Annotated in this window: 49 protein-coding genes and 6 pseudogenes; 35 read left to right on the forward strand and 20 right to left on the reverse strand. The window is 64.3% G+C overall.

Annotated features, from left to right (window positions below; genetic code table 11):
• Positions 1-111: 111 nt before the first annotated feature.
• Positions 112-1,470: an aromatic ring-hydroxylating dioxygenase subunit alpha gene (locus AKN84_RS30350; RefSeq protein WP_050424183.1), complete on the reverse strand. Its 1,359-nt coding sequence runs from the start codon at positions 1,468-1,470 to the stop codon at positions 112-114.
• A gap of 109 nt (positions 1,471-1,579) precedes the next feature.
• Here AKN84_RS30350 and AKN84_RS30355 point away from each other — a divergent pair, with 109 nt between their 5' ends.
• Positions 1,580-2,365 carry an IclR family transcriptional regulator domain-containing protein gene (locus tag AKN84_RS30355; RefSeq protein WP_050424184.1) on the forward strand — a complete coding sequence of 262 codons (786 nt, stop codon included), beginning with the start codon at positions 1,580-1,582 and terminating at the stop codon, positions 2,363-2,365.
• 128 nt (positions 2,366-2,493) lie between these two features.
• Here the strand turns inward: AKN84_RS30355 and AKN84_RS30360 are convergent, their stop codons facing one another.
• Positions 2,494-3,405, reverse strand: coding sequence for a helix-turn-helix transcriptional regulator (locus AKN84_RS30360; protein WP_283805549.1), 912 nt, complete (start codon positions 3,403-3,405; stop codon positions 2,494-2,496).
• A gap of 174 nt (positions 3,406-3,579) precedes the next feature.
• Between AKN84_RS30360 and AKN84_RS30365 the strand changes: the two genes are divergently transcribed.
• The 4 genes from AKN84_RS30365 to boxB all read left to right on the forward strand — a co-directional run bounded on the left by AKN84_RS30365 (position 3,580) and on the right by boxB (position 9,690).
• A complete protein-coding gene (locus AKN84_RS30365; protein WP_050424186.1) occupies positions 3,580-5,112 on the forward strand; it encodes a benzoate-CoA ligase family protein in 1,533 nt (510 codons plus the stop codon).
• A 167-nt stretch (positions 5,113-5,279) separates the two neighbouring features.
• The gene (locus AKN84_RS30370) at positions 5,280-6,089 is read left to right on the forward strand and encodes an alpha/beta fold hydrolase (RefSeq protein WP_050424187.1); all 810 of its coding nucleotides are present in this window, start codon (positions 5,280-5,282) and stop codon (positions 6,087-6,089) included.
• 297 nt (positions 6,090-6,386) lie between these two features.
• Positions 6,387-8,075, forward strand: a complete 1,689-nt coding sequence (gene boxC, locus AKN84_RS30375) for a 2,3-epoxybenzoyl-CoA dihydrolase (RefSeq protein WP_050424188.1) — start codon at positions 6,387-6,389, stop codon at positions 8,073-8,075.
• Between the two features lie 163 nt (positions 8,076-8,238).
• On the forward strand, positions 8,239-9,690 hold the full coding sequence (gene boxB / locus AKN84_RS30380) for a benzoyl-CoA 2,3-epoxidase subunit BoxB (protein ID WP_050424189.1): 1,452 nt from the start codon (positions 8,239-8,241) through the stop codon (positions 9,688-9,690).
• Between the two features lie 198 nt (positions 9,691-9,888).
• Here the strand turns inward: boxB and AKN84_RS30385 are convergent, their stop codons facing one another.
• The 4 genes from AKN84_RS30385 to AKN84_RS30405 all read right to left on the reverse strand — a co-directional run bounded on the left by AKN84_RS30385 (position 9,889) and on the right by AKN84_RS30405 (position 12,736).
• Positions 9,889-10,185 (reverse strand): type II toxin-antitoxin system RelE/ParE family toxin, encoded by a 297-nt coding sequence (locus tag AKN84_RS30385; RefSeq protein ID WP_050424190.1) that lies wholly within the window; start codon positions 10,183-10,185, stop codon positions 9,889-9,891.
• Positions 10,182-10,490 carry a type II toxin-antitoxin system RelB/DinJ family antitoxin gene (locus AKN84_RS30390; protein WP_050424191.1) on the reverse strand — a complete coding sequence of 103 codons (309 nt, stop codon included), beginning with the start codon at positions 10,488-10,490 and terminating at the stop codon, positions 10,182-10,184. The genes AKN84_RS30385 and AKN84_RS30390 overlap by 4 nt, the downstream gene beginning before the upstream one ends.
• Before the next feature lie 226 nt (positions 10,491-10,716).
• Positions 10,717-11,517, reverse strand: a complete 801-nt coding sequence (locus tag AKN84_RS30400) for an SDR family NAD(P)-dependent oxidoreductase (RefSeq protein ID WP_050424227.1) — start codon at positions 11,515-11,517, stop codon at positions 10,717-10,719.
• A gap of 160 nt (positions 11,518-11,677) precedes the next feature.
• The gene (locus AKN84_RS30405) at positions 11,678-12,736 is read right to left on the reverse strand and encodes a polysaccharide deacetylase family protein (RefSeq protein ID WP_050424193.1); all 1,059 of its coding nucleotides are present in this window, start codon (positions 12,734-12,736) and stop codon (positions 11,678-11,680) included.
• 167 nt (positions 12,737-12,903) lie between these two features.
• On the opposite strand from AKN84_RS30405, the gene AKN84_RS30410 reads away from it, so the two are divergent.
• From AKN84_RS30410 to phoB, 13 genes and pseudogenes are all read left to right on the forward strand, one after another.
• Entirely contained in the window at positions 12,904-14,298 is a 1,395-nt protein-coding gene (locus AKN84_RS30410) for an OmpA family protein (RefSeq protein WP_050424194.1), read from the forward strand.
• Positions 14,299-14,300: 2 nt separating this feature from the next.
• Complete coding sequence (locus tag AKN84_RS30415) at positions 14,301-14,597, forward strand: hypothetical protein (RefSeq protein WP_050424195.1); 297 nt, start codon at positions 14,301-14,303, stop codon at positions 14,595-14,597.
• A 109-nt stretch (positions 14,598-14,706) separates the two neighbouring features.
• Entirely contained in the window at positions 14,707-15,297 is a 591-nt protein-coding gene (locus AKN84_RS30420; RefSeq protein WP_050424228.1) for a TetR/AcrR family transcriptional regulator, read from the forward strand.
• Positions 15,294-16,202 carry a haloalkane dehalogenase gene (locus tag AKN84_RS30425; protein WP_050424196.1) on the forward strand — a complete coding sequence of 303 codons (909 nt, stop codon included), beginning with the start codon at positions 15,294-15,296 and terminating at the stop codon, positions 16,200-16,202. Before AKN84_RS30420 ends, AKN84_RS30425 begins: the two co-directional genes overlap by 4 nt.
• A gap of 19 nt (positions 16,203-16,221) precedes the next feature.
• Positions 16,222-16,449 carry a SelT/SelW/SelH family protein gene (locus AKN84_RS30430; RefSeq protein ID WP_050424229.1) on the forward strand — a complete coding sequence of 76 codons (228 nt, stop codon included), beginning with the start codon at positions 16,222-16,224 and terminating at the stop codon, positions 16,447-16,449.
• Between the two features lie 352 nt (positions 16,450-16,801).
• The gene (locus AKN84_RS30435; RefSeq protein WP_050424197.1) at positions 16,802-17,857 is read left to right on the forward strand and encodes a putative bifunctional lysylphosphatidylglycerol flippase/synthetase; all 1,056 of its coding nucleotides are present in this window, start codon (positions 16,802-16,804) and stop codon (positions 17,855-17,857) included.
• An 84-nt stretch (positions 17,858-17,941) separates the two neighbouring features.
• Positions 17,942-19,255 carry an ATP-binding protein gene (locus tag AKN84_RS30440; protein WP_050424198.1) on the forward strand — a complete coding sequence of 438 codons (1,314 nt, stop codon included), beginning with the start codon at positions 17,942-17,944 and terminating at the stop codon, positions 19,253-19,255.
• A 136-nt stretch (positions 19,256-19,391) separates the two neighbouring features.
• Positions 19,392-20,402 (forward strand): phosphate ABC transporter substrate-binding protein PstS, encoded by a 1,011-nt coding sequence (pstS, locus tag AKN84_RS30445; RefSeq protein WP_050424199.1) that lies wholly within the window; start codon positions 19,392-19,394, stop codon positions 20,400-20,402.
• 222 nt (positions 20,403-20,624) lie between these two features.
• Positions 20,625-21,613: pseudogene (gene pstC, locus AKN84_RS30450) on the forward strand (phosphate ABC transporter permease subunit PstC).
• 4 nt (positions 21,614-21,617) lie between these two features.
• A complete protein-coding gene (gene pstA / locus AKN84_RS30455) occupies positions 21,618-22,463 on the forward strand; it encodes a phosphate ABC transporter permease PstA (protein ID WP_050424200.1) in 846 nt (281 codons plus the stop codon).
• Positions 22,460-23,278, forward strand: a complete 819-nt coding sequence (gene pstB / locus AKN84_RS30460; protein ID WP_016844065.1) for a phosphate ABC transporter ATP-binding protein PstB — start codon at positions 22,460-22,462, stop codon at positions 23,276-23,278. The genes pstA and pstB overlap by 4 nt, the downstream gene beginning before the upstream one ends.
• Before the next feature lie 107 nt (positions 23,279-23,385).
• Positions 23,386-24,102: a phosphate signaling complex protein PhoU gene (gene phoU / locus AKN84_RS30465; protein WP_050424201.1), complete on the forward strand. Its 717-nt coding sequence runs from the start codon at positions 23,386-23,388 to the stop codon at positions 24,100-24,102.
• A 130-nt stretch (positions 24,103-24,232) separates the two neighbouring features.
• Positions 24,233-24,942: pseudogene (gene phoB, locus AKN84_RS30470) on the forward strand (phosphate regulon transcriptional regulator PhoB).
• 178 nt (positions 24,943-25,120) lie between these two features.
• Here phoB and AKN84_RS30475 read toward each other — a convergent pair.
• Positions 25,121-25,633 (reverse strand): GcrA family cell cycle regulator, encoded by a 513-nt coding sequence (locus AKN84_RS30475; RefSeq protein WP_018269585.1) that lies wholly within the window; start codon positions 25,631-25,633, stop codon positions 25,121-25,123.
• Positions 25,634-26,131: 498 nt separating this feature from the next.
• Here AKN84_RS30475 and AKN84_RS30480 point away from each other — a divergent pair.
• The 3 genes and pseudogenes from AKN84_RS30480 to AKN84_RS30490 all read left to right on the forward strand — a co-directional run bounded on the left by AKN84_RS30480 (position 26,132) and on the right by AKN84_RS30490 (position 29,471).
• A pseudogene (locus tag AKN84_RS30480) lies at positions 26,132-27,336 on the forward strand (acetylornithine transaminase).
• The gene (gene argF / locus AKN84_RS30485) at positions 27,336-28,262 is read left to right on the forward strand and encodes an ornithine carbamoyltransferase (RefSeq protein WP_050424202.1); all 927 of its coding nucleotides are present in this window, start codon (positions 27,336-27,338) and stop codon (positions 28,260-28,262) included. The pseudogene AKN84_RS30480 and the gene argF overlap by 1 nt, the downstream one beginning before the upstream one ends.
• A 207-nt stretch (positions 28,263-28,469) precedes the next feature.
• Complete coding sequence (locus tag AKN84_RS30490) at positions 28,470-29,471, forward strand: Hsp33 family molecular chaperone (RefSeq protein ID WP_050424203.1); 1,002 nt, start codon at positions 28,470-28,472, stop codon at positions 29,469-29,471.
• 115 nt (positions 29,472-29,586) lie between these two features.
• Here AKN84_RS30490 and AKN84_RS30495 read toward each other — a convergent pair whose 3' ends face one another.
• The 4 genes and pseudogenes from AKN84_RS30495 to AKN84_RS30505 all read right to left on the reverse strand — a co-directional run bounded on the left by AKN84_RS30495 (position 29,587) and on the right by AKN84_RS30505 (position 31,857).
• Positions 29,587-30,000, reverse strand: coding sequence for a DUF6894 family protein (locus AKN84_RS30495; protein WP_050424204.1), 414 nt, complete (start codon positions 29,998-30,000; stop codon positions 29,587-29,589).
• A pseudogene (locus AKN84_RS49410) lies at positions 29,993-30,214 on the reverse strand (Crp/Fnr family transcriptional regulator); the annotation flags it as partial. The pseudogene AKN84_RS49410 and the gene AKN84_RS30495, both read right to left, overlap by 8 nt.
• A gap of 24 nt (positions 30,215-30,238) precedes the next feature.
• Positions 30,239-30,748: a Crp/Fnr family transcriptional regulator gene (locus tag AKN84_RS30500; protein ID WP_244485590.1), complete on the reverse strand. Its 510-nt coding sequence runs from the start codon at positions 30,746-30,748 to the stop codon at positions 30,239-30,241.
• Between the two features lie 104 nt (positions 30,749-30,852).
• Positions 30,853-31,857: a chemotaxis protein CheB gene (locus AKN84_RS30505; RefSeq protein WP_050424230.1), complete on the reverse strand. Its 1,005-nt coding sequence runs from the start codon at positions 31,855-31,857 to the stop codon at positions 30,853-30,855.
• Between the two features lie 143 nt (positions 31,858-32,000).
• Here AKN84_RS30505 and AKN84_RS30510 point away from each other — a divergent pair, with 143 nt between their 5' ends.
• Positions 32,001-35,540 carry a chemotaxis protein CheB gene (locus AKN84_RS30510; protein ID WP_128971285.1) on the forward strand — a complete coding sequence of 1,180 codons (3,540 nt, stop codon included), beginning with the start codon at positions 32,001-32,003 and terminating at the stop codon, positions 35,538-35,540.
• Between the two features lie 58 nt (positions 35,541-35,598).
• Here AKN84_RS30510 and apaG read toward each other — a convergent pair whose 3' ends face one another.
• On the reverse strand, positions 35,599-35,997 hold the full coding sequence (gene apaG, locus AKN84_RS30515) for a Co2+/Mg2+ efflux protein ApaG (RefSeq protein WP_050424205.1): 399 nt from the start codon (positions 35,995-35,997) through the stop codon (positions 35,599-35,601).
• A 273-nt stretch (positions 35,998-36,270) separates the two neighbouring features.
• Between apaG and AKN84_RS30520 the strand changes: the two genes are divergently transcribed.
• From AKN84_RS30520 to AKN84_RS30540, 5 genes are all read left to right on the forward strand, one after another.
• Complete coding sequence (locus AKN84_RS30520) at positions 36,271-37,518, forward strand: OpgC domain-containing protein (RefSeq protein WP_050424206.1); 1,248 nt, start codon at positions 36,271-36,273, stop codon at positions 37,516-37,518.
• A complete protein-coding gene (locus AKN84_RS30525) occupies positions 37,515-38,288 on the forward strand; it encodes an SGNH/GDSL hydrolase family protein (protein WP_050424207.1) in 774 nt (257 codons plus the stop codon). The genes AKN84_RS30520 and AKN84_RS30525 overlap by 4 nt, the downstream gene beginning before the upstream one ends.
• Before the next feature lie 16 nt (positions 38,289-38,304).
• Complete coding sequence (locus AKN84_RS30530) at positions 38,305-39,321, forward strand: SGNH/GDSL hydrolase family protein (RefSeq protein ID WP_050424208.1); 1,017 nt, start codon at positions 38,305-38,307, stop codon at positions 39,319-39,321.
• Positions 39,322-39,551: 230 nt separating this feature from the next.
• Positions 39,552-41,054 (forward strand): glycerol kinase GlpK, encoded by a 1,503-nt coding sequence (gene glpK / locus AKN84_RS30535; protein ID WP_050424209.1) that lies wholly within the window; start codon positions 39,552-39,554, stop codon positions 41,052-41,054.
• Between the two features lie 237 nt (positions 41,055-41,291).
• A complete protein-coding gene (locus AKN84_RS30540; RefSeq protein ID WP_050424210.1) occupies positions 41,292-43,742 on the forward strand; it encodes a penicillin acylase family protein in 2,451 nt (816 codons plus the stop codon).
• Positions 43,743-43,760: 18 nt separating this feature from the next.
• On the opposite strand, the gene AKN84_RS30545 is transcribed toward AKN84_RS30540, so the two are convergent.
• Both AKN84_RS30545 and AKN84_RS50080 read right to left on the reverse strand, forming a co-directional pair.
• Complete coding sequence (locus AKN84_RS30545) at positions 43,761-44,252, reverse strand: hypothetical protein (protein WP_128971286.1); 492 nt, start codon at positions 44,250-44,252, stop codon at positions 43,761-43,763.
• Positions 44,253-44,620: 368 nt separating this feature from the next.
• On the reverse strand, positions 44,621-44,749 hold the full coding sequence (locus AKN84_RS50080; RefSeq protein WP_283805548.1) for a hypothetical protein: 129 nt from the start codon (positions 44,747-44,749) through the stop codon (positions 44,621-44,623).
• A 118-nt stretch (positions 44,750-44,867) separates the two neighbouring features.
• Between AKN84_RS50080 and AKN84_RS30550 the strand changes: the two are divergent.
• Positions 44,868-45,458 (forward strand): annotated as a pseudogene (locus tag AKN84_RS30550) (GNAT family N-acetyltransferase).
• A gap of 25 nt (positions 45,459-45,483) precedes the next feature.
• On the opposite strand, the gene AKN84_RS30555 reads toward AKN84_RS30550, so the two are convergent.
• Positions 45,484-46,263 carry a hypothetical protein gene (locus AKN84_RS30555; protein ID WP_050424212.1) on the reverse strand — a complete coding sequence of 260 codons (780 nt, stop codon included), beginning with the start codon at positions 46,261-46,263 and terminating at the stop codon, positions 45,484-45,486.
• Between the two features lie 250 nt (positions 46,264-46,513).
• Here AKN84_RS30555 and AKN84_RS30560 point away from each other — a divergent pair, with 250 nt between their 5' ends.
• The 5 genes from AKN84_RS30560 (at position 46,514) to AKN84_RS30580 (ending at position 51,870) form a co-directional block, all read left to right on the forward strand.
• Positions 46,514-47,140 (forward strand): glutathione S-transferase family protein, encoded by a 627-nt coding sequence (locus AKN84_RS30560; RefSeq protein ID WP_050424213.1) that lies wholly within the window; start codon positions 46,514-46,516, stop codon positions 47,138-47,140.
• Between the two features lie 478 nt (positions 47,141-47,618).
• The gene (gene thrC, locus AKN84_RS30565; RefSeq protein WP_050424232.1) at positions 47,619-49,034 is read left to right on the forward strand and encodes a threonine synthase; all 1,416 of its coding nucleotides are present in this window, start codon (positions 47,619-47,621) and stop codon (positions 49,032-49,034) included.
• Entirely contained in the window at positions 49,034-50,323 is a 1,290-nt protein-coding gene (locus AKN84_RS30570) for a M16 family metallopeptidase (protein ID WP_050424214.1), read from the forward strand. The genes thrC and AKN84_RS30570 overlap by 1 nt, the downstream gene beginning before the upstream one ends.
• Positions 50,324-50,486: 163 nt before the next feature.
• A complete protein-coding gene (locus AKN84_RS30575) occupies positions 50,487-51,074 on the forward strand; it encodes a GNAT family N-acetyltransferase (RefSeq protein WP_021076543.1) in 588 nt (195 codons plus the stop codon).
• 148 nt (positions 51,075-51,222) lie between these two features.
• The gene (locus AKN84_RS30580) at positions 51,223-51,870 is read left to right on the forward strand and encodes a hypothetical protein (protein ID WP_050424215.1); all 648 of its coding nucleotides are present in this window, start codon (positions 51,223-51,225) and stop codon (positions 51,868-51,870) included.
• 221 nt (positions 51,871-52,091) lie between these two features.
• Here AKN84_RS30580 and AKN84_RS30585 read toward each other — a convergent pair.
• The 5 genes and pseudogenes from AKN84_RS30585 to AKN84_RS30605 form a co-directional block, all read right to left on the reverse strand.
• Positions 52,092-52,576 (reverse strand): annotated as a pseudogene (locus AKN84_RS30585) (F0F1 ATP synthase subunit B family protein).
• 3 nt (positions 52,577-52,579) lie between these two features.
• The gene (locus AKN84_RS30590) at positions 52,580-53,146 is read right to left on the reverse strand and encodes a F0F1 ATP synthase subunit B (RefSeq protein ID WP_050424216.1); all 567 of its coding nucleotides are present in this window, start codon (positions 53,144-53,146) and stop codon (positions 52,580-52,582) included.
• A gap of 82 nt (positions 53,147-53,228) precedes the next feature.
• A complete protein-coding gene (locus tag AKN84_RS30595; RefSeq protein WP_016847054.1) occupies positions 53,229-53,459 on the reverse strand; it encodes a F0F1 ATP synthase subunit C in 231 nt (76 codons plus the stop codon).
• A 55-nt stretch (positions 53,460-53,514) separates the two neighbouring features.
• Positions 53,515-54,264, reverse strand: coding sequence for a F0F1 ATP synthase subunit A (locus AKN84_RS30600; protein ID WP_050424217.1), 750 nt, complete (start codon positions 54,262-54,264; stop codon positions 53,515-53,517).
• Positions 54,265-54,336: 72 nt separating this feature from the next.
• Positions 54,337-54,708, reverse strand: coding sequence for an AtpZ/AtpI family protein (locus AKN84_RS30605; RefSeq protein WP_050424218.1), 372 nt, complete (start codon positions 54,706-54,708; stop codon positions 54,337-54,339).
• 275 nt (positions 54,709-54,983) lie between these two features.
• On the opposite strand from AKN84_RS30605, the gene AKN84_RS30610 reads away from it, so the two are divergent.
• Positions 54,984-55,607, forward strand: coding sequence for a 2-hydroxychromene-2-carboxylate isomerase (locus tag AKN84_RS30610; protein ID WP_050424219.1), 624 nt, complete (start codon positions 54,984-54,986; stop codon positions 55,605-55,607).
• Positions 55,608-55,639: 32 nt separating this feature from the next.
• Complete coding sequence (locus tag AKN84_RS30615) at positions 55,640-56,164, forward strand: hypothetical protein (protein ID WP_128971288.1); 525 nt, start codon at positions 55,640-55,642, stop codon at positions 56,162-56,164.
• Positions 56,165-56,230: the final 66 nt, after the last annotated feature.

The following is a 56,230-nucleotide window of genomic DNA, read 5'->3' on the forward strand; positions in this document are numbered from 1 at the left end:
GTTTCTCGATAGACCTGTACCCCCTCACCCGGATCGCATCTTGCGATGCGATCCGACCTCTCCCCGCAAGCGGGGCGAGGTAAAGGATACGACGCTGCGCGAAAGCGGCCATCACTCCGCCGCCGTCAGATGCTGCACCTTCCCCGCGATCTCGCGCGGCACGGGCGCGGCCCACGGCGCGCCGCGGCGGCGCTTGACGTCGACCTCCATCCAATAGAGCTCCCAGCCCATCGTCGGCCCGATGCCGTCCATCGTCGCGGGGCCCTGGATGCTGCGCGCGGAGGCCTCGTCGAGGAACAGCATCGGCTTTTCGCCGCCGCCGACCTTCTCGATCTCCTGCCGCAGCAGGCGACGATACTGCACGATCGCCTTGTCGCTCTGGCCGAGATGCTCGTTGGTGCGGTCCTGGATCGCGCCCATCGATTCCACCGCCCACTGGTCGTGGACGTTGATGTCGGTGCCCATGCCGGTATAGGTCTCGGTCGCCTGCTCGTGCGGATCGAAGCCGTAATCGTTGCTGCGATTCTTGCGCGACTTGTAGTCGGGCAGCGTATAGAGCTCGAGCCGCTGGTCGCGCATCTTCTGCTTGTCGACCGGCGCCGCGTAGCTGGTGAAGATCGCGTACCAGTAGCAGTTCTCGTCATCGACCGGCACATGCCACTGCGTGATCGTCATCTCGGTCGACATCGGAATCACGAAGCCGTGCGGGAACAGCTGATTTGTCACCCGCACATGGGTGCTGGTGTCATCGAGCTGGCGCAGCGCGATCAGGCGCAGGCCGTATTCGGTGTGCTCGACATTGATGATCGGCCGGTCATATTCGCGCAGGATTTTCGTCATCGGCATGTCGCTGCCCGCGGAGGCGCCGCGGAATTGCTTGCCGTAGGCAGCTGATGTGTCCTCGTCCTCGAAGAAGCGATGGAGGAAGGAGGCGTGCGCCGGATCGATGCCGACTTCGAGCGCCTGCAGCCAGTTGCAGTTCATGTGGCCCTTGAATGCGAACGTATGGCTGCCGGGCGCGACGAAGCAGTCGAGCTCCGGAAACGCCGGCGGGGCGCCTTCGCCGAGATAGGCCCACAGGATGCCGCTCTTCTCGACCACGGGATAGGAGCGCTGCTGGATGCCCTTGCAGAGTTGCGAGCCGGCCGGCTCCGCCGGCGTCTCGATGCACTGGCCTGACGTGTCGAACAGCCAGCCATGGAAGGCGCAGCGCAAGCCGCCATTCTCCAGGCGCCCAAACGCGAGGTCGGCGCCGCGATGCGCGCAATGCCGGTCGATCAGGCCGTAGCTGCCGTCCTCGCCGCGGAACAGTACCAGGTTCTCTCCGAGCAGGCGAACCGGCCGCACCGGGCGCGGTCCTTCCAGCTCGTCGACCAGCGCCGCCGGCTGCCAGTAGCTCCGCATCAGCTTCCCACATGGGTCCTTGCGGCCGGTGCGGGTGATCAGATCGTTCGCTTCCTGGCTCATCATGGCGGCGTCTCCCGGATTTGGATTTGTTCGCCTATTGAACGAATGTGCGAATTATGCCATGTCTGGTTTGGACAGCAAGCGCAATTTTTGAACCGTTCAAAGCCGACCCATGCCCAAGCTGAAACGGACCGACCAGGACGAGCGCGCCACCGACTTCGTCGAGGCGCTCGATCGCGGCCTGCGCCTGCTGCAGGTGTTCGGCACCGTCACTGGTCCAGCGACGCTGAGCGACCTGGCGCGCGCCGCCGATCTGCCGCGCGCCACCGCGCGCCGCATCCTGTTCACGCTCGCGCACGGCGGCTTCGTCGCGACCGACGGCAAGCTGTTCACGCTGACGCCGCATGTGCTGACGCTCGCCGGCTCGTTCCTGCAATCCAACCAGGTGGTGACGGTGCTGCAGCCGGTGCTCGACCGCATCGCCACTGCAGCCCAGGAGATCGCCTCGCTTGCGCTGCTCGACGGCGACGACGTCGTGTTCGTGGCGCGCTCGAGCCCGACCCGGGTGTTCTCCGCCGGTCTCGATATCGGCTACCGGCTGCCGGCGTTCTGCACTTCGGTTGGCCGCGCGATGCTCGGCCGGCTCGATGATCCTGAGCTTGCGGTGCGGCTGAAGGCGATGCGCCGTGAAGCCGTGACGCCGCAGACCGTCACTGATCCTAAGAAGCTGCTCGCGACGATTATCGCCGATCGCGCGCAGGGCTATTCGCTGGTCGACCGCGAGGCCGAACCGCATTTCCGTTCGATCTCGGTGCCGGTGCGCCGCTACGACGGCACCATCGTCGCCGCCATCAACATGGGCGCGCATGTCGACCGCGTGCCGGCCAAGGAATTGATCGATCGCTTCCTGCCGCTGCTGCGGGAGGGGGCCGAGGATGTGAAGAGCCGGCTGCTGTGAAGGCCCCCAATGCCGTCACGGATTTCGTCATTGCGAGGAGCGACAGCGACGAAGCAATCCATGCATCCGCACACGCGGAAGGATGGATTGCTTCGCTTCGCTCGCAATGACGGGGTTAGGATTGAAAGCTAAAGCGCCACGCTGCGCAGCCCGAACGATCGCGCTTCGTTCTGCAGCACCGGCCGCACGGAATCGATCAGCCGCGCCGCGGCGGCATCGACCGAGAGCCCGGCGGTGTCGACCACCGCCGAGGCGCGGGCGTAGAGCGGCTCGCGGCTGACCAGGATGTTGCGCAACTCCGCCATCGCCGAGCGGTCGTCGGCCATCGGGCGCAGATCGCCCTGGCGGCGGACGCGGGCCATGTGCTCTTCCGGCTCGGCCTTCAGCCAGATCGTGTAGAACGACGACAGGATCAGGTCGAAGGTCAGCGCCTCGGAGACGATGCCGCCGCCGGTCGCCATCACCATCAATTCCTTGCGCGCCAAGAGCTGCGTCAGTGCAGCCTGCTCCATGCGGCGAAAGCCTTCCTGGCCGTAGAGCGCGATGATCTCGGCAACCGACAGGCCGTTCTGCGCCTCGATCTCCTTGTTGAGTTCGACGAAGGTCCAGCCGATCTTCTTCGCCAGCATCCGCCCGAGCGTAGTCTTGCCGGCTCCGCGCAGGCCGATCAGCGCGATGCCGGAGAACGAGGCGCGGCGCGGCGCCAGCGGGCTGCTGCCGGCCAGCATGTCCTTGGCCTGCGCAATCTGGCCCGGCGAGGCCTTGCGCAAGAGATCGCGGATCACGGCCCAGTCCGGCACCGGCTCGCTGGAGGGGATCAGGTCCTCGAGATGCGCGCCCATCGCGCCTGCGACACGGCGCAGCAGCACGATCGAGACATTGCCTTTGCCGCTTTCGAGCTGGGCGATGTAGCGTTCGGAAATGCCGGAGACCTTTGCGAGCACCTTGCGCGACATGCCGCGCAGGGCGCGCATCGTGCGCACACGCTGGCCGAGCTGTTCGAGGAAGTCGGTTTCCGGATCGTTGGCTGCGGTCATGATCCCTGTGCGACGCGCGGTCCTGACTGAATCAGGCCCAATGGTTTAGGAAACATAGTGCCGATAAGGATTGACAGCAAGCCAAGCTGGTGGCTTTGTATGAATTATAATTCTTAAATTCACAGGAGAGGGAAGCGTGGCGCGTCTGGGTCCCAAGCAAGGTCCGGGGAGCGGGGCATGACTTATAACGCAGTCTCCTGGCTGCTCGACCGCAACGTCGATGAGGGCCGCGGCGACAAGGTCGTGTTCGACGACACGGTGTCGCAGATCACCTACGGCCAGTTGCAGCAACAGACCCGGCGGGTCGGCAACATGCTGCGCCGGCTCGGCGTCCGCCGCGAGGAGCGGGTCGCCATGATCATGCTGGACACGGTCGATTTCCCGATCGTGTTCCTCGGCGCGATCCGTGCCGGCGTGGTGCCGGTGCCGCTCAACACGCTGCTGACCGCGGAGCAATACGCCTACATCCTCGGTGATTGCCGCGCGCGCGTGCTGTTCATCTCCGAGGCGTTGCTGCCGGTCGTGAAGGACGTCATCACGCGCATGCCCGATCTCGAACACGTCGTGGTCTCCGGCAAGGACGCGCATGGCGACAAGAAACTATCGGACGAGATCGCGCGCGAGAGCGACGTGTTCGCGACCGCGCCGACCCATGCCGACGAGCCGGCGTTCTGGCTCTATTCGTCGGGCTCGACCGGCATGCCGAAGGGCGTGCGCCATCTGCATTCCAATCTCGCCGCGACCGCGGAGACCTATGCGAAACAGGTGCTAGGCATCCGCGAGAACGATGTCGGCCTGTCGGCGGCAAAACTGTTCTTCGCCTATGGGCTCGGCAATGCGCTGACGTTCCCGATGTCGGTCGGTGCCTCCACGGTGCTGAATTCGGAGCGGCCGACGCCGGCGGTGATGTTCGCGCTGATGAACAAATATCACCCCAGCATCTTCTTCGGCGTGCCGACCCTGTTCGCGGCGATGCTGAACGACGAGGCGACCAAGGCGCAGTCCGGCGGCAATCGCCTGCGGGTCTGCACCTCGGCCGGCGAAGCGCTGCCGGAATCGGTCGGCAATGCCTGGCGCGCGCGGTTCGGCGTCGACATTCTCGATGGCGTCGGCTCGACCGAGCTGCTGCACATCTTCCTGTCGAATGCGCCTGGCGACATCAAATACGGCTCGTCCGGCCGTCCGGTGCCCGGCTACAAGGTGCGGCTGGTCAACGAGGCTGGTGCCGACGTCGCTGATGGAGAGGTCGGCGAGCTGCTGGTCGATGCGCCCTCGGCCGGCGAGAGCTACTGGAATCAACGCGCCAAGAGCCGCGCCACCTTCGAGGGCGCCTGGACCCGCACCGGTGACAAGTACACGCGCGATGCCGATGGCCGTTACACCTTCTGCGGCCGCGCCGACGACATGTTCAAGGTCTCCGGCATCTGGGTCTCGCCGTTCGAGGTGGAGAGCGCGCTGATCACCCATCCCGCGGTGCTGGAAGCGGCCGTCGTGCCGGAAGCCGATCCGGAAGGGCTGTTGAAGCCGAAGGCCTATGTGGTGCTGCGGCCCGAGAGCTCGGCCGAAGGCTTGCACGAGGCGCTGAAGGAGCACGTCAAGCAGAAGATCGGCCCGTGGAAATATCCGCGCTGGATCGATGTGGTCGACAATCTGCCGAAGACGGCGACCGGCAAGATCCAGCGGTTCAAGTTGCGCGAACACGAGCACTAGCTCTCCACGAGTCGTCCCGGCGAAAGCCGGGACCCATAACCACAGGCTTTAGTTGTCGCGCGAAAGCCGTCGAACAGCATCTCTCAAAATAACGGCCGCGGCGTATGGGTCCCGGCTCCCGTGCGCAATTGCGCACTAGGCCGGGACGACGATGAGGAGGCGCCATCATGCAAGACCTAAATCCCACCGGCTTCCTCAGCATCGACGGCGCCGAGCTCGAATACCGCATGATCGGCCCGTCACCCGAGTCCGCCCCGACCATCGTGATGCTGCATGAAGGCCTCGGCTGTGTCGGGCTGTGGGGTGACTTCCCCGACAAGCTGCAGGCTGTGACCGGCGCCGGCGTGTTCGCCTATTCGCGCGCCGGTTATGGCGCCTCGTCGCCGGCAAAACTGCCGCGTCCGGTCGACTACATGCACCGCGAGGCGCTCGACGTGCTGCCGCAGCTGCTCGATCGGATCGGCTTCCGCCGCGGCCTGCTGCTCGGCCATTCCGACGGCGCCTCCATCGCGGCGATATATGCCGGCGCGCATCAGGATCATCGCCTGCACGGCCTTGCGTTGCTCGCGCCGCACTTCATCGTCGAGGACATCTCGGTGCGATCGATCGCCGAGATCAAGACGGCATACGAGACCACCAATCTGAGAGAGAAGCTCGCGCGCTGGCACAAGGATGTCGACAACGCCTTCCATGGCTGGAACGGCGCCTGGCTCGATCCGGCATTCCGCGACTGGGATATCTCCGATTATCTCGCCTACATCCGCGTGCCCGTGCTGATCGTGCAGGGGGCGGACGATCAATACGGCACGATGCGCCAGGTCGAGATCGCCCAGGAGGAGTGCCACTGCCCGGTCGATGTCGCCGCCATCGCCGGCGCCGGCCACTCGCCGCACCGCGAGGCATCAGCGGTGACGCTGGACGCGGTCACCGAATTCGCCAAGGCAGCTTTACGCGACGACCCGGCATTGGCGGCCTGAGAGGTGGCGAATGATCGCAACTCGTTATTGCGAGCGAAGCGAAGCAATCCATCGCGCAACACGCGCGGAGGCATGGATTGCTTCGTCGCTGTCGCTCCTCGCAATGACGGGGATGGAGCAGTGTGCACCTGCCTTGAGGCATCGCTGGTGCCAGGCCATTGGCCGAGCGAGCGATTTTCCCAGACATGAAACAAAGTGCATGTTTCTGCGTTTTGAACTGGACTAGATCGAAAACATGCACTATTGTGCATGAAGACAAAGACGAACCTTCAAACGAACAACAGGTAAGGGTAGCCCATGGCTGGTGACGATCGCGTCCTTGCAAACGGGGCGAAGTACATCGATTTCCAGACCGAGCCGTCGCGCTACCGGCACTGGAAGCTCGACGTCGCCGGCGACGTCGCAACGCTGACCATGGACGTCGACGAGAACGCCGGCCTGTTCGAGGGCTATCAGCTCAAGCTCAATTCCTACGACCTCGGCGTCGACATCGAGCTGGCGGACGCCGTGCAGCGGCTGCGCTTCGAGCATCCCGAGGTGAAGGTGGTGGTGATGCGCTCGGGCAAGAACCGCGTGTTCTGCGCCGGCGCCAACATCCGCATGCTGGCGGGTTCGACCCACGCCCACAAGGTCAACTTCTGCAAGTTCACCAACGAGACCCGCAACGGCCTGGAAGATTCCAGCGAGAATTCCGGCCAGAGCTTCATCACCGTCGTCAACGGCACCGCGGCCGGCGGCGGCTATGAGCTCGCGCTCGCGACCGACCACATCATGATGGCGGATGACGGCGCCGCCGCGGTCGCGCTGCCGGAAGTGCCGCTGCTCGCGGTGCTGCCGGGCACCGGCGGCCTCACCCGCGTCGTCGACAAGCGCAAGGTGCGCCGCGACCACGCCGATTTCTTCTGCACCATCGAGGAAGGCATCAAGGGCAAGCGCGCGGTGCAATGGCGGCTGGTCGACGAGATCGCGCCGAACTCCAAGCTCGAGGGCAAGCTTGCCGAGCGCGTCAAGGAATTCGCCGCGAAGTCGAAGCGCAATGGCGCGGGCAAGGGTCTGACGCTGACGCCGCTGACGCGAACGATCGACGACAGCGCGATCCGCTACGGCTTCGTCAGCGTCGATATCGATCGCGCTGCGCGCATCGCCACCATCTCGATCAAGGCGCCGGAAGCCGCTGCACCCGCCGACATCGACGGCATGATCGGGCAGGGCGCCTCGTTCTGGCCGCTGCAGGTCGCCCGCGAGCTCGACGATGCGATCCTGCATCTGCGCATCAACGAGCTCGAGATCGCGATGCTGGTGTTCAAGAGCCACGGCGAGCGCGCCAATGTCGTGTCCTATGACGCGTTCCTCGAGGCCAACAAGGCGCACTGGCTGGTCAACGAAATCAGGCATTACTGGAAGCGCGTGCTCAAGCGCATCGACGTGACCTCGCGCACGCTGGTGACGCTGGTCGAGCCCGGCTCCTGCTTCGTTGGCACCTTGGCCGAGCTCGTGTTCGCCGCCGACCGCTCCTACATGCTGATCGGCCAGAAGCAGGGCGACAACCGCCCGCCGCCGGCGATCGAGCTGACCGCGATGAATTTCGGGCCCTATCCGATGAGCCACGGCCTGACCCGGCTGCAATCGCGCTTCCAGGCCGATCCGTCGGATCTGGAGCGGGCGCAGGGTGCGATCGGCAAGGCGCTCGACGCCGAGGAGGCGGAGGAGCTCGGTCTCGTCACCTTCGCGCTCGACGACATCGACTGGGACGACGAGGTCCGCGTGTTCTTCGAGGAGCGCACCTCGTTCTCGCCCGACGGCCTCACCGGCATGGAAGCCAATCTGCGCTTCGTCGGTCCGGAGACCATGGAATCGAAGATCTTCTCGCGCCTCACCGCGTGGCAGAACTGGATCTTCCAGCGGCCGAACGCGGTCGGTGAGGACGGCGCGCTGCGCCGCTATGGCACCGGCCAGAAGGCGCAATTCGACATGACGCGAGTGTAGAGGCGAACACCGCCGTCATCCTGAGGTGCGAGCGCTTGCGAGCTCGAAGGATGATTGGAGGCAAGAATGCCAGACAAGCATCCTTCGAGACGCGCTACGCACTCCTCAGGATGACGGTTGAGCAAGACGCGATACGCACCGAAACGATATCAAGGAGCACGCCATGAACATGAACATCATGAACGTCGATTACTCGACCAAGATTCCGAACAATGTGAATCTCGCCGAGGACCGCCAGGTGCTGAAGGCGCTGGAGGGATGGCATCCCGGCTACATGGACTGGTGGAAGGACATGGGGCCGGACGGCTTCCAGGAGTCGCTGGTCTATCTGCGCACCGCCTATTCGGTCGATCCGCGCGGCTGGGCCAAGTTCGACTACGTGCGGATGCCCGAATATCGCTGGGGCATCTTGCTTGCCCCGCAGGAAGAGAACCGTGTCATTCCGTTCGGCGAAGACTTTGGCAAGCCGGCCTGGCAGGAAGTCCCCGGTGAGCATCGCGCGATGCTGCGCCGCCTGATCGTGATCCAGGGCGACACCGAGCCGGCCTCCGTCGAGCAGCAGCGCCATCTCGGCAAGACCGCGCCGTCGCTCTACGACATGCGCAATTTGTTCCAGGTCAATGTCGAGGAAGGCCGCCATCTCTGGGCGATGGTCTACCTGCTGCAGAAATATTTCGGCCGCGACGGCCGCGAGGAGGCGGATGATTTGTTGCGCCGCCGCTCGGGCGACGCGGATTCGCCGCGCATGCTCGGGGCCTTCAACGAGGCGACGCCGGACTGGCTGTCGTTCTTCATGTTCACCTACTTCACCGACCGCGACGGCAAGATGCAGCTCCACTCGCTGGCGCAGTCGGGCTTCGATCCGCTGTCGCGCACCTGCCGCTTCATGCTGACCGAGGAAGCCCACCACATGTTCGTCGGCGAGACCGGCATCACCCGCGTCGTGCAGCGCACCTGCGATGCGATGAAGGAAGCCGGCATCACCGATCCGAACGACATCGCCAGGATCCGCGCGCTCGGCGTCATCGACCTGCCGACCATCCAGAAGAAGCTGAACCTGCACTATTCGCTGTCGCTCGATTTGTTCGGCTCCGAAGTCTCGACCAACGCCGCGAACGCCTTCAATGCCGGCATCAAGGGCCGTTACAAGGAAACCACGATCGAGGACGACCATCAGCTGAAGAGCTCGACCTATCCGGTCATGAAGATGGTGGACGGCCAGATCAAGATGGTCGACGAGCCGGCGCTGACCGCGCTCAACATGCGGCTGCGCGACGACTACACGCAGGATTGCGTCAAGGGCATGCTGCGCTGGAACAAGGTGATCTCGACCGCGGGCATCGATTACAAGCTGACGGTGCCGAACACCGCCTTCCACCGCCAGATCGGCGAGTTCAAGGACGTCCATGCGACGCCCGATGGCCTGCTGATCGACGACGCCACCTGGGCGAGCCGCAAGAACGACTGGCTGCCGTCGACCGCCGACGGCGACTTCATCGCCTCGCTGATGAAGCCGGTGACCGAGCCCGGCGAGTTCGCCTCCTGGATCTCGGCGCCGAAGGTCGGCATCGACAACAAGCCGGGCGACTTCGAATATGTGAGGATCGAGAGCTGATCCGCTCGAGCATGATCCGGAAAAGTGTGAAGCGGTTTTCCGAAGAGATCATGCTCAAAGAATAAATCAGGTCATGATGCGAAATCGTATCATGACCTGATCGTTCCTCTCCTGCCGGAGGGGCCGGAAAGGGGTGAGCCGAGAAGGTCCTGGCTCGCCCCTTTTCTTTTTTGGCCAGATGCCGGCATGAAGCCGGCCTCAATCGTCATTTGCAAGTTCGTCGGGCCACATCTGCGCGCCGTGAAGCACGCGCAAAATGCGAACAGTCTCACCGTCGACAAGGTACGCCGCGACATAAGGTGTGCGCGGGATGACCAGCTCGCGCGTGCCTGCGACGCGTCCGGGCCGACCACTGTCAGGAAAGTCGAGCAGGCGCCGCGCGGCATCGGCAATCCGCTCGTCAACATGAACCGCAGCAAGTGGGTTCTCGGCTTCGATGTAACTGAAAATGTCGTCGCGATCGGACAACGCGAAGCGCGACCAGACGAGTTTCACCGCTTGCGCTCCGCCGCTTTTCGAAGCGCGGCGGCACGGCGTTGCTTGAAATGCGCTTCGACTTCGGAATCATCGAGGCTGGGCCGGGTATCCGCCAGGGCCTGGCGCACCTTCTCGCGAAACCAGCCGTCGTAGGCTTGGCTGCTGCTTACGAGCTCCAGGGGAAGCATGCCTTCATTGGCCGTGCGCGTCAGCAGGATCCGCACGGCGTCGGATACCGTGAGGCCCATGTTCTCTAGAACCGCAGTGGCCTTTTCCTTTACGTCCGCATCAATGCGGGTTTGGATAAGGGCATTCGACGCCATAGCGCCCCTCCTTGTTTGCTATCAATGTAATGCATTTGAATGACAAATGCCAGAGGTGCCACAACCTGTGGCCGGAGCTGAGCACGGCGGCTAATTCGGCTCCGCCTCTCGGCGCGTCCATTGCCTGCATGATCAAAGAAGGGCGCCACGCTGCCAGCGAGGCGCCCTTTATCACCGTCCCGCTGATCGGCGCGGGAATGCCTGATGGTTGTGAGAGCCGCGGTTGCTACCCCGCGATCTCCAGCCCCGCGGTCGCGTAGACCACGCCGCCGTCGACCGCGATGGTGTTGCCCACCACATAATCGCCGGCGCGCGAGGCGAGATAGATCGCGGTGCCCGCCATATCCTCGTCGCTGCCGACCCGCCGAGACGGGACGCGCTGTGCGACCTCATCGGCGTGGTCGCGCGCGGCGCGGTTCATGTCCGACTTGAAGGCGCCCGGCGCGATCGCGGTGACGTTGATGTTGTCCTTGATCAGTCGCGTCGCCATCCGGCGCGTCAGGTGGATCACCGCGGCCTTGCTGGCGGCATAGGAATAGGTCTCCATCGGGTTGACGAAGATGCCGTCGATCGAGGCGATGTTGATCACCTTGCCGGGCTTGTCATGGCTCGCCGCCGCACGCAGCGGCTTGGCCAGCGCCTTGGTCAGGAAGAAGATCGACTTGACGTTGAGGTTCATCACCTTGTCCCAGCCGCTCTCCGGGAATTCGTCGAAATCCGCGCCCCATGCCGCGCCGGCATTGTTGACCAGGATGTCGAGCTTCGGCTCGCGCTTGATGATCTCGCCGGCGAGCTTGTCGCAGCCCTCGACGGTCGAGATGTCGATCGGCAGCGCGATGCATTCGCCATCATAGGCGGCTGACAGTTCCTGGGCGGTGGCCTCGCAGGGACCTGCCTTGCGCGCGGTGATGTAGACCTTGGCGGCACCCTGCGCCAGGAATCCCGCCGCGATCATCTTGCCGATGCCGCGCGATCCCCCGGTCACCAATGCGACGCGGCCCTTCAGTGAAAACAGATCCTTGAACATGCGCTCCTCCATTGCGTTGTCAGTGGTTCTGATCGCGGCCGCGGATCGAGTCAAGGAAGGAGAGGGTCTGGATGCAGCGAAGCGAAATCCGGGGCAGCTCTATTCGTGGTGGCGGCCGTCCCGGATTGCGCTTCGCTCCATCCGGGCTACGTATGCAGGCTCACGCCGCATCAATCCGGCGAAAGCCGTTCCACACCGCGGTGGCAGCGCCGGAGGTCAGCACCGGCAAGAGCCGCGCGTCCTGGTAATTGCCGTTCAGCGAGACCCGTTGCAACGCGGTCAGGTGATCGGCGCTTTCGGGAAACAGCATGCCCGGCCGTGTCGTCACCGCGGTCCGGAAGCCGATTGACCTCGCGAGGGCGAATTCGCGCTGCCCGGCGGCGATCCGGTCGCCATAGGGATAGGCGAGATGCGCGACTTGCCGCTGCAGCGCGTCCTCGATCCGCGCCCGGCTGGTGGCGAGCTCGAACGACGCGATGGTCTCGCTCTGCTTGGCGAGATTGCAATGGGTGATGGTGTGGGCGCCGATCGTGACCAGCGGATCGTCGGCAAAGCCGCGCAATTCGTCCCAGGACATGCAGAGCTCGCGCGCGATGCTGGCCTCGTCGACGCCGTGGCGGATGCACAGCTCGGAGATTGCGGCCTGCATCTCCTGCTCGCGCGGCAGCGAACGCAGCCAGTCGTGCATGCGGCCGAACGCCGTGCGCTTGGCCTGCGGCGTCGCGGTATCGATCCGCGTCATGGTGCCGTCGATCGGCACCTCGATCGCGGTCGCGGCCGCGATCACCCGCTCCAGCGCGATCCACCACAATTTGCCGCAGCCCTCGGCGAAGTCGCTCGGGACAAAGACGGTGAACGGCGCGTTGAACTCGCGCATGACCGGCAGCGCGAAATCGCGGTTGTCGCGATAGCCGTCGTCGCAGGTGAAGCAGGCGAAGCGCCGCGCGAAATTCCGTTCGGTGAGGCGGCGATGCGCCTCGTCCATGCTGATGATTTCGACGTCGAGCGCGCGCAGATGCGTCAGCATCGCGCGCAGAAAGTCCGGCGTGACCTCGAGATGATGGTTGGGCTGGAACGCGTCGGCGCGCCGCGGGCGGACGTGATGCAGCATGAAGATGGCGCCGACGCCGGCGAAAATCGGCCGCAGCAGGATGTGCGCACCCGAAAAATACAACGCCTCCATCCCGGCACGGATCACGGTGTTGCGGAGTTGTTTCATGAGGGCACGGGCCGGCCGATTTGCATTCCGCCGCAAACTTAGCGAAAGACCACTGAAGAAACTGTTATCCCGGTCCGACATGGCGCCTCGCCATGGCAGTCGATTTGGGGTTTGACAGTCAGCCAAGGGTTTGTTTTCTCTCTGGTTCCCGACCCGCAGGACGCTGAATGCACGGACTTTTCAAGTGGAGTAGCAAGTGGTGGCCGGGGGTGATTCCACTGGTCGTCCTGTGGGGTATCGCGGCCTGGACCTCAACGGCGACGGTCGAGGCGGACCTCGCTGCGCGCTCCAATGCCGCACTGAAGGACACCGTGCTCGACAAGCGCCGCATCAGCGTCGACGGCCGCGACGTGACGTTTTCCGCCAATGCCTTCTCCGAGGACGGCCGCCTCAGCGCGGTGGCGTCGGTCGAAGCGGTGCCGGGTGTGCGGCTGGTCAACGACGAGACCCGCCTTGTTCCCGAGGCCAAGCCCTATGTGTGGTCGGCGGAGCGCGACGTGGTGCGCGTCACGCTTGGCGGCAACGCGCCGCTGCCGTCGAGCAAGAGCAAGCTGACCGAGGCCGCGAAGGCCAGCCTCGGCGGTGTCGAGGTGGTCGATCAGATGGCGCTCGCCCGCGGCGCGCCACAGCGATTCGATCCGGCGGCGCTGTTGCTGCTCGACCAGATCGGCAAGCTGAAGGAAGGCAAGATCACGCTGACCGACAACAAGGTTGCGCTCGACGGCATGGCGCGCGAGCTCGGCGGGCGCGAAGCGGTCGCGGCGGCGCTGAAGAACCTGCCGGAGGGCTATTCGATCGCCGCCAACGACATCAAGGCGCCGCCTTACGTGTTTCAGGCCTACAAGGACCCGGTCGCGGTGACGCTGACGCTGACCGGCTACGTGCCCGACAACAACGTGCATGCCGCGCTGGTCGCCGCCGCCGGCCGCAAGTTCTTCAGCGAGAAGGTGGTCGACAATCTCAAGGCCAGTATCGGCGCGCCCTCTGGGTTTGCGGCGGCGGTGGTGCCCGCGCTCGGTGCGCTGTCGCGGCTGTCGACCGGCACGCTCGTGGTGTCGGATCGCGAGGTGAAGCTGTCGGGCGATGCGCTCTACGATGCCGCGGCCGGCCAGATCCGCGACGGGCTCGGCAAGGACTTTCCGCAGGGCTGGCAGTACAAGGCTGAGGTCACGGTGAAGCCTGCGGCGGCGCCGGTCGATCCCACGGTGTGCCAGCAGCTGTTTTCCGAGATCCTCTCGAAGGGCAAGATCCGCTTCGAGTCGGGCAAGGCCGATATCGTTCCTGACTCCGCCGGCCTGCTCGACCGCCTGATCGAGACCGCGATGCGCTGTCCCAATGCGACGATCGAGGTCGCCGGCCACACCGACAGCGATGGCGAGGAGGCGGCCAACCAGGCGCTGTCGGAGCGCCGCGCGCAGGCCGTGGTGGATTACCTGGTGCGCGCCGGACTGCCTGCCAACCGTTTCACGCCGATCGGCTATGGCAGCACGCAGCCGCTCGCCGGCAACGAGAACGAAGATGGCAAGGCGCAGAACCGCCGCATCGAATTCGTGGTGAAGTAGCGATGACCGTGCTCGCGACATTCGTCTGGGGTTGGCTGCTCGGCGCCGCGCTGCTCGGCTTCGGCATGGGCTGGATCGCGGTGGTGCACCGGGCGCAGGCCGTCTCACGGGCCTGGATGATCTGGCTCGCGCTGCTCGCCGCCGCGCTGGTGGCGGCATCATTCGCGCGGGTCGTGCCCGGCCGCTTCGGCTATTGGCTCGATCTCTTCCTGATGATGTTCGCGCTCTATCTGGTGGGCTGCGCGATCGGCTCCTGGTTGCGCGACTGGGTGGTCTCGCGCAGCAAGCCCGCGAGCTGATCCCTAAACCCTTGATCCATAGGAGGTGAGCGACGCCGCCACGCGCGGTGCGCGCCGCATGCATTATAGGGCTTGACAATAATACGTACGTGCGTATTAAATCATGTCCATGCCAAAACCCTCTCTCCGCGATGCCATCCTCGACGCCGGCCTGAAGGAAATGTTCCGGACCGGCTATCACGGCACCAGCGTGCGCGACGTCACCACGGCTGCCGGCGCGCCGCAGGGCTCGTTCACCAACCATTTCCGCTCCAAGGAGCTGTTCGCCTCCGAGGTGCTGGACCGCTACTTCACCTATGTGCGCGGCCTCGTCGCGGAGGCGCTGGGCGACACCGCGCTGCCGCCGCGCGAACGGCTCCGCCGCTATCTCGATCTGATCACCGGCAAGCTCGCCCATGACGGCTTCACGCGCGGCTGCCTGATCGGCGATTTCAGCCTCGAAGCGTCGGGCACCAGCGAGATGCTGCGCGAGCAGCTCGACGAGATCTTCCGGGAATGGCGCGCGCCGTTCGCCGCCTGCATCGCCGAGGCCCAGGCCAAGCGCGAGATCGCGTCCGACTTCGATCCCGATGAGCTTGCCGACTTCCTGCTCGCATCCTGGCAGGGCGCCATGTTGCGCATGAAGGTCGAACGCAGCGCGGCTGCGCTCGAGCGTTTCAAGACGATCGCATTCCAAACCGTGTTCAGGGAGTTGCCATGACGACATCCGCCGACATCAGCCTGCATCATCGCGCCGTGCTCGGGTCTACGATGGCCTATCGCGAGCTTGGGCGCAGCGACGCGCCGCACGTGCTGTTCCTGCACGGCAATCCGACGTCGTCCTACATCTGGCGCAACATCATGCCGCTGGTGGCGCCGGTCGGGCACTGCATCGCGCCCGACCTGATCGGCTACGGCCAGTCCGGCAAGCCCGACATCGCCTACCGCTTCTTCGACCAGGCGGACTATCTCGACGCGCTGATCGACGAGCTCGGCATCACCTCGGCGTATCTCGTCGCCCAGGATTGGGGCACGGCGCTCGCATTCCACCTTGCGGCGCGCCGTCCGCAACTCGTGCGCGGGCTCGCCTTCATGGAGTTCATCCGCCCGATGCGGGATTGGTCCGACTTCCACCAGCACGAGGCGGCGCGGGAGACGTTCCGGAAATTCCGCACGGCGGGCGTCGGCGAGGCGATGATCCTCGACAACAACGCGTTCGTCGAACGCGTGCTGCCCGGCTCGATCCTGCGCACGCTCAGCGAGGAGGAGATGGAAGCCTACCGCGCGCCGTTTGTAACGCGCGAGAGCCGCAAGCCGACCTTGATGCTGCCGCGTGAGCTGCCGATCGCAGGCGAGCCTGCCGACGTCGATCAGGCGCTCACGGCAGCGCACGCGGCGCTCGCGGCATCGACCTATCCGAAGCTGCTGTTTGCCGGGTCGCCCGGAGCATTGGTGTCGCCGGCCTTCGCCGCGGAATTCGCGGCGCGGCTGAAGCATTGCGCGGTCATCCAGCTCGGCGCGGGCGCGCATTACCTGCAGGAAGACCATCCGGAGGCGATCGGCCGCTCGGTCGCCGGCTGGATCGCCGGCATCGAGGCTGCGAGCGCGCAACACCTTGCAGCATGAGCGGATGGGAGAACACGCCGTGACCGACCTCTCGATCACCTATTGCCGTCCCTGCGGCTACGAGACACGCGCCAGGGCGGCGGCCACGCTGCTGCGCGAACGCCTTGGCCTCGATGCGGAGCTGGTGCCGGGCAAGGGCGGCGTCTTCGAGGTCAGGCTTGACGGCAAAGTGATCGCCAGGCGCGTGAAGGGACATTTCCCCGATGCCGCTGACATCGTCACCGCGGTGGCTAGCGCGCGGACGTAACCAACCGCGGACTGGCCTCGTTGCCGTCGCAATGATCATTGCGGCGGCGATTTTTGTTGACTGGATGCCGCGCGGCGCATCAGCTTCCCGTAGTTTCCCGGATGGTCTTGCGCACCATTCGGCGGGCTAACTGCCGCACGCGTATATCAAGCCTTGTCGAAGACGGCCAGAAACGCGCATATTTGTGCACCCGCTGTCATGAATCATCCCTAATATCTTGAAGATGCGCGTTTTATTGTCGTTTGACGAATTCCACTGCGGCTTAAAACGCGCTACACGGGGCAGGGCACAGCGAAGCGCCGGCGGAGATCGCCTGGAAGCCGTCGTCGCGGGATCGCAATTCGAGGTCTAGATGCTGGAAGCAATACGCAGGGCGATGGCGTTTCTACGCCAGAAGCAACTCCTGCATCGGCTGGGTGTTGTCATCAGCATCGCCGTCATCGGCATCGCCTGCTACGTCCTCTACCACATGCTGCGCGGCATCGACACCAACGAGGTGCTCGAGGCCATCAAGAGCACCGAGCCGCGGCAGATCATGCTGGCGGGACTATTCGTCGCAGCCGGCTATTTCACGCTGACCTTCTACGATCTGTTCGCGGTGCGCGCGATCGGCCATGCCCACGTGCCCTATCGCATCAATGCGCTCGCGGCATTCACCTCCTATTCGATCGGCCACAATGTCGGCGCCAGCGTCTTCACCGGCGGCGCGGTGCGCTACCGGATCTATTCGGCCTGGGGATTGAACGCGATCGACGTCGCCAAGATTTGCTTTCTCGCCGGCCTGACCTTCTGGCTCGGCAATGCCGCGGTGCTCGGGCTCGGCATCGCCTATCACCCGGAAGCCGCCGCCAACATCGACCAGCTGCCGCCGTGGCTCAACCGCACGCTGGCGTTCGGCATCATCATCGCGCTGGTCGCCTATGTGGTCTGGGTCTGGACCCAGCCGCGGGTGGTCGGCCGCGGGCCGTGGACGGTGACCCTGCCGGGCGGCCCGCTGACGCTGCTGCAGATCGCGATCGGCATCGTCGACCTCGGCTTCTGCGCGCTGGCGATGTACGTGCTGGTGCCGGACGAGCCCAATCTCGGCTTCGTCGTGGTCGCGGTCATCTTCGTGTCGGCGACCCTGCTCGGCTTCGCCAGCCATTCCCCCGGGGGGCTCGGGGTGTTCGATGCCGCCATGCTGGTCGGCCTCTGGCAGATGGACCGCGAGGACCTGCTCGGCGGCATGCTGCTGTTCCGCCTGCTCTACTATATTGCGCCATTCGTCATATCTGTAATCTTGCTGACGTTTCGGGAGGTTATCGTCGGCGCCCGACTCAAACGGCTGCCGCAGACTGATTCGGGTCCCCGCGCCGAGCCGCACCATGAGGCGGTTCTGGTCCGCAAGCGCGGTGATTCCGGGGTCTGATGACGCGGCCCGATGCCTCCCGAGGGATGGTCGATATGACCGTGCCTGGGCGAGACACGAACCGACGGGAAGAAAGCCGCCGCGATGGCAATTGACGATACCCCGCAGTCCATTTTCTCGCCCTGGCCCGACCGCCTGCGCCATTCCGCGCTGATCCTGCTTGCCGCAGCGCTGGCGCTCAGCGTGGTGGTCGCGCTCGGCGAATTGTCGCTGGTGCGCGCCTGCGCGGTGTTCGTCTGCATCGCGGCCGCGGCGCTGGTGCCATGGCGGCTGCATGATGCCGGGACCTCGCGCGAGGATGTCCGCGGCGTCAATCCGGTCGAGGCCGCGGCCGTCAGCGCCGTCGTCGCCGGCATGCCGGATCCCGCCGTGCTGCTCGATCGCGCCGGGCGCGTCATCCATCTCAATGCCGCCGCGGCCCAGCTCGCGCCGGCGCTGCGCAAGAACGAATTGGCGCAATTTGCCCTGCGTTCGCCTGAAATCATCACCGCGCTGCGCGAGGCGATTGCGACCACCGAGCCGCGCCGCGCCACCTACACCGACCACGTGCCGGTCGATCGCTGGATGGAATTGGTGATCACGCCGGTGCCGGTGCCGACCCAGTTCGGCGGCACCGAGAAGTGCATGCTGATGACCTTCCACGACCTGACGCCGCTGCGCCGGGTCGAGGAGATGCGCGCCGATTTCGTCGCCAACGCCAGCCATGAGCTGCGCACGCCGCTGGCCGCGCTGTCCGGCTTCATCGACACGCTGCAGGGGCCGGCGCGCGAGGACGCGCGGGCGCGCGAGCGCTTCCTCGGCATCATGCACACCCAGGCCACCCGCATGGCGCGGCTGATCGACGACCTGCTGTCGCTGTCGCGGGTCGAGCTGTCGGCCCATGTGCGGCCCGAGGCCTCGATCGACATCGTGCCGATCATTCGCCAGGTGGCGGACGGGCTCGAGGCGCTGGCCAGCGAGCGCCAGGTCGAGATCGACGTCGACCTGCCGCAGGCCCCGGTCACGATCGCCGGCGACCGCGAGGAACTGCTCCGCCTGTTCGAGAACCTGATCGAGAACGCCCTCAAATACGGCGCCTCGGGCGGCCGCGTCATAGTGTCGCTCAATCAGACCGTTCCGGGCGCATCGGGCGAGGGGAGCCCCGAAATCCGTGTCATGGTACGGGATTTCGGCCCCGGCATCGCCCCGGAGCACCTGCCGCGGCTGACCGAGCGGTTCTACCGGGTGGATGTCGGCGACAGCCGCAACCAGGGCGGAACGGGCCTCGGATTATCGCTGGTGAAACATATTCTTAACCGTCACCGCGGGCGTCTCTTGATCGAGAGCGTGCCGAGGAATGGCGCGACTTTTACCGCCTGTTTTCCCCGGCCGAAGCCCTCGCTTTCGACTCAAAGCTAAGCATTTTCAGCCGCTTAGCTCTGTCATCCAACTGTCATCCAACCTTCGTAAAAGCAGCACCGACCGCTCCTAGATGGACCGGCGTGAGCGCGATCGGGCGCATTCGGCGCTTCGCTCACGAGATGGAGACCACCCCATGAATTTCATTAAAGCAATCGTCGCTGCCGGCATGATCGCCGCTTCGACGTCGGCCTTCGCTGCCGATATTACCGGCGCGGGCGCAACGTTTCCGTTCCCGATCTATTCGAAGTGGGCTGACGCCTACAAGAAGGAGACCGGCAACGGTCTGAACTATCAGTCGATCGGCTCCGGCGCCGGCATCAAGCAGATCCAGGCCAAGACCGTGACCTTCGGCGCCACCGACGCGCCGCTCAAGGCCGAGCAGCTCGAGAAGGACGGCCTCGTCCAGTGGCCGATGGTGATGGGCGCGATCGTTCCGGTCGTGAACGTCGAGGGCATCAAGCCGGGCGATCTCGTGCTGTCGGGCGAAGTGCTCGGCGACATCTATCTCGGCAAGATCACCAAGTGGAATGACGCGGCGATCGCCAAGCTCAATCCGAAGCTGACCCTGCCGGCCGACGCCATCACCGTCGTGCGCCGTTCGGATGGCTCGGGCACCACCTTCAATTTCACCGACTACCTCTCCAAGTCGAACGCCGACTGGAAGTCCAAGGTCGGTTCGGGCACCGCGGTCGAATGGCCGGTCGGCGTCGGCGCCAAGGGCAACGAAGGCGTTGCCGGCAACATCAGCCAGACCAAGAACGCGATCGGCTATGTCGAATACGCTTATGCCAAGCAGAACAAGCTGACCTACACCGCATTGGTCAACAAGGCCGGCAAGACCGTGCAGCCGACCGTTGCCGCCTTCCAGGCCGCCGCGTCGAACGCCGACTGGGCCAAGGCCCCCGGCTACTACGTGATCCTGACCGACCAGCCGGGTGAAGCCTCCTGGCCGATCACCGCTGCGACCTTCATCCTGATGCACAAGGACGCGACCGACAAGGCGGCCTCGCAGGAAGCGCTCAAGTTCTTCAAGTACGCCTTCGAGAAGGGCGACAAGGCGGCCGAAGAGCTCGACTACATCCCGATGCCCGACTCGGTCGTCAAGCTGATCGAGAAGACCTGGTCGTCGGACATCAAGAGCTAAGTCAGACGCTTCGAACTAGGCCTGTGCCGCCTCATCGGCGGCGCAGGTTGAGCGACCAAGACCCGGGTTCCGTCACCGCCGAAGACGCGCGGATGGGGCCCGGGTTCGCGCCCCCGGCGCAACCGGAACGACGCCCGGCTTCATGCGTCAGTGAAGATCGCTTCGGGGGCGTGGCGGTTTGTGCAGGTTTCAAATAAAAACGAGGGGATTGGCGTGGCAGACATGGCTGTTCAGAGCGATGTGATGGAAGCCGCGGGACCTTACGATCGCGCCAAGGCCCTCAGCGCCTTCAAGCTGGGTGATCTCACCTTCTACTGGATCACCCGCATCTCGGCGATCTCGGTTCTGCTGATCCTCGGCGGCATCATCCTGTCGCTGATCGTCGGCGCCTGGCCGGCGATGAAGGAATATGGCTTCGCCTTCCTCTGGACGCAGCGCTGGGCGCCTTCGGCCGATCCGCCGGTGCTCGGCGCGCTCGGCCCGATCTACGGCACGCTGATCACCTCCGTCATCGCCATGCTGATCGCCATTCCGGTCGGCATCGGCATCGCCGTATTCCTCACCGAGCTGTGCCCGCAATGGCTGCGCCGCCCGATCGGCATCGCCATCGAGCTGCTCGCCGGCATCCCCTCGATCATTTACGGCATGTGGGGCTTCTTCGTGCTCGGGCCGTTCCTGGCCAACACGTTCCAGCCTTTCATGATCAGGATCTTTGAAGGCATTCCGGTGCTGGGCGCGGTGTTCGCTGGCCCGCCGTCCTATCTCAGCCTGTTCAACGCCGCGCTGATCCTCGCCATCATGGTGCTGCCCTTCATCACCGCGATCTCGGTCGACGTGTTCAAGACCGTGCCACCCGTGCTGAAGGAGGCCGCCTACGGCATGGGCTGCACCACCTGGGAAGTCGTCCGCAGCGTGGTGATCCCCTCACCCGCGTCGGCGTGATCGGCGGCATCATGCTGGCGCTCGGCCGCGCCCTCGGCGAGACCATGGCGGTGACCTTCATCATCGGCAACTCGTTCCGCATCTCGTCGTCGATCTTCGCGCCCGGCACCACGATCTCGGCGGCGATCGCCAGCGAATTCGCCGAGAGCGACGGCCTGCACCAGTCCGGCCTGATCCTGCTCGGCCTCCTGCTGTTCGTGCTGACCTTCTTCGTGCTCGCCGGCGCCCGGCTGATGCTGATGCGGCTTGAACAGAAGGCGGGGAAGTGACGCCATGAACCCGATCTACAAATCCCGCCGCCGCAGCGACATCGTCATTCGCGCACTCTGTGTCGGCGCCGCGCTGTTCGGCGTCACCTGGCTGGCGCTGATCCTGATCACGCTGCTCTACAACGGCATTGCCGGCCTCAGCGTGCAACTGTTCACCCAGAATACGCCGCCGCCGGGCTCCACCGATGGCGGCCTGCTCAACGCCATCGTCGGTTCGGTCATCATGACGGTGATCGGCGTCGGCATCGGCGCGCCGCTCGGCATGTTCGCCGGCACCTACCTCGCCGAGTACGGCAAACACGACAAGCTCACCTCGGTGATCCGCTTCATCAACGACATCCTGCTCAGCGCACCCTCGATTATCATCGGCCTGTTCATCTATGGCGCGGTGGTGGTGCCGATGCGCGGCTTCTCGGCGATCGCAGGCGCGCTCGCGCTCGCCGTGATCGTGATCCCGGTCGTGCTGCGCACCACCGAGGACATGCTGCTGCTGGTGCCCAATCCGCTGCGCGAGGCCGCCTCCGCGCTCGGCCTGCCGCGTTCGCTGGTGATCAAGCGGATCGCCTATCGGGCTGCACGCAGCGGCTTGATCACCGGCGTGCTGCTGGCGACCGCGCGCGTCGCCGGCGAAACCGCGCCGCTGCTGTTCACCGCGCTGTCAAACCAGTTCTTCAGCTGGGATCTGACCAAGACGATGGCCAACCTGCCGGTGACCATCAACAATTTCGTGCAGAGCCCCTACGCTTACTGGAAAGAGCTGGCGTGGAGCGGCGCACTGCTCATCACATTCACCGTGCTCGCGTTGAATATCGGCGCGCGTATCCTTGGTGCCGAAAGGACCGCAAAATGACCGAGCTTTCCGTCTCCACGACTGCCGCGGGCCACGTTCCCCAGGTTCCGCTTCCGGAAGCGCCGCCGAAAGTCACGGTACGCAACCTCAACTTCTATTATGGCGAACACCACGCGCTGAAGAACATCAACCTGACGCTGGGCACCAACCGCGTCACGGCGTTCATCGGCCCGTCGGGCTGCGGCAAGTCGACCCTGCTGCGCATTTTCAACCGGATGTACGACCTCTATCCGGGCCAGCGCGCGGTCGGCCAGCTGATGCTGGACCAGACCAACATTCTCGATCCCAAGCTCGACCTCAATCTGCTGCGTGCGCGGGTCGGCATGGTGTTCCAGAAGCCGACGCCGTTCCCGATGACGATCTACGAGAACATCGCCTTCGGCATCCGCCTCTACGAGAAGATCTCTAAGTCCGAGATGGACGACCGGGTCGAGAAGGCGCTGCGCGGCGGCGCGCTGTGGAACGAAGTCAAGGACAAGCTGAACGCCTCCGGCCTGTCGCTCTCCGGCGGCCAGCAGCAGCGGCTGTGCATCGCGCGGACCGTCGCGGTGCGCCCCGAGGTGATCCTGTTCGACGAACCGTGCTCGGCGCTCGATCCGATCTCGACCGCCAAGGTCGAGGAGCTGATCCAGGAGCTCTCCGAGGACTACACGATCGCGATCGTGACCCACAACATGCAGCAGGCAGCGCGCGTCTCGGACAAGACCGCCTTCATGTATCTCGGCGAGCTGATCGAGTTCGACGACACCAACAAGATCTTCACCTCGCCGAGCGATCGACGCACCCAGGACTACATCACCGGCCGGTTCGGCTGACCGGCGCATGATCCGGAAAAGTGGAGACCGGTTTTCCGATCGGATCATGCTAAAATTCAGGACACGAAATCATGATCCCCGGGATCATGATTGAGGGGAGACAAGCGATGGCTTCTGAACATACCGCCAAGGCATTCGACAGCGACCTGCAGGAGTTGACCCGCCTGGTCGCCGAGATGGGCGGCCTCGTCGAGCGGATGATTACCGAATCGGTCGATGCGCTGATCCGTCGCGACGTCGCGCTCGGCAAGCGCGTGGTCGCCGCCGACATCGATATCGACAATCTGCAGCGCGTCATCGAAGAGCGCGCGGTGCTGACGATCGCGCGCCGCCAGCCGATGGCGATCGACCTGCGCGAGATCGTCAGCGCGATGCGCGTTGCCACCGACCTCGAGCGGATCGGCGACCTTGCCAAGAACATGGGCAAGCGCGTCGCAGCGCTGGAAAGCGATTTCCAACCGCTGAAGCTGATCCGCGGCCTGGAGCACATGACCGACCTCGTGCTGTCGCAAGTCAAGTCGGTGCTCGACGCCTATGCCGCGCACGATCTGCCGGCGGCGATGAACGTCTGGAAGGGCGACGAGGAGGTCGACGCGATCTGCACCTCGCTGTTCCGCGAGCTGCTCACCTACATGATGGAGGACCCGCGCAACATCTCGTTCTGCATCCATCTGATGTTCTGCGCCAAGAACATCGAGCGCATCGGCGATCACGCGACCAACATCGCCGAGACGGTGTTCTACATGATCGAGGGCCAGCAGATCACCGACAAGCGCCCGAAGGGCGACATGACGACTTTTGCCACCACGGTGCCGGGTACCTAGAACATGATCCGCAAGCGCGGAGCCGGATTGTCTTTCCGACAAGTCGTTTCCGCGGGGATTGTGCTCAGGAAAGTAAGCGTTTCGGTTTGCGTCTGGGCAACGGATCACCACAGAGAAAGAACTTAAACCGATGAGCGCACGCATTCTGGTAGTCGAAGACGAGGAAGCGCTGACGACGTTGTTGCGCTATAACCTCGATGCGGAAGGCTACGATGTCGAAACCGTGGGGCGCGGCGACGATGCCGATACTCGGCTGAAGGAGCGCGTTCCCGACCTCGTGGTGCTGGACTGGATGCTGCCGGGCCTGTCCGGCATCGAGCTGTGCCGCCGCCTGCGGGCGCGGCCCGAGACCAAGCAGCTGCCGATCATCATGCTGACCGCGCGCGGCGAGGAGAGCGAGCGCGTGCGCGGGCTTGCCACCGGCGCCGACGATTACATCGTCAAGCGTTCTCGGTGCCCGAATTGCTGGCACGGGTGAAGGGCCTGCTGCGCCGCGCGAGCCCGGAGCGGCTTGCGACCGTGCTGACCTATGGCGACATCGAGCTTGACCGCGAGAAGCGCCGCGTGGCGCGCTCGGGCCGCCCGATCGATCTCGGGCCGACCGAGTATCGTCTGCTCGAGTTCTTCCTCGAGCATCCCGGCCGCGTGTTCAGCCGCGAGCAGCTGCTGGACAGCGTCTGGGGCCGCGACATCTACATCGATGAGCGCACCGTCGACGTGCATATCGGCCGCCTGCGCAAGCTGCTCAATCCGGGCCGCGAGCAGGATCCGATCCGCACCGTGCGCGGCGCCGGCTATGCGCTCGACGACCGCTTTGCAAAGGCCGAGCCGCAGCCGTAACGGGCTGGCAACAATCGCAACAACGGTCCCGTCATTGCGAGCGTAGCGAAGCAATCCATCCTACCGCAAATGCGGAACGATGGATTGCTTCGTCGCTTCGCTCCTCGCAATGACGGCACAAAAAATCCCCGCTTGCGCGGGGATTTGTTTTTGCAGTCCAGGCTAGTTTCCCGAGTGCTTATTTGATCTGTGGCTTCGCCGACGGCCGGCGGCGATCGGCAGCGGGCTGGTAGGCGACGCGCGAGTGATGCGCGCAATAGGGCAGCCCGGCGAGCGCCTTGCCGCCGCAGAAGAAGAACTCCGGGCTCGAGGGATCGCCGACCGGCCAATGGCAGGTCGCTTCATTGAGCTCGAGCAGCGACAGCCGCTGGCTCATCGGCACCACGTTGTCGTAGGAGATCGGATCCGGCTCCATCTCGACCTCGAAGGCATGCGCGAGCGCGGTGTTGCCGCGCGAGACCGGGCGCGCCACCCGCATCATGTGCTGGGCGGGACGGGCCTTGCGCTGCCGCGGCGCCGCCGTGGAGGGAGCCTTGGCGCGGCCGGAAAGGCCGAGCCGGTGCACTTTGCCGATCACGGCGTTTCGCGTCACATTGCCAAGTTCCGCTGCGATCTGGCTGGCCGAGAGGCCAGACTCCCAGAGCTTCTTCAGCTGCTCGACGCGATCGTCGGACCAGGTCAATACCGTCATCGCATTCTTCCTTTCGCATGGCGCCGGCCAGTCATTGGAGCGGCGCTGCGAGCCAAATCTGGACAAATATCCCTGCGGCCAGAATCCCTTAGCCCTCGCCGGGCACGGTGTTGCGCCCGAACGTTTACGCGAGACACAAAGGCTACTTAGAGGGTCCAGTACTGCCGCACGAGATGTCGTACCCGACAGGCCAAACGCTACAATATGGCGTGACTCAGGCGCAAGAGTCCGCGGCCGTGCGTCCACATGTTCCGACACAGTTAAGCATTGCAATGAGGCTTTTCCACCGCACCGGAATGCTCCGGATTGCGCTCGCTGCGCATTGCAGGAAGGCCGGCAAAAGGGCGGCTCCTGGCGATTGACACGGTCCCGCCGCAGCATAGAATGTTGCCCACGTGCCGCCCGCAAAGGCGGCCGTTTTGTTTTCCGAAGCTGGCCGTTGCTGCGCTGGCGTCAATGCGCGCGGCAATTGTCGGCCTCAAACCGGCAGTGAACGCCATGACCAACAACGCCTCGTCGCATCTGCTCCCCGTCTTCGCCAGGTCGATCTCGGCTTCGAGCGCGGTGAGGGCGCCTGGCTGATCGCAACCAACGGCGACCGCTATCTCGATTTCACCTCGGGGGTCGCGGTGAACGCGCTCGGGCATGCGCATCCGCACCTGGTCAAGGCGCTGCAGGAGCAGGCGACCAAGCTCTGGCACATGTCGAACCTGTTCAAGAGCCCGGACGGCGAGGTGCTCGCCGCGCGGCTGTGCGAGCAGAGCTTTGCCGACTTCGTGTTCTTCTGCAATTCCGGCGCGGAAGCGATGGAGGGCGTGATCAAGCTGGTCCGCCATCATCACTTCTCCAAAGGGCATCCCGAGCGCTACCGCATCATCACCTTCGAAGGCGCGTTCCATGGCCGCACGCTGGGCACGCTGGCTGCGACCGGCTCGGCGAAATATCTCGAGGGCTTCGGCCCGCCGATGGACGGCTTCGACCAGGTGCCGCACGGCGACATCGAAGCGGTGAAGAAGGCGATCGGCCCGCACACCGCCGGCATCCTGATCGAGCCGGTGCAGGGCGAGGGCGGCGTGCGCGGTGCGCCGCAGGCGTTCTTCAAGGCATTGCGCGCGCTGTGCGACGAGCATGGCCTGTTGCTCGCATTCGACGAGGTGCAGACCGGCATGGGACGCACCGGCGAGCTGTTCGCCTACAAGCGCACGGGTGTGACGCCGGACGTGATGTCGCTGGCGAAGGCGCTCGGCGGCGGATTCCCGATCGGCGCGGTGCTGGCGACCGCGCAGGCTGCGGCCGGCATGGCGCCGGGCTCGCACGGCTCGACCTTCGGCGGCAATCCGCTCGCGGTTGCCGCGGCCAATGCCGTGCTCGACGTCATGCTGAGGCCCGGCTTCTTCGACCACGTGCAGAAGATGTCGCTGCTGCTCAAGCAGAAGCTCGCCTCCGTCGTCGACCGCTATCCCGGCGTGCTGTCGGAGGTGCGCGGCGAGGGCCTGTTGATCGGCGTCAAGGCCGTGGTGCCGTCGGGCGATTTGATCGCCGCGCTGCGCAACGAGAAACTGCTCACCGTCGGCGCCGGCGACAACGTGGTGCGGTTCCTCGCGCCTTTGATCGTGACCGAGGCCGAGATCGACCAGTCGATCACCTCGCTCGAGCGCGCCTGCGCGACATTGTCGGCGGCACAGCCGAGGAAGGCCGGATAATGAGCAAGCCGGTCCGTCACTTCCTCGACATCAACGAGCTGCCGCTCGGTGAGTTGCGCAACATGCTCGAAGCCGGAGCCGCCATGAAGGCGAAGCTGAAGGCGCACGAGAAGGGCCGGAAGCCGCTCGAGGGCAAGACGCTGGCGATGATCTTCGAGCGCCCGTCGACCCGCACACGGGTGTCGTTCGACGTCGGCATGCGCCAGCTCGGCGGTGAATCCATCATGCTGACCGGCGCTGAGATGCAGCTCGGCCGCGGCGAGACCATCGCCGACACCGCGCGCGTGCTGTCGCGCTATGTCGATGCGATCATGATCCGCATCCTCAACCATGACGCGCTGCTCGAACTCGCGGCGCACGCCACCGTGCCCGTCATCAACGGCCTGACCCGGCGTTCGCATCCCTGCCAGGTGATGGCCGACCTCATGACCTATGAGGAAAATCGCGGCTCGATCGCGGGCAAGACCGTGGCCTGGACCGGCGACGACAACAATGTGCTGGCGTCCTGGGCGCACGCCGCCGAGCGGTTCAAGTTCCAGCTCAATGTCGCGACCCCGCCGGAGCTTGCGCCGAAGAAGCCGATGCGCGACTGGATCAAGGCGACCGGCGCGCCGATCGTGCTCGGCACCGACCCGGAAGCCGCAGTGCGCGGCGCCGACTGCGTCGTCACCGACACCTGGGTGTCGATGGGCGACAAGGAGGGCGAGCACCGCCACAACGTGCTGCAGCCCTATCAGGTCAATGCCAAGCTGATGTCGCTCGCCAAGCCGGACGCGCTGTTCATGCACTGCCTGCCCGCGCATCGCGGCGAGGAGGTCACCGACGAGGTGATCGACGGGCCGCAATCCGTGGTGTTCGACGAGGCGGAAAACCGCCTGCATGCGCAGAAGGGCATTCTGGCGTGGTGTTTTAACGAAGTCGCGTAAGCACCAATGCTGTCGTCCCTGCGAAGCAGGGACCCATACGCCGCGGCCCGTGGAAAAGGCACAAGGGGAGACGCCTTGTGTCACAACAGAGTCTTGTGGTTATGGGTCCCTGCTCCAGTGCGCAATTGCGCACAAGGCAGGGACGACGTCGATCCTCGGTATGCTGAACCCCTTTATTTCACGGTCCGAGACCCCAGATAGAGCGCCATGGTTTCACAATCCCCCGACATCAAAATCACGACCGAGGCGCCAGTCCGCGCGCCGTCAGCGGTTCCTGTTGACGATGCCGTGCTGGCCTTCGAGGTCGGTGCGCTGGATTTGCGCGGCCGGCTGACCCGGCTCGGCCCCGCGCTCGACGAGATCCTGCACAAGCACGATTACCCGCCGGCAGTCGGCAAGCTGCTCGGCGAGGCCATCGTGCTGACCACGCTGCTCGGCTCATCCGTCAAGTTCGAGGGCCGCTTCATCCTGCAGACCCGGACCGAAGGCCCGGTCTCGCTGCTGATCGTCGATTTCCAGGCGCCTGACCGGCTGCGTGCCTATGCGCGCTACGACGCGGCGCAGCTCAAGCCGGGGCAGAGCTCGGGTGAGCTGCTCGGCAAGGGTCACCTTGCGATGACGATCGACCAGGGCTCGAACACCAGCCGCTACCAGGGGCTGGTGGCGCTCGATGGCGGCGGCCTCGAAGAGGCGGCCCATGAATATTTCCTGCGCTCTGAACAGATCCCGACGCGGGTGCGGCTTGCGGTCGGCGAGGAGATGCGCGGCGGCGAAGGCGGCAAGCTGCACTGGCGCGCCGGCGGCATCCTGTTGCAATTCCTGCCCAAGGCGCCCGAGCGCGCCAAGCAGGCCGATCTGCATCCCGGCGATGCGCCCGAGGGCACGGTGACGCACTCCGTGCCGGACGACGATGCCTGGGTCGAGGGACAGTCGCTGATATCGACCGTCGAGGACGTCGAGCTGATCGATCCCGATCTGTCCGGCGAGCGGCTGTTGTACCGCCTGTTCCACGAACGCGGCGTCCGCGTCTTCAATCCGCAACCGCTGCGCGCGCAGTGCTCCTGCTCGCGCGATGCGGTGTCGTCGATGCTGAAGAGCTTTGCGCCGAACGATCGCGCCGAGATGGTCAAGGACGGCAAGGTCGTCGTGACCTGCGAGTTCTGTTCGTCGGTCTACGAATTCACGCCGCAGGAAGCCGGCGTCGAGTAAGGGCGCGTTTCCGCACGCAGGCTTGTCCGGCGGGTCGCCGCCGGACGGCGCCGCCCGTTAAATCCGCTGGCAGGCAGCCAAACCTTGCAATGCAGCTGGGCCACGCGCGACAGCTCTATCCGGACGTGTGAGAGGCAATGCGCGCAAGATTCGCGCGAATGTCACTGAATGTCTTTCTCGCCTGTTCGAATTCCGCGCGCATATCGGCCTGCAATGCCGCGCTCCGCGCAAACTGATCCCGGCAGTTGTCGAGTAACTGGATCGTTTTCAGTCTCGCCGGCCGGTTTTTCGCAGCCGCGGGCAACAGCACTTCGCAAAACGGCACCAGCATCAAAACGCTTCGCTGCTCATCGGTGATCTCGAAGCTGTCCGTTGCAGGATCTTGCCGCGCGCGCAGCTTTTCGAAGGCGATGTCCAGGATGGCCTGGCAGGTATCGAAATAGGCTGCCTCAAGCGACGGAAACTCCGTTCCGGTTTCATCTAACGTGACGTTGCCGTGTGAGGTCAGATTGAAAAAGTATCTAGGCATTCGGCCCTCCTCCCCCCCCCCCGTCAGGTTGTTTGAGTCCGCTTAGGTATTGGATGTCGAACTCGGCGATCTCATGAAGACCGGCCTTGTCCCTGATCGTGAGCCGGTTCCTAGCCAGTTCGATCAAGTTCTGACTGCGCAGGACTTGCAGGGTTCGGTTCACATGGACGGTCGAAAGTCCGAGGATGTCGGCGAGTTCATGCTGCGTAAGCGGGAGATCGAAAACATCCTGAGCGTTTTAATTGCCAGCTTGCAGGCGGTAAGACACTTCGCACAGCAAATGCGCCAATCTGACCGAGGCGGAGCGTCGTCCGAGCGAGACCATCCACTCCTGTTGGATCGCCGCTTGCGCAGCCGTCTCCCACCACAATGCGCGCGCGATGGTAGGCCGTTCGGAAACGAGCTGATTTAGCTTCTCGAGCGGAATCGGCAACGAGGTCGCTGGAGTGAGCGCGGAGATTGCAGTGCGGGAACGAGGAAACATGAGCTCGCCCGGATTCAGCGCTTCTCCTGCGACGAAGATCGCGACAATCTGTTGGCTTCCGTCCTCCAGCGTTCTGAGAGCGCGAGCCATTCCGCTGCAAAGAATCACCAATGATGTGGTCTTCTGGCCCTCCTCGATCAGATGATCGCCCTTGGCTACGTGTCGCGGCGGTGAAGCGGCAGCCAGGAGGGCCCGTTGGTCGGATGGCGAAAGCTCCAGCCGCCCAGCCAGCTTGCTCAGAAGTGCTGGAGGACCCTGCGGCATCGATGATCTGTCTCTTGTGTCATACATAGTGAGCTAACCGATCGGAGGTTGCCGACACCATTCCGTAGATCTCGAGAAACTGCTTTTCGCATTCGGAGCACGCGCTATTCGGCGAAACGCGCAGCTATCTCGTCGGTGCGGTTGATCGAATCACGGATGACCTTTGCCTCCTGTTCGAACTCACGCACCCTGCTGGCCCAGGATTTGGCCATCTGCGTTCGGCCACCGAGGCTCGCCTCGCTCGCGAGCTTCCTGGCCAGCGCAATACGCTCGTCGAGTGCCCGCAACGCGCTGCCGAGCGCCCGCCGCAGATTGTCGTCGAGGGCAAGGCTCATCAGCTCAGCCGTGTAGGCGTGGCCGACGTGGCAGCGATATCGAACCAGCTCGCCTTCGTCGATTTCCCACATGACGCCGTGGCAATCGGGGCAGGCAAGCACCGATCGCCGGCCGATGCGATCCATTTCGCTCATGCTGGCTTGTCCGCCGCTTGCGACGCTGACTTCATATTCGATGGCTCCTGTGACCGGTACCGGTTGGCCTGCAGGTTGCCGCACCAACTTCTCGAACAGCGCCGGCATACTCGCGAGACTGACCACATGATTGGGTTGTGAACGCATCAAGGCGGTGGTTGGCATTTCCGGAAAGGCGGCGTCGCCTGGGTCCTGCACCACCGTGAGGCCGCCGAACTGCTTGAGCGCCGACAGGCCGGCCGCGCCGTCGCCCAGCGTACCGGTGAGGACGGCACCGACCGAGCGGGGCGCGCAGCACAGGGCCGCAGAGCGGAACAACGGATCGATCGCCGGCCGGGCATTGTTCTCGCGCGGCCCCGATCCCAGCCGTAACTGACCGCTCTCCACCAGGAGATGACGCTCGGGCGGCGCGATATAGATCCTGCTTTTTTCAAACTTCTCGCCATCCACGGCGAAGCTGGCCGGCAGCGGTCCCGCCTGGGTCAGGATCGCATCAAGGGTCGAGCGGAACTGGCTCGGCAGATGGATCACCACGAGAACGGAAGCCGGGAAATCAGGTGAAAATTCACCGGCAAGAAAGCGCAACGCTTCGAACCCTCCGGCGGAGGTGCCTATCACCACAATGTCGCGATTTGCCATGAAATGCTCCATGGCCCCGAGGTGGGAACCACTGCGTGACGCGTTGGTTCCGAAATCAGCCCAAATAGAAAATCACCGCGCGAAACTCGTGATAACATTATCAAAAATCCCGACTCGACCGAAAATGTAAGTGAGACTGCCTGATGGCCGATACCAGCGACGAGGAACGGGACGAAACGAGTGAGCCGAACCTCGCCAAGACGGTCGTCGTCGGGATCGGTGCCTCCGCCGGCGGCGTCCACGCATTGCAGCAACTGTTTGCCGCATTACCCGAGAAGACCGGCGCCGCCTTCGTCGTGGTGGTGCATCTCGACCCCGATCTGCGCAGCGAGATGTCGAACATCCTGGCTGCGCGCACCCATATGCCTGTCCTTCAGGTCGGAGAACCGATCCCGCTCAATGCGGACCACGTCTATGTGATCCCGCCCGACCGGCGGCTGCATATCACCAACGACGAAATCGCCACCGCAGAATTCGACGAGCCGCGCGGCAAGCGGGCGCCCATCGACCTGTTCTTCCGCTCGCTGGCGGAACAGCACGGGGATGGTTGCGCGGTCATCCTGACCGGCGCCGGGTCCGATGGCTCGGTCGGCGTCAGGGCGGTCAAGGAATCGGGCGGCATCATCCTGGTGCAGGACCCCAATGAGGCCGAATTCCCCTCGATGCCGCGCAGCGCGATCGCAACCGGCATCGCGGATTTCGTTTTGCCGATACACGAAATAGCGCAACGTCTGACCGAACTGGTGCGGGAAAAAAACCATGACGGACCGGGCGGCGGACTGCGCGGCCTGGATGCGGATTTGCTGCGGCGCATTCTCGCCCATGTCCGCGTTCGCACCGGGCACGATTTCTCCAAATACAAGCGGGCGACCATCCTGCGCAGGATCGCGCGGCGCATGCAGGTCACCCGAGCAGATAGCCCTAAGGACTATTACGACGTGCTGCGTGACAATACCGATGAAGCACAGGCGCTGTTGGGCGACTTGCTGATTTCGGTCACATCGTTTTTTCGCGACAAGGAAGCGTTCCGGGCCCTTGAGCTGCAGGTCATCCCACAATTGTTCAGCGGCAAGCTGAGCGATCGTTCGATCCGTGTCTGGATCCCCGGCTGCGCCACAGGCGAGGAGGCGTATTCGATCGCAATGCTGCTGCTGGAGCAGGCCTCACGGCAGGACATCCGGCCGACCATCCAGGTGTTCGGCTCGGATATCGACGCCCGGGCGCTCGCCATTGCGCGCGAGGGCATGTATCCGGCGGCGATCGAGACCGACGTCAGCGAGGATCGCTTGCGGCGTTTCTTTGTCAGGGACGGAGATCAATATCGCGTTCGCCAGGAACTGCGCGATTTGGTGCTGTTCGCCAGTCACAGCCTGCTCAAGGATCCTCCTTTCTCGCGGCTCGATCTCATCGCCTGCCGCAACCTCCTGATCTACCTGGATCGCGAATTGCAGGAGCTGGCGTGCAACACGTTCCATTATGCTCTCAATCCGGATGGATTTCTCATGTTGGGCACGTCGGAAAGCGCCGACCATCCGCCCGGCCAGTTCCGCACGTTTGACCGCAAGGCGCGCATCTACCAGTCCTCGGCTAGCCCGGGCGAACTGCGCCTGCTGCCGCGCCTGCTCGGCAGCGTTGGCCTGATTCATGAGCAGGCCGCGCATCCGATCAGGCCGCCAAGCACGACGTCGTTGCTCAATGAGGCCGCGGCGCACCGCCAGGCACTGGAAAAGCTCGCGCCACCGAGCATTCTGGTCGATCAAGCGCATCGCGTGCTGCACATGTCCGACAATGCCGGGCGATTCCTGCAACCGTCCGGCGGCCCGCTGAGCGGCAACATCGTAGACCTGGTGCGGCCGGAACTGCGGTTCGAGCTGCGGTCAGCCCTGCATCGGGTGTTTGACAATTCGCAGCCCTGGCTCAGCCTGCCGATCCCTGTCCGCTTCAACGGTGCGCCGCATCAGGTGCTGATGCATGTGAAGCCGCTGGACGACCACGACGATCATGGGGCCGGCAGCGCCGTGGTGTTGTTCATCGAGGGCGATCGGGTTGATCACCTCGCTGAAGGGCAGCTCCCGGCGAACGATGCCACCAACGAAGTTGTCGCCCGGCTGCGCGAGGAGCTTCAGCAGACCCAGTCGCGGCTGCGGACGACCCGGGAGGAATCCGACGCCGCCAACGAGGAATTGCGCGCGGCCAACGAAGAGCTGCAATCCATCAACGAGGAATATCGTTCGACCTCCGAAGAGCTGGAGACCAGCAAGGAGGAGCTGCAATCGATCAATGAAGAATTGCAGACCGTGAACAGCGAGCTCAAGCTGAAGCTTGAAGCCGTGTCGCGCGCGCACAGCGATCTCCAGAACCTGATGGCGGCGACCGATTTCGGGATCTTGTTCCTCGACTCGAGCCTGCGCATCAAGCGTTTCACGCAGCAGGTGACCGACCTGTTCAGCATCACGCCGAGCGACGAAGGCCGGCCGATTGCGGATTTCGCGCATCGACTGGAATACCAGAACCTTGTCAACGACGCGCATGCGGTGCTCGCCAATCTCTCCCCGATCAAACATGAAATCCGCAGCCGCAACGGGCGCTGGTACGACGTTCGCCTGCGCCCGTATCGAACGGTCGACGACAAGATCGACGGGATCGTCCTCACCTTCGTCGACATGACGGACCGCCGTCATACCGAAGATGCGCTCAGGATCAGCGAACGCCAGCTCCGGCAGCAGACGCAACTCGTCGAGCTTTCGCGCGATCCGATATTCATCTGGGACTATGACGGCGGCATCCTCGAGTGGAATCGTGGAAGCGAGCAGCTCTACGGCTATAGCCGCGACGAGGCGGTTGGAAAACGAAAGAACCAGCTGTTGGGCACGATGGTGCCCGGAGGATCATTCGCCGAGTTGCGGAGCAAGTTGCTCGATGAAGGCAACTGGACCGGCGAACTTCAACACAAGACCAAGAATGGCCGGGAACTGACCGTTGAAAGCCGCATCATCCTCGAGACGATTGACGGGCGACGGCTCGCCCTCGAAAGCACGCGCGATGTGAGCGAACGCAAGGCGTGGGAAGAGCAGCAGAAATTGTTGCTGCGCGAACTGACGCACCGGGTCAAGAATACCCTGACGGTCGTGCAGTCGATCGCGCATCAGACCCGGCGCTTCAGCAAATCCTACGATGAATTCACCGAGAGGTTGGATGGCCGCCTCGCGGCGTTGGCCAGGGCGCATTCGCTGCTGGTGGACTCCGACTGGAAGGGGGCCGATCTCGCAACACTGGCGCGCAGACAACTCGAGCCCTACACCTCCGGCAATAACGAACGGATCAAGGTCAAGGGCGGATCAGTCTTCCTGCCTCCCGATCTGGCAACGCCATTCGGCCTGGTTTTCCATGAGCTGGCAACCAATGCGGCCAAATATGGTTCGTTCTCGCAACAAGCCGGTACCGTGGATCTGAGCTGGACATTGCGCACCAAGGGCGATCAATCGCATCTGACGGTCATCTGGCGCGAAAGTGGCGGTCCGGCCGTCAAGCAACCGGAGACGGCCGGCTTTGGAAGCGAGCTCATTGAAAGGGCGATCCCACATGCCGTGGTTCGCCGCGAATTCGGCCCCGACGGAACGGTCTGTACGATCGAGCTGCCGATCCCGAAGGCCAGCCTGGACGATCGCGAGCGCCTCGGCTGAGCAGAATACGCAGGTCTGCTGCCATGCCGGGCAGAAGAGGATCATTGGCGGCCGCGGCCTAGTTCAGCACCCTTTTCCCGTCCGGGCTCGGGCTGTCCAGCGAGAACGTCGGCACGTCGATCTCGAACCGCTCGCCGGCTTCGGTGACCATCTGGTAGCTGCCGGTCATGAAGCCGGAGGCGGTCGGCAGCGGCACGCCGCTGGTGTATTCGAAGCGTTCGCCGGGCGCGAGCACCGGCTGCTCGCCGACCACGCCCTCGCCGCGCACCTCCTGGCGGCGGCCGGTGGCGTCGGTGATGATCCAGTGCCGCGTCCGCAGCTGCACCGTTTCCGGGCCGGAATTGACGATCACGATCCTGTACGACCAGAAATATTCGCGCCGGTCGACCGACGAGCGCTCGGGCATGAAGTTCGGCTCGACGGTGACTTCGATCTGGCGGGTAACGGCGCGGTACATACGGCTCAATCCGATGGTCCTGGTGCGTGATCTGATTTGGACCGGATCACGCTCAATCAGGGCGCCATCATAGCCAATTGGTCAGCCGGAACCAATCGCCTGCCGGGCTGTGAAAACCCGGCCCCGTGGACGGTCCGTTCATCGCGGTTTCAACATAGTTCCGCTCTAAAGCGCGGCCGCATGTCGCCGCACACTGCGCTTTGTCAGCAAGTCGCGGACCGATATTATCTTTTCAGCACGGCATGCGGGCGTCCGCAGCTGACACGGTGTTTGATGAGCTCGATTGCCGATCCCATAGCCGGTTCGCCGGTGGCTGAGGCCAAAGCCGAGGCGAAGGTTGCGGCGGCGGCGCCCGCGATCACGCTGCCGGCGACCGGTGAGCGTGAGCTGCGGCTCGATCTGTTCCGCGGGCTCGCGTTGTGGCTGATCTTCATCGATCATCTGCCGACCAATCTTTTGACCTGGCTGACGATCCGCAATTACGGCTTCTCCGACGCCACCGAGATCTTCATCTTCATCTCCGGCTATACCGCAGCCTTCGTTTATGGCCGCGCGATGCTGGAGGGCGGCTTCGTGATCGCGACCGCGCGCATCCTGCGCCGGGTCTGGCAGATCTATGTCGCGCATGTCTTCCTGTTCACGATCTTCCTCGCCGAGATCTCCTATGTCGCGACCTCGTTCGAGAACCCGCTCTACAGCGAGGAAATGGGGATCATGGACTTCCTCAAGCAGCCCGACGTCACCATCGTGCAGGCGCTGCTGCTGCGCTTCCGCCCCGTCAACATGGACGTGCTGCCGCTCTACATTGTCTTGATGCTGTTCCTGCCGCTGATCCTGTGGCTGATGAAGTGGAAGCCCGATGTCACGCTCGGCCTGTCGGTGTTGCTCTACGCGCTGACCTGGCAGTTCGATCTTTACCTCTCGGCCTATCCGAACGGCTTCTGGGCGTTCAATCCGTTCGCCTGGCAATTGCTGTTCGTGTTCGGCGCCTGGTGCGCGCTCGGCGGCGCGCGGCGGATGTCGCGGATCCTGTCGTCGAACATCACGATGTGGATCTGCATCGTCTATCTCGTCGCCGCGTTCTTCGTGACCCTGACCTGGTACGTGCCGCAGCTCGGCCACATCATGCCGAAGGTGATCGAGCAGTGGATGTATCCGATCAACAAGACCGACCTCGACGTGTTGCGGTTCGCGCATTTCCTGGCGCTCGCAGCCCTCACCGTGCGCTTCCTGCCCCGGGATTGGCCGGGGTTGAAATCGCGCTGGCTGCGACCATTGATCCTGTGTGGCCAGCATTCGCTTGAGATATTCTGTCTCGGGGTCTTCCTCGCCTTTGCCGGACACTTCGTGCTGGCCGAAGTGTCGGGCGGTGCTGCACTGCACGCCTTGATCAGCGTCTGCGGCATCCTCATCATGTGCGGCATGGCGTGGATTATTTCGTGGTACAAGCACTCCGCCGACAAAGGCGCCTCGAAAAAAGGTGCCGACGGCAACGCCGATCTGGCGGGAGGGGGAGCATGAAGTCCGCGCGGACGATGCTGGGCCTGATGTTGCTGGCCGCCACTTTGGCGGCGGCGCCCGCGCGCGCCGGCGACACCCCCGAGCCCGCACCACCGGCACCGCCCTGCGACGTGCCCGCCTATCTCCTGACCAGCGAAAGCTCGCTGCCGAAGGTCACCGATGCGGTGAAGGCCAATCAGCCGCTCAACGTGTTGGTGGTGGGCAGCCGCTCCTCGACTATCCCCGGCAACGAGGCGAGCGCCTATCCGGCCACGCTGCAGGCGGCGCTGAAGGAGGCGTTTCCGGCGGCAACCATCGATTTATCCGTAGAATTACAGGCAAAAAGCACCGCCGAAGAGACCGCGGGAGCCCTTGTTAAGCTTGTTGAGGCAAAAAAGCCTACTTTGGTTATCTGGCAGACCGGAACGGTCGATGCTATGCGAGCGATCGATCCCGACGACTTCCGTACCGCCATCAACGAAGGCGTTGTTGCGCTGCGGGGCGCCGGGGCAGACGTGGTGCTGGTCAATCTGCAATACAGCCCGCGCACGGAGACGATGATCTCTGCACCGCCATATCTCGACAATATCAAGGTGGTGGCGCAGCAGCACGACGTTCCGCTGTTCGACCGGTTCGCGATCATGAAGCAATGGAGCGACGCCGGATATTTTGACCTGTTCAGCACCGCGCATGGTGTCGACCTGGCCAAGAAGGTTCATGCCTGTCTCGGCCGCGCACTGGCGAAATTCGTGATTGATGCGGCCCATCTGGGCCCGGTGCAGCAGAATTAGAGGAAGCAGAGTTGTGATGCGTTTCGCCTTCCCTTTTTGCTCTCGCGCAGGGCTGAGCCTGCGCGCCGCAGCAGTGCTCGTGCTGCTTGCGCCGCTGTCGGTCGCGCCGTCGCGTGCGCAGACCGGCCAGGCCGACCAGCATGCGGCGCTGTCATCGGGTGCCGCAACAAAGTCCGACGCCGCACGGCCTGATGCGGGCAAGCCCGCCACGATGGCGGCCGACGCCGCCAATCCGCAACAGCCCGGCATTGCCTCCCAGGCGCTCGACAAGGTCAAGCAGGTAGCGAGGTCGGCCTCCGACATCTTCCACCGCGTGCCCTGTCATCAGCCGACCGGCGTGCCCAACACCACCGGCTCGCTGCCGCATGTCGCGGCCAAGCTCGCAGCCGGCAAGCCGGTCGTCATCATCGCGTTCGGCTCGTCCTCGACCCAGGGCTATGGTTCGTCGGCACCGGAATTCACCTATCCGAACCGGCTCGCCGCGCAGCTGCGCCGGCAGTATCCCTCCGCCGACATCACAGTGCTCAACCGCGGCAAGGGCGGCGAGGACGCGCCGGAAATGATGAAGCGGCTGCAGACCGAAGTGATCGACATGCATCCGGACATGGTGATCTGGCAGGTCGGCACCAACGCCGTGCTGCGCAACCTCGATCCCGTCGAGACCGCCAAGCAGGTCGAGGACGGCGTGGCGCGCATCCAGGCCGACGGCGCCGATCTCGTGCTGGTCGATCCGCAATATTCGCCGCGCGTCACCGAGCGTCCGGAAAGCGCGCGCGGCATGGTGAAGCTGCTCGGCCGCATCGCCACGCTGCGCCATGTCGGCATCTTCCCGCGCTTCGAGGTGATGCGCGACTGGCATGAGAAGCAGGCGATCCCGATCAACGACTTCGTCATCGCCGACGGCCTGCACATGAACGACTGGGGCTATGCCTGTTTCGCCCAGTTGCTCGGCGACGACATCATCCGCTCGGTCGGCGCGATCAAGATCGGCGTCAACGTCCCGTCTGACGTGCGGACCTACCGGCCGATGTGATCGGCCGGTCTCCTCTCCCGGTATCTTGTCTGTCACCGTCACCCTGAGGAGGCCGCGTAGCGGCCGTCTCGAAGGGTCGACGGCCCGGCTGGTGGCCGTCCATCCTTCGAGACGCGCTTCGCGCTCCTTAGGATGACGGGACTTATAGCTTCCCCCAAGCCCTCCAGCTTGACCTCGCCGCGGTAATCCGCTCCCTTGGCGCCTGCTACCAAGCCTCAAGGGAAACGCTCATGTCTTTCGTGCTGGCCATCGATCAGGGCACCACATCGTCGCGCGCCATGGTGTTTCGCGGCGACATCTCCATCGCCGCGGTCGCGCAGCAGGAGTTTCCGCAGCACTTCCCGGCCTCCGGCTGGGTCGAGCACGAGCCGGAGGACATCTGGACCTCGACCGTGATGGTGTGCCGCGAGGCGCTGGAGAAGGCCGGCCTGAAGGCCAAGGACATCGCCGCGATCGGCATCACCAACCAGCGCGAGACCACCGTGGTGTGGGACCGCGCCACCGGCCAGGCCGTGCACCGCGCCATCGTCTGGCAGGACCGCCGCACCGCCGACATCTGCGCCAAGCTCAAGGCCGAAGGCCATGAACCCGCGATCTCGGCGAAGACCGGCCTGATCATCGATCCCTATTTCTCCGGCACCAAGGTCGCCTGGATCCTCGATCACGTGCCCGGCGCGCGCGAACGCGCCGAGCGCGGCGAGCTCTTGTTCGGCACCGTCGACTGCTATCTCTTGTGGCGGCTCACCGGCGGCCGGGTGCACGCGACCGATGCGACCAACGCCTCGCGCACGCTGCTGTTCAACATCCACACCGGCGCCTGGGACGACGACCTCGTCAACCTCTTGCGCGTGCCGCGCTCGATGCTGCCCGAGGTGAAGGATTCCTCCGCCCGGTTCGGCGAGAGCACCGCGGACCTGTTCGGCGGCCCGATCGCGATCTCGGGCATCGCCGGCGACCAGCAGGCCGCGACCATCGGCCAGGCCTGCTTCGAGCCCGGCATGATGAAGTCGACCTACGGCACCGGCTGCTTCGCGCTGCTCAACACCGGCACCACGCCGGTGGCCTCGAAGAACAAGCTGCTCACCACCATCGCCTATCAGCTCAATGGCCAGCGCACCTACGCGCTCGAAGGTTCGATCTTCGTTGCCGGCTCTGCGGTGCAGTGGCTGCGCGACGGGCTCGGCATCATCAAGCATGCCGCCGAGACCGGGCCACTTGCCGACAAATCCGACAGCATGCAGAGCGTCTACCTCGTGCCGGCCTTCGTCGGCATGGGCGCGCCGTACTGGAATCCGCGCGTGCGCGGCGCGCTGTTCGGCTTGACCCGCAACACCGGCCCGGCCGAGCTCGCGCACGCGACCCTGGAGAGCGTCTGCTACCAGACCTTCGACCTGTGGGCCGCGATGCGCACCGACTGGCCGGAGGCGAATGCCGCCAACACCGTGCTGCGCGTCGACGGCGGCATGACCGCATCCGACTGGACCATGCAGCGGCTCGCCGACCTGCTCAACGCGCCGGTCGATCGTCCAATGATCCAGGAAACCACGGCGCTGGGGGCGGCCTATCTCGCCGGCCTCGATGCCGGCGTCTATCCGGAGCCTGCAAAATTCGCCGACAATTGGCGGCTCGAGCACCGCTTCCGCCCGGCGATGAGCGAGGCGACCCGCGATCGCAAGCTCGCCGGCTGGGCTCGCGCCGTGAAGGGCGTGCTGGCGAGCGACGAGGGGGAGTAGTGCGGGCTGAAGTTCTGCTTCGCTCGGGCCGCACGCTCGCTTCACCTCTCCCGCTTGCGGGGGAGGTCGCATTGCATCGGAGATGCAATGCGGGTGGGGGCTCCTTCCACATAATGCCAAGTCCCATCGCGGCTTTACCCCACCCCGGTCCTCTCAACGCGAGCTTTGCTCGTCGCGGCCCGCAAGCGCTGCGGCTCAAGACGTCGCATAATCAATAACAACCATCGGGAGAAAACCATGAACACGGATCTCAACCGCGTCACCAAGTTACTCACTGCCGCGCTCTGCACAGCGATGCTCGCCGCTCCCGCCGCCGCCCGCGACAAGGCGAGCCCGCTGGTGGCGGCGCGCGAGGTCAAGACCGACGTCGCCGGGCTGAAGGCGCCGGGCCAGATCCTGGTCGACGTCTGGGGCATTCCGCATATCTATGCCGGCAACGAGCGCGACCTGTTCTTCCTGCAAGGCTTCAACGCCGCGCGCGACCGGCTCTGGCAGATCGATCTCTGGCGCAAGCGCGGGCTCGGCCTGCTGGCGAAAGACTTCGGCCCCGCTTATGCCGAGCAGGACAAGGCGCTGCGTCTGTTCCTCTATCGCGGCGACATGACCGCGGAATGGGCCGCCTACGGACCGAAGGCGAAATCCTATGCCGAGGCGTTCGTCGCCGGCGTCAACGCCTATGTCGCCGACGTCAACGCGGGCAAGCGGCCGCTGCCGATCGAGTTCAGGATCGCGGGCACGAAGCCGGACCTGTGGTCGGCGGAGGACGTCGTGCGCGTGCGCAGCCATGGCCTGACGCGCAACATCGCCTCCGAGGTGAAGCGTTCGCTGGTCGCCTGCGCCGCCGGCCTCGATGCCGATCGCTTCCGCGTCAAGCTGGAGCCGGAATGGACCACCAAGATCCCCGACGGCCTCGATCCCTGCAGCGTGCCGAAAGGCGTGCTCGCGGCCTATGACCTTGCCACCCGCCCGGTCAAGTTCGCCGCCCCGAAGGACCAGAAGGCGGCGCTGGCGCATGATCCCGACACCTACCTCGCCGAGGCCGATCAGCAGCGCGACACCATCGGCTCCAACAACTGGGTGATCGCCGCATCACGCACCGCGACGGGACGTCCGATCCTCGCCAACGATCCGCATCGCGAGCATTCGGTGCCATCGCTGCGCTACATCGTCGGGCTCAATGCGCCCGGCATCTCGGTGATCGGCGCCGGCGAGCCGGCGCTGCCGGGCATCTCGATCGGCCACAACGGCACCATCGCCTTCGGTCTCACCATCTTCAACGTCGACCAGGAAGACCTCTACGTCTACGAGCTCAACCCTGATAATCCGAACCAGTACCGCTACGGCACGGGCACGGGCTGGGAGGACATGCGCGTCGTGCATGAGAAGGAAGCGGTGAAGGGCGAAGCCGACCGCGACCTCGAGCTGAAGTTCACCCGCCACGGCCCGGTGATCTTCGTCGACGCCGACAAGAAGCATGCGTTCGCCGTGCGCTCGATCTGGTTCGAGCCAGGCACCTCGGCCTATTTCGGCTCGTCCGACTACATGACCGCGAAGTCGTGGAACGGCTTCCTCGGCGCGATGCGTCGCTGGGGTGCGCCGTCGGAGAACCAGGTCTATGCCGACACGTCAGGCAATATCGGCTGGGTCGCCGCCGGCAAGACGCCGCGCCGCACCAGCTTCGATGGGCTGATGCCGGTGCCCGGCGACGGCCGCTACGAGTGGCAGGGATTCCTGTCGCTCGACGAATTGCCGAAACTCTATCAGCCGAAGCAGGGTTTCATTGCCACCGCCAACCAGGTGAACCTGCCGGCGGACTATCCCGTCAACGAACGCAGGGTCGGCTTCGAATGGTCCGACAGTGCGCGCTGGCAGCGCATCACCGAGGTGCTTGAAAAGAACAGCAAGGTGACTCTGGCGGATGCGATGGCGCTGCAGAACGACGACACCGGCATGCTGGCGCGGCGCCTCGTCGCGCTGCTGAAGCCGCTCACGTCTGACGATGCCAACGTCAAGAAGGGTCTCGACCTGCTCAAGGCATGGGATGCACGCGACACCGAGGACAGCGCCGCGGCCGCTGTCTATGAAGTGTGGATCGCAAACCACCTCGGCCCGGTGCTGCTCAAGACCACGGCGCCGAAGGCGGCCGAGCTGATCGCGCCGGAAGCCTCCAGCATCTCCGCCATAACAGGCTATCTCGAAAAGCCCGACGCCGCGCTCGGCAGCAATCCGGCAGCGGAGCGTGACCGCGTGCTGCGCGACAGCCTCGGCGCGGCCGTCGCCGATGTCACCGACAAGCTCGGGAGCGATGCGTCCATGTGGCGCTGGGGCCGCCTGCATGTCGCCAAGTTCGATCATGCGCTGATGCCGCTCGCCGACAAGGCGACCGCGGCGCAGATGTCGGTCGGCCCGCTCGCCTTCGGCGGCGCCGCCAACGTGCCGCGCGCCGCCACCTATCGGCGCTCCGACTACCATCTCCTTTCGGGCGCCTCGTTCCGCATGGTGCTCGATGTCGGCAATTGGGATGCGAGCCGCACCGTCAACACGCCAGGTCAATCCGGCGATCCCTTCAGCGGCCACTACCGCGACCTCGCGCCGCTCTGGGCAACCGGCCAGTATGTCCCGCTGCTCTACAGCCGCCCGGCGGTGGAAGCCGCAACAGCGGAGGCGATCACGCTGACGCCGCGGTGAGGGGGAGCCCCACCGTCGTCACCTCGCCGACATCGGCTTGACGCAGGTATCCATGATCAATGCGCAAATGAAACTCGCCACCGCGCCTGCACCGGCGCCGTAGAGCGAGAACACCAGGTCGATGAGCAGGATCTTGCCGCCCTCGAGGAAGAACAGGGCCAGCAGGTACACGATCAAATAGACAAGCGCTCCCAGCAGCGTCGCGACAAGGAGCCGGAGGCCGGCAGGTCTCCGGTAATCGTAGCTCTTCACATATGCCCGGGCGGTGATGAGCGATGGGACAATGCCGATGGCATAGCAGGTGAGCCATCCATAGACGCTGAGGAGCATTCCCAGGGATGCGTCGATCTTGTCAGCAAGCGAGTCGTGATTGGCGATCGTTGCCGCCAGGAAGAACAATGGCGTGGATATCGGCGGATTGACGACCAGAAATATTATGGCTGCTTGGCCGAAGGAGTATTGGCGAGGAGCGGCCCGGGCAACGCTTGGACTTGATTCGATATTTGACAAACTCGCCTCCGTCGGAAGGTTGCCATTTCGCACTTGAAACTAGAGTCCGTGGCTTAACGGAATCATACAATCATTGGTTGATAAGCGGTTTTGCTGGATGGATGCCGCTTCGGCGTCATTTGCGTCGATGGGCCGGCCGGCCGTGGAAGCCGCGACCGCGGAGGCGATCACGCTGCCGCCGCGATAAGGGAAGCCGCAAGGCACGCCACAAACTCCGCCGTCGTCCCGGCGAAGGCCGGGACCCATTACCACAGGGTTCTGTTGTTGAACGGCGCTGTGGCCCCAGCGCGCAAGAACAATTGGCATCGGTGGTTATGGGTCCCGGCCTTCGCCGGGACGACACCGAGTGTGTGGCCGTCGGCCTCGATCTACCTCTCCTGCTTCTCCTGCAGCGCCAGCAACGCGCGCAGCGTGCCGTCGCTGAGCTTGCCGTTCGGCGACGGCGTGCGCCGCTCGACGGTCTCGACCGGTCGGGCGTGCGGACAAATCGGTAACATTGTTACGCCGCGTTGCATTGCATCTGCCGCGACATGCGGATATCTCCCGCCGGAGCATGATCCGGAAAAGTGTGAAGCGGTTTTCCGATCAGGATCATGCGCAAACAGGGATCGCGCGATGCTGCTGCCTGACGGTTACTCCGACATTCCTCACGGCAAGATCGCCGCCGTCGTCACGCATCTGGAAATGACCGCGCGCCCGCCGATGCGCGACGATCCGCCCGGCGCCTGGCGGCTGCGCAAGGTCGATCCACCGGCGCTCGACTGGTATCGCGATATTTTATCGCCGTGTCGGCGAGCAATGGCTGTGGTTCACCCGCACCGGGCTCGACGACGCCGATCTCACCTCGCGGATTCATGCGCCCGGCGTCGAGCTCTACGGGCTGGTCGCGGATGGCCGGAAGGCCTGCTCGAGCTCGATTTCAGCGTGCCCGGTGAATGCCAGCTGCTCTATTTCGGCGTCACCGCAAAGTTCATCGGCACCGGCGCCGCGCGCTTCCTGATGAATCGCGCGCTGGAGATCGCCTGGTCGCGCGACGTCGGCCGTTTCTGGGTGCACACCTGCACCTTCGATCATCCCTCCGCGGTCGCGTTCTACCAGCGCTCGGGCTTCCGCGCGTTCAAGCGGCAGATCGAGGTGGCGGATGATCCGAGGCTCAACGGCAAACTGCCGCGCGATGCGGGGCGGCATGTGCCGGTGATTGGGTGAACAACGGTGTTTGTAATCGTGTCTGTTATCGGACGGAACTGATAACTATCGGTCGAATTACGTTCCAGATGGCCTTCAAATCCGAGCGTGCCGGATGGAAATCGGGATTATGAACATACTGGTGCATCGAGTGTGCAGAAACGATAGGTTTGTCGCCCTCAAACTTACGAATGATGCTCCTTCCCTTACTATCGATGAATTTGCGGTTAAGCATTGAGTCCGCCACAGCAGATACTTTTTTTGCAAACGTATCATTCTGTCCAAAAACTAATCCCTGCGCTTTGCCATAGTGATTGATTGCTATTTCAAGTAGGACCCGCATGAGAACTGCGATCGCGTTGTCATGCTCATCAAATTCCAGACTAAATTGTAGCTCCCTCCAAATCTTCTCGGCGCGCTCCAAACTTGGATGCCTAACAAACGGATTCTCGTCGGCGTGCGAGATTAAGTTCTTATCTTTTGTGGTTTTGCGTTTGGGACGAACTGGAGACGGGATATTCTCTAAACTATCTGTCTTCTGGCTAATGCGTGCTGGAACATTGTCGATAGACATTCCCTCACTCTTTAGTCGATCAAGATACTGGCCCTTCTTCTCGTTGTTCCAGACGTCATTTAGCACCACGCGACGATTGCTAAGGTCAGAAGCAATTCGTTGCAGCGTTGCTAGATTGTCATCCCTATTGCCTAAGTAGGTGAGGACACCGCCAGAAAAGGAAATGCCTGCCCGCTTTCGGATAGGTTCTGAACTCAGCAGGCGTTCAAGGTTTAGGCGCAAGTCGGATACCGCAATAGGCGCGATTCCCATCAACTACCCCGTAAAATAACCAATTGGCCAATCCTACAACTTTGAATTGCTAGTTGGGTGCCGTCAAGGGGAGGGCTGGTCTAAGTGTATCCGCGCGGAGCTGGGTGAAGTGATTGAGCGTGTTGCAACGCAGCGCAAGCCATCTACGATGGTGCAAAGTGCAACCTCTGACCCCGGCCTGGCCGCCGCACCTCGAAAGCCCTGCTTTCGTAGGTCGCGTCTTGCCGCGGCATGACCTTCGAGATGAAAGATGTTCCTGATCGGCCAGTACGACTCGCCCTTTGTCCGCCGCACCGCGATCGCGCTGCGGCTCTACGGATTGCCGTTCGAGCACAAGCCGTGGTCGACCTTCGGCGATGCGGAGAAGGTCGCGGCGTACAATCCGGTGCGGCGGGTGCCGACGCTGGTGCTCGACGACGGCGAGGCGCTGATCGAGAGCGGCGCGATCCTCGATTATCTCGACGAGCTGGTCGGGCCGGAGAAGGCGATGATCGCGCGGTCGGGGGCCGAGCGGCGCAGGCATCTGCGCATCACCGCACTGGCAACCGGGCTCGCCGACAAGGCGGTGAGCCTCGTCTATGAGCGCGTGCTGCGCAAGGTGCAGTTGAAGCTCTGGGTCGAGCGTTGCGAGGCGCAGATATCAGGCGTGCTCGCGGTGCTGGAGCAGGAGCGGGCGTCGGTGCCGTCGCCATACTGGCTGGGCGATCGCATCGGTCACGCCGATATCGCGGTGGCCTGCGCGCTGCGCTTCACCGGCGAGGCGCATCCGCATCTGTTCGATGCGCGCTACCCGGCGCTGCAAGCGCACGCCGCGCGCTGCGAGGCGCTGCCGCCGTTCCAGGAGATCGTGCAGCCGCTGGCGCCGCCGAAGGGGTAGGGGCGTATATCGCCGACCTCTCTCCGCCGTCATTCCGGGGCTCGCGAACCGAGAGCCCGGAATCCATTCCACTGCTTGTTTTGCGGCCCGATGGATTCCTGGCTCGGCCCTTCGGGCCGCCCCTGAATGACGAAGAAATGCCGTGCAGCAAGCTCAGTGTCGTCCTGGCGAAAGCCAGGACCCATTACTCCGAATTTCATTTGTTGAGCGACGCTGGGGCCGCCGTCCCGTTCATCACTGCATGCGGTGGTTGATGGGTCCTGGCTTTCGCCAGGACGACATCGGTGAATACGGTGCAGGCGACGGTCGATCGAGACAACGTCACCCACACCACCCCGCGCCCCCGCGGCGTATGCTTCGGGCTACCCATTGCCGGTCCGATCTTCTATGGTGACTTGATCCGGTTCGCATGCGGCGAACTCGATAAATCCATGATATCAAAGGCTTAAGGCTCGGATCGAAGCCTTTGGAGGGCGGTTTGACGCGGTATATTTCGACCAGGGGCGAGGCCCCGGTGCTTGGCTTCTGCGATGTGATGCTGACCGGGCTTGCCCGGGACGGCGGGCTCTACGTGCCCGAGACCTGGCCGGAGCTGTCGCACGAGACCATCGCCGGCTTCTTCGGCCGTCCCTATTGGGAGGTCGCGGTCGAGATCGTCAGGCCGTTTGTCGCCGGCGAGATTTCCGATGCCGAGCTCGGCCGCATGGCCAACGAGGCCTATGCCACGTTCCGTCATCCCGCGGTGGTGCCGCTCGACCAGGCCGGGCCGAACCAGTTCCTGCTCGAGCTGTTCCACGGGCCGACGCTGGCGTTCAAGGACGTCGCGATGCAGCTGATCTCGCGGCTGATGGATCACGTGCTGGCCAAGCGCGCGCAGCGCACCACCATCGTGGTCGCGACCTCGGGCGATACCGGCGGCGCCGCGGTCGAGGCGTTTGCCAATCTCGACAATGTCGACCTCGTCGTGCTGTTCCCGAACGGACGCATCTCCGAGGTGCAGCGCCGCATGATGACGACGACCGGCGCTTCCAACGTCCACGCGCTCGCGATCGAAGGCACGTTCGACGATTGCCAGTCGCTGGTGAAGGAGATGTTCAACAACCATCGCTTCCGCGACGCGGTGGCGCTGTCCGGCGTCAACTCGATCAACTGGGCGCGCATCGTGGCGCAGGTGGTCTATTATTTCACCTCGGCGGTGGCGCTCGGCGCACCGCAGCGCACGGTGGATTTCACGGTGCCGACGGGTAATTTCGGCGACATCTTCGCCGGCTATGTGGCCAAGCGCATGGGGCTGCCGATCCGATGGCTGCGCATCGCCGCCAACGTCAACGACATCCTGCCGCGCACGCTGAAGACCGGCAACTACGAGGTGCGCGAGGTTCACGCCACGGCATCGCCGTCGATGGACATCCAGGTGTCCTCGAATTTCGAGCGGCTGCTGTTCGAGGCGAGCGGCCGCGACGCCGACCAGGTCCGCCGCCTGATGGCTTCGCTGAAGCAGTCCGGCCGCTTCGTGCTCCCGGATGCGACGCTGGCCGCGGTGCGCCGCGATTTCGACGCCGGCCGCGCCGACGAGACCGAGACGGCGGCGGCGATCCGCGCCGCCTGGCGCGAGGCGGGCGATCTGGTCGATCCGCACACTGCGGTGGCGCTCGCGGTCGCCGACCGCGACACCTCGGACTCAGGGATACCGAACATCGTGCTGTCGACCGCGCATGCGGCCAAATTCCCTGACGCGGTCGAGGCCGCCTGCGGGGTGCGTCCGCAGCTGCCGGCCTGGCTCGGCGGGTTGATGACGAAATCCGAACACATGACGGTCATGAAGAATGATTCCGCGGAGGTCGAGCGCTTCGTGCTGTCGGTCAGCCGTGCCGCCAAGCAGGGAGTTGCCTGATGAGCGTTGAGATCACGAAGCTGCCGAGCGGTCTGACCGTCGTCACCGACACCATGCCGCATCTGGAAACCGCGGCGCTTGGGGTCTGGGCCGGGGTCGGCGGGCGCGACGAGAAGCCGAACGAGCACGGCATCTCGCATCTCTTGGAACACATGGCGTTCAAGGGCACCGCGCGGCGCTCCTCGCGCGAGATCGTCGAGGAGATCGAGGCGGTCGGCGGCGATCTCAATGCCGGCACCTCGACCGAGACCACGGCCTATTATGCACGGGTGATGAAGGCCGACGTGCCGCTGGCGCTCGACGTGCTCTCCGACATCCTCGCCAACCCGTCCTTCGTGCCGGACGAGCTCGAGCGCGAGAAGAGCGTCATCGTGCAGGAGATCGGCGCGGCGCAGGATACGCCCGACGACGTCGTGTTCGAGCATCTCAACGAGCTCTGCTACCCGGACCAGCCGATGGGGCGTTCGCTGCTCGGCACCGCCAAGACGCTGAAGGCCTTCAACCGCGACACGCTGCGCGGCTATCTCTCGACGCATTACCGCGCCCCCGACATGGTGGTCGCCGCCGCCGGCGCCGTCGATCACAAGCGCGTCGTCGAGGACGTGGCGCAGAAGTTCGCGAGCTTCGACCCCACGCCGGCGCCGAAGCCGCAGCCGGCGATGTTCGGCAACGGCGGCTCGAAGGTGGTGCATCGCGATCTCGAGCAGGCGCATCTGACGCTGGCGCTGGAGGGCGTGCCGCAGACCGACCTGTCGCTGTTCTCGCTGCAGGTCTTCACCAACACGCTCGGCGGCGGGATGTCGTCGCGGCTGTTCCAGGAGGTGCGCGAGAAGCGCGGGCTGTGCTACTCGATCTACACCTTCCACGCCCCCTATACCGACACCGGCTTCTTCGGCCTCTACACCGGGACCGATCCCGCCGACGCGCCGGAGATGATGGAAGTCATCGTCGACGTCATCAATGACGCGGTGGAGACCCTGACCGAGGCGGAGGTCGCGCGCGCCAAGGCGCAGATGAAGGCCGGCCTGCTGATGGCGCTGGAAAGCTGTTCATCCCGGGCCGAACAGCTGGCACGCCATGTGCTAGCCTATGGCCGGCCGCAGACGGTGGAAGAGCTGGTGGCGCGGATCGACGCGGTCAGCGTCGAATCGAGCCGCAACGCCGCCCGCGCGCTGCTGTCGCGCAGCCGGCCCGCCGTTGTTGCCCTCGGCAGCGGAAGGGGTCTGGACACGGCGGTGTCTTTTGCGGAAGGATTGACGAAGTCGAAGGCAAAGACGCTGCTGCATTAGAAGTTACCTCTCCCCGCCTGCGGGGAGAGGTCGATTGCGAAGCAATCCGGGTGAGGGGGTACAGGTCCCCGACAATCGGCTCGCTCGTGGAGGCAGCCCCTCACCCCGACCCTCTCCCCGCAAGGGCGGGGCGAGGGGGAAGTGAGCGGGGGAGTGTTGGGCCATGGCCCTGTTTCGTTTGCCGTCTGGTGGACCCGCTGCACTGATGCCGCGCGGTCACGGGCTGTTGCTGCGTGCGCCGCAAATGTCGGATTTCCCGCAATGGGCGCAATTGCGCGAGTTCAGCCGCGCCTATCTCACGCCCTGGGAGCCGATCTGGCCCTCCGACGACCTGACCCGGGCAGGCTTCCGCCGCAGGCTGCGCCGCTACTCCGAGGATATCGCCGCCGATAGGTCCTATCCGTTCATCATCTTCCGCGAATCGGACGGGGTGATGATCGGCGGGATCACGCTCGCCAACGTCCGCCGCGGCATCGTGCAGGCCGGCACGATCGGCTATTGGGTCGGCCTGCCGCATGCCCATCGCGGCTACATGACGACGGCGCTGCGGGTGCTGCTGCCGTCGCTGTTCGGCGAGCTCAATCTGCATCGCATCGAGGCGGCCTGCATCCCCTCCAATGCGTCGTCGATCCGCGTGCTGGAGAAGTGCGGCTTCACCCGCGAGGGCCTGGCGCGGCGCTATCTCTGCATCAACGGGATCTGGCAGGACCATTTGCTGTTCGGCCTGTTGCACGAGGATTTCCGCGGCTGAATCGCAAGCCTGGCCGGCTGATGGCCGGCGCCGCCCGGCGCCTTCCGGATGCCTTGTTACATGCCCTTCACATGCCTTGGGTTCGCCGCCATTGGCTTGCTATAACGCCGGCGAAACGGGAACTCGGTTTGGAGATTTGAGGATATCGATGGGTGACAGGGTGATCAGGTTCGCGCTCGCGGCGGCGGTATCGATCGGTCTCGGTGCCACCCTGCTACCCTCGGCAGGCTCGGCGCAGTCGCTGAGCGACCGCTTCAAGAGCCTGTTCGGCGGCGGATCGTCGGATTCGAAGCCGGCGACAGCAGCGGCGCCGCAGCCGCTCAGCGATGCCGACGCTGGGCTGACCTGCCCGCCGGTGCAGATCCGCTCCGGGGCTTCGACCTATTCGGTGGCGCAGGACGGCAAGGAAGCGGTCGGCAACGACGTCAAGTTCCTGGCTTCGATCACCCGCACGGCGCGGGAATGCAATCTGAACAGCGGCCAGATCACGGCCAAGATCGGGATCCAGGGGCGGATCATCGTTGGTCCCCAGGGCGCACCGCCGAGCGTCCAGGTGCCGCTGCGCGTCGCCGTGGTGAAGGGCGGCGTCGGCGAGAAGACCATCGCCACCAAGGCCTACACCACCACGGTGCAGATGGACGACAGCGGCAGCGTGCCGTTCAGCCTGGTCGCCGAGGATGTCGTCTATCCGGCGCCGTCGGCCGCGGAAAACGACGATTACATTTTTTATATCGGCTTTGATCCGCAGGCCCTGAAGCCGGAGCCGAAGCCCCGCACGCAAAAGAAGAAGCACTAAGGCCTGATGAGATTAGGTTGAGCTGGAACGGCGTCGAAAGTTCACCTCTCCCCGCCGGGGAGAGGTGAAGCAAGACCGCGCCAAGCCGATTCAACCAAAACTCATCGCGCTTTAGCGGCGGCCGTGATGGGCCGCTGGAATGAGAAAAGGTGCAGGACCCATGAAAAAGGCCGGCGCGATGATCTCGCGCCGGCCTTTTTTTGGAAGCAGTTAGGATCGCGTCAGTTCAGCTTGGAGCGGACTTCGGCGATGCCCTTGCCGACGAGGTCGTCGCAACCGAGCCCTTGACCGACTGCGACAGGATGGTCGAGGCGGCGGTCACGGCGGCGTTGGCCGCGGCGGCGCGGACATCGGCCACGGCCTGGGCCTCGGCCTGGGCGATCTTGCTCTCGGCGGTCTTGGTCCGCCGGGCGACAAAATCTTCCATCTTGGTCTTGGCTTCAGCCGCGATTCGCTCGGCTTCGGCCTTGGCGTTGGAGATGATGTCCTGGGCCTCGCGCTCCGCGCTGGCGCGGCGCGCCTTGTACTCGCCGAGCAGCTTGTTGGCCTCGTCCTTCAGACGGCGGGCGTCCTCCAGCTCGGCCTTGATGCGCTCGGCACGATGATCGAGCGCCGTCAGCAGGGTGCGATGGACGCCGAGGTAGCCGAACACGACCAGCAGAATGACGAAGGCAATGGCAACCCAGGTTTCCGGTTCGTAAAACATCGTCTATCCCTTCAGCGACGCGTCGACGGCGCTGTTGACCGCATTCGCGTCCGGCGTGACGCCGGCGAGTTGCTGGACGATGGCGCCGGCCGCATCCGCCGCGATGCCGCGGACGTTGCTCATGGCGTTGGTCCTCGTCGTTGCGATCTGCTTCTCGGCGTCGGCGAGCTTGGCCGCCAGTTTCTCTTCCAGCGCCTTGCGCTCGGCTTCCGAGGCCGCGTTCAGCTTCTCGCGGGTCTCGTTGCCGATCGCCTGCGCGTTGGCGCGCGCATTCGTCAGCTCGGTTTCATAGGCCTTCAGCGCCGCGTCGGACTCGTCCTTCAGCTTCTGCGCCTCGGCCAGATCGCCCTCGATCTTGTTCTGACGTGCATCGATCGTCCCGCCGACGCGCGGCAGTGCGATACGCGACACGATCAGATAGAGCGCGACAAATGCAATCGCCAGCGACACCAGCTGCGAGGCGTAGTTGGACGAATCGAACGGCGGAAAGGCTCCGCCGTGATGCCCGCCTTCGGCCTCGGTGTGGGCGCCGGCCGCCTGGCCTTTTGCCTCGCCATGACTCTCAGCCATGGTGTTCTCCTGTTGCTGTCATGCGCACCGCCCCTGGAATGATCCTTCGGATGATCCCCGGGCGGCGCGAAGGAAGTGCCGCTCAGAGCGGAACGAACAGCAGAAGCAGCGCGATCAGCAGCGAAAAGATGCCGAGCGCTTCGGTCACGGCGAAGCCGAAGATCAGGTTGCCGAACTGGCCCTGAGCGGCCGAGGGGTTACGCACCGCAGCGGCGAGGTAGTTGCCGAAGATGATGCCCACGCCGACGCCCGCACCGCCCATGCCGATGCACGCGATGCCCGCGCCGATAAGTTTTGCTGCTGCCGGTTCCATATGTAGCTCCTTGAGAAAGATAGACAGATTGGTGGGTGGAGATTCCCCGGACCGCTTAGTGTCCCGGATGAATGGCGTCGTTGAGGTAGATGCAGGTCAGGATCGCGAACACGTAGGCCTGCAGGAACGCGACCAGCAGTTCGAGGGCGTACAGCGCAATCGTGAGCGCCAGCGGCAGCACGCCGCCGACCCAGCCGAGCGCGCCCAGCGAGAAGCCGAGCATCGCGACGAAGCCCGCGAACACCTTGAGCGCGATGTGGCCGGCCAGCATGTTGGCGAACAGACGAACGCTGTGCGAGACCGGCCGCAGGAAGAACGACAGGACCTCGATGAACATGACCAGCGGCAGGATGTAGATCGGAACGCCGGAGGGGACGAAGATCTTGAAGAATTTCAGACCGTTCTTGTAGAGGCCGTAGAACAGGACGGTGAAGAACACCAGCAGCGCAAGGGCCGCGGTCACGATCAAATGGCTCGAGATCGTGAAGGTGTAGGGGATGACACCGACGAGGTTCGAGACGCACAGGAACATGAAGAGCGAGAAGATCAGCGGGAAGAACTTCATGCCTTCCGAGCCGGCCGTGCTGCGAATCGTGGTGGCGACGAACTCGTAGGAGATCTCGGCGACCGACTGCAGCCGTCCGGGAACCAGGTCCCGGCCGCTCGCCAGCATCAGCAGCGCGATCAACAGCACTGCGATGAACATGTAGAGCGACGAATTGGTGAAGGCGATCGTGTGATTGCCGATGTGGCCGAGCGTGAAGAGGGGCTCGATATTGAACTGATGGATCGGGTCGATTTTCATCCGCGCGGCTCTTGGTCCACCGGCCGTGTCGCCGGTTATCGAATTTCAAATGTCGTGACTTCCCGCCAGCGCTCAGCGCTTGCCCGAGGCCACGCCCGCGGACCTCACCACGTTGACCACGCCGGCGACGAAGCCGAGCAGCGTTAACACGATGAAGCCGAATGGCGACGTCGACAGCAAACGGTCGAACCCCCAGCCAATCGCCGCTCCGACGGCAACGCCCGCGATCAGCTCCGAGGAAAGACGAAAACCGAGCGCCATCGCCGAAGCTCTGGCGGCACTGTCCCCGCTTTCATTACCGGATTGATCAGTCTTGCTCCTGCGGCTGTCGCGAATTTCTGACAACCGATGATCGAGACTTCCGAGCCTTGCGGAAAGCGCAGCTTCGTCAGGAGGCGATTGATCGCGACTTCCATCTGCGCCGGGGTTGGTGTTCTCAGCCATGCTGCAAACACTAACCGATGCCGCGGATGATGGAAATTGCGCCCGTCCCCGTCAAAAGCCGCGCGGACCATACTTACCGCGTCTAATCAAGTCAAGATTGCGTCGTAACCAGTTATTGCTTTGATTCTGCTGGATTTATTTTGAGATATTCAAGGTCAGAGTGACGCAGTGATCGCAGTGCAACAGCTTGTATGCTTCGAAGCGTTGTTGCGTGGCTTTTCCCGCTCTGCTGGGATCGCCGAAAGTCCTCGTCCCTCGTGCAGTCAAGGTTCCGCATGGCGCGCCAAGTCGACTACTACTTCTCGCTGCAATCGCCGTGGGCCTATATCGGCCACAAGCCCTTTACTCGGCTCGTAAGCACTTACGATCTCAAGGTAAATTACCGGCCCGTGCTGCTGGTCGATCTGTTCTCGGAGACCGGCGGGCTGCCGCTCGCCAAGCGCCATCCGGTGCGGCAGCGCTATCGGCTGATCGAGTTGCAGCGCTGGCGCGACAAGCGCGGACTGAATTTTCACCTGCAACCGGCCAACTGGCCGTTCAACGGGCGCCTCGCCGATGGTGTCGTGATCGCGATGCTCGAAGCCGGGCTCGACCCCGAGCCGTTTCTGCAACGTGCCTATCCGGCGGTCTGGGAGCTTGAGCTCAACCTTGCCGATCCCGCAACGCTGGTGAAGCTTGCCGACGATGCAGGTCTGCCCGGCCGGCAGCTGGTGGAGCGCGCGGGCACGGAGGCGATCAGCGCGGCCTATGAGCAGAACCGCCAGAATGCGTTGGATGCCGGCGTGTTCGGCTCGCCCGGCTATGTGCTCGATGGCGAGGTGTTCTGGGGCCAGGACCGGATCGAATTGCTCGAGGACGCGTTGAAGTCAGGCCGCAAGCCCTATAGCTCTGTGGTTTAGGGGCAGGATTCAGGTTGAGGCGGAGCAAGCCCATGCCCATCGCGATGTCGTCCTCGAAATTGTCCATCGCAATTGCTGCCATCCTGATCACGAGCGGTACGGCATTGGCGCAAACCGCGCCCGATACCGAGAACGGCAGGTACGCGCTGTCGCCGGCCGGCGATGGCTTCCTGCGGCTCGACACCCGCACCGGCGCGGTGTCGACCTGCACCAATTCCAGCGCCGGCTGGGCCTGCTACATGGTGCCGGACGAGCGCGCGGCGCTCGATGCCGAGATCGGGCGCCTGCAGGCCGACAATGACAAATTAAAGGGCGAGCTCGCCGCGCGCGCACCGTCGGCCAAGACCGACGAGGCGTTGCCGAAATCGGATCAGCTGAAGAAGCCGGAGCCCAAGCCACCGGAGCCCAAGGTCGCCGAGGGCGAGCGCAAGATCGAGATCCCGCTGCCGAGCGACCGCGACATGGATCGCATGATGTCGTTCGTCGAGCGGGCCTGGCGGCGGCTGATCGAGATGGCCAACCGCGTACAGCGCGACGTCAACGGCGGCAAGATTTGATGTGTGCTGGCGCTGTTTGTTCAGCGTCGTCCCGGCCTAGTGCGCAATTGCGCACGGGGGCCGGGA

The sequence above is a fragment of the Bradyrhizobium tropiciagri genome, from assembly GCF_001189845.1.
In the GTDB taxonomy this organism is placed as follows: domain Bacteria; phylum Pseudomonadota; class Alphaproteobacteria; order Rhizobiales; family Xanthobacteraceae; genus Bradyrhizobium; species Bradyrhizobium tropiciagri.

Excerpts from the sequence above, each read along its gene's own strand:
- AKN84_RS30610 (WP_050424219.1), top strand. The coding sequence starts at position 54,984 with ATGGCGCGCCAAGTCGACTACTACTTCTCGCTGCAATCGCCGTGGGCC.
- AKN84_RS30560 (WP_050424213.1), top strand. The coding sequence starts at position 46,514 with ATGTTCCTGATCGGCCAGTACGACTCGCCCTTTGTCCGCCGCACCGCG.
- AKN84_RS30365 (WP_050424186.1), top strand. The coding sequence starts at position 3,580 with ATGACTTATAACGCAGTCTCCTGGCTGCTCGACCGCAACGTCGATGAG.
- AKN84_RS30605 (WP_050424218.1), bottom strand. The coding sequence starts at position 54,708 with ATGGCTGAGAACACCAACCCCGGCGCAGATGGAAGTCGCGATCAATCG.
- boxC (WP_050424188.1), top strand. The coding sequence starts at position 6,387 with ATGGCTGGTGACGATCGCGTCCTTGCAAACGGGGCGAAGTACATCGAT.
- AKN84_RS30420 (WP_050424228.1), top strand. The coding sequence starts at position 14,707 with ATGCCAAAACCCTCTCTCCGCGATGCCATCCTCGACGCCGGCCTGAAG.
- argF (WP_050424202.1), top strand. The coding sequence starts at position 27,336 with ATGAGCAAGCCGGTCCGTCACTTCCTCGACATCAACGAGCTGCCGCTC.
- AKN84_RS30525 (WP_050424207.1), top strand. The coding sequence starts at position 37,515 with ATGAAGTCCGCGCGGACGATGCTGGGCCTGATGTTGCTGGCCGCCACT.
- AKN84_RS30400 (WP_050424227.1), bottom strand. The coding sequence starts at position 11,517 with ATGTTCAAGGATCTGTTTTCACTGAAGGGCCGCGTCGCATTGGTGACC.
- pstB (WP_016844065.1), top strand. The coding sequence starts at position 22,460 with ATGACCGAGCTTTCCGTCTCCACGACTGCCGCGGGCCACGTTCCCCAG.
- AKN84_RS30540 (WP_050424210.1), top strand. The coding sequence starts at position 41,292 with ATGAACACGGATCTCAACCGCGTCACCAAGTTACTCACTGCCGCGCTC.
- AKN84_RS30555 (WP_050424212.1), bottom strand. The coding sequence starts at position 46,263 with ATGGGAATCGCGCCTATTGCGGTATCCGACTTGCGCCTAAACCTTGAA.
- AKN84_RS50080 (WP_283805548.1), bottom strand. The coding sequence starts at position 44,749 with ATGTTACCGATTTGTCCGCACGCCCGACCGGTCGAGACCGTCGAGCGG.
- phoU (WP_050424201.1), top strand. The coding sequence starts at position 23,386 with ATGGCTTCTGAACATACCGCCAAGGCATTCGACAGCGACCTGCAGGAG.
- AKN84_RS30415 (WP_050424195.1), top strand. The coding sequence starts at position 14,301 with ATGACCGTGCTCGCGACATTCGTCTGGGGTTGGCTGCTCGGCGCCGCG.
- AKN84_RS30600 (WP_050424217.1), bottom strand. The coding sequence starts at position 54,264 with ATGAAAATCGACCCGATCCATCAGTTCAATATCGAGCCCCTCTTCACG.
- AKN84_RS30510 (WP_128971285.1), top strand. The coding sequence starts at position 32,001 with ATGGCCGATACCAGCGACGAGGAACGGGACGAAACGAGTGAGCCGAAC.
- AKN84_RS30475 (WP_018269585.1), bottom strand. The coding sequence starts at position 25,633 with ATGACGGTATTGACCTGGTCCGACGATCGCGTCGAGCAGCTGAAGAAG.
- pstS (WP_050424199.1), top strand. The coding sequence starts at position 19,392 with ATGAATTTCATTAAAGCAATCGTCGCTGCCGGCATGATCGCCGCTTCG.
- AKN84_RS30490 (WP_050424203.1), top strand. The coding sequence starts at position 28,470 with ATGGTTTCACAATCCCCCGACATCAAAATCACGACCGAGGCGCCAGTC.
- AKN84_RS30615 (WP_128971288.1), top strand. The coding sequence starts at position 55,640 with ATGCCCATCGCGATGTCGTCCTCGAAATTGTCCATCGCAATTGCTGCC.
- AKN84_RS30595 (WP_016847054.1), bottom strand. The coding sequence starts at position 53,459 with ATGGAACCGGCAGCAGCAAAACTTATCGGCGCGGGCATCGCGTGCATC.
- AKN84_RS30580 (WP_050424215.1), top strand. The coding sequence starts at position 51,223 with ATGGGTGACAGGGTGATCAGGTTCGCGCTCGCGGCGGCGGTATCGATC.
- AKN84_RS30390 (WP_050424191.1), bottom strand. The coding sequence starts at position 10,490 with ATGGCGTCGAATGCCCTTATCCAAACCCGCATTGATGCGGACGTAAAG.
- AKN84_RS30590 (WP_050424216.1), bottom strand. The coding sequence starts at position 53,146 with ATGGCTGAGAGTCATGGCGAGGCAAAAGGCCAGGCGGCCGGCGCCCAC.
- AKN84_RS30370 (WP_050424187.1), top strand. The coding sequence starts at position 5,280 with ATGCAAGACCTAAATCCCACCGGCTTCCTCAGCATCGACGGCGCCGAG.
- boxB (WP_050424189.1), top strand. The coding sequence starts at position 8,239 with ATGAACATGAACATCATGAACGTCGATTACTCGACCAAGATTCCGAAC.
- pstA (WP_050424200.1), top strand. The coding sequence starts at position 21,618 with ATGAACCCGATCTACAAATCCCGCCGCCGCAGCGACATCGTCATTCGC.
- glpK (WP_050424209.1), top strand. The coding sequence starts at position 39,552 with ATGTCTTTCGTGCTGGCCATCGATCAGGGCACCACATCGTCGCGCGCC.
- AKN84_RS30425 (WP_050424196.1), top strand. The coding sequence starts at position 15,294 with ATGACGACATCCGCCGACATCAGCCTGCATCATCGCGCCGTGCTCGGG.
- AKN84_RS30500 (WP_244485590.1), bottom strand. The coding sequence starts at position 30,748 with ATGCCGCAGGGTCCTCCAGCACTTCTGAGCAAGCTGGCTGGGCGGCTG.
- AKN84_RS30530 (WP_050424208.1), top strand. The coding sequence starts at position 38,305 with ATGCGTTTCGCCTTCCCTTTTTGCTCTCGCGCAGGGCTGAGCCTGCGC.
- AKN84_RS30355 (WP_050424184.1), top strand. The coding sequence starts at position 1,580 with ATGCCCAAGCTGAAACGGACCGACCAGGACGAGCGCGCCACCGACTTC.
- AKN84_RS30520 (WP_050424206.1), top strand. The coding sequence starts at position 36,271 with ATGAGCTCGATTGCCGATCCCATAGCCGGTTCGCCGGTGGCTGAGGCC.
- AKN84_RS30410 (WP_050424194.1), top strand. The coding sequence starts at position 12,904 with ATGCACGGACTTTTCAAGTGGAGTAGCAAGTGGTGGCCGGGGGTGATT.
- apaG (WP_050424205.1), bottom strand. The coding sequence starts at position 35,997 with ATGTACCGCGCCGTTACCCGCCAGATCGAAGTCACCGTCGAGCCGAAC.
- AKN84_RS30350 (WP_050424183.1), bottom strand. The coding sequence starts at position 1,470 with ATGATGAGCCAGGAAGCGAACGATCTGATCACCCGCACCGGCCGCAAG.
- AKN84_RS30575 (WP_021076543.1), top strand. The coding sequence starts at position 50,487 with ATGGCCCTGTTTCGTTTGCCGTCTGGTGGACCCGCTGCACTGATGCCG.
- AKN84_RS30435 (WP_050424197.1), top strand. The coding sequence starts at position 16,802 with ATGCTGGAAGCAATACGCAGGGCGATGGCGTTTCTACGCCAGAAGCAA.
- AKN84_RS30440 (WP_050424198.1), top strand. The coding sequence starts at position 17,942 with ATGGCAATTGACGATACCCCGCAGTCCATTTTCTCGCCCTGGCCCGAC.
- AKN84_RS30405 (WP_050424193.1), bottom strand. The coding sequence starts at position 12,736 with ATGAAACAACTCCGCAACACCGTGATCCGTGCCGGGATGGAGGCGTTG.
- AKN84_RS30505 (WP_050424230.1), bottom strand. The coding sequence starts at position 31,857 with ATGGCAAATCGCGACATTGTGGTGATAGGCACCTCCGCCGGAGGGTTC.
- AKN84_RS30495 (WP_050424204.1), bottom strand. The coding sequence starts at position 30,000 with ATGCCTAGATACTTTTTCAATCTGACCTCACACGGCAACGTCACGTTA.
- AKN84_RS30570 (WP_050424214.1), top strand. The coding sequence starts at position 49,034 with ATGAGCGTTGAGATCACGAAGCTGCCGAGCGGTCTGACCGTCGTCACC.